Source organism: Xylophilus sp. PBN-3R (genome assembly GCF_057747805.1).
Window position 1 is genome coordinate 772,359 of sequence record NZ_CM173225.1, and the last position, 56,491, is coordinate 828,849.

Annotated in this window: 52 protein-coding genes (2 of these 52 only partly in view); 35 read left to right on the top strand and 17 right to left on the bottom strand. The window is 66.5% G+C overall.

Annotated features, from left to right (window positions below):
* Together AC3ANW_RS03575 and AC3ANW_RS03580 are read left to right on the top strand one after the other, a co-directional pair.
* Positions 1-131: the final stretch of a ShlB/FhaC/HecB family hemolysin secretion/activation protein gene (locus AC3ANW_RS03575; RefSeq protein WP_488343832.1), read on the top strand. The gene continues 1,585 nt to the left of window position 1, outside the view; only the last 131 of its 1,716 coding nucleotides appear in the window; the start codon falls outside the window, past its left edge; it ends in the stop codon at positions 129-131.
* 87 nt (positions 132-218) lie between these two features.
* Entirely contained in the window at positions 219-2,243 is a 2,025-nt protein-coding gene (locus tag AC3ANW_RS03580) for an acid phosphatase (RefSeq protein ID WP_488345347.1), read from the top strand.
* A 19-nt stretch (positions 2,244-2,262) separates the two neighbouring features.
* Here the strand turns inward: AC3ANW_RS03580 and AC3ANW_RS03585 are convergent, their stop codons facing one another.
* The 5 genes from AC3ANW_RS03585 to AC3ANW_RS03605 all read right to left on the bottom strand — a co-directional run bounded on the left by AC3ANW_RS03585 (position 2,263) and on the right by AC3ANW_RS03605 (position 8,795).
* Positions 2,263-3,642 (bottom strand): amidase, encoded by a 1,380-nt coding sequence (locus AC3ANW_RS03585; protein ID WP_488345348.1) that lies wholly within the window; start codon positions 3,640-3,642, stop codon positions 2,263-2,265.
* A 74-nt stretch (positions 3,643-3,716) separates the two neighbouring features.
* A complete protein-coding gene (locus AC3ANW_RS03590) occupies positions 3,717-5,210 on the bottom strand; it encodes an ABC transporter substrate-binding protein (RefSeq protein ID WP_488343833.1) in 1,494 nt (497 codons plus the stop codon).
* Positions 5,211-5,306: 96 nt separating this feature from the next.
* Positions 5,307-6,812: a glycine betaine ABC transporter substrate-binding protein gene (locus AC3ANW_RS03595; protein ID WP_488343834.1), complete on the bottom strand. Its 1,506-nt coding sequence runs from the start codon at positions 6,810-6,812 to the stop codon at positions 5,307-5,309.
* Positions 6,813-6,819: 7 nt separating this feature from the next.
* Positions 6,820-7,377: a DedA family protein gene (locus AC3ANW_RS03600; protein WP_488343835.1), complete on the bottom strand. Its 558-nt coding sequence runs from the start codon at positions 7,375-7,377 to the stop codon at positions 6,820-6,822.
* Positions 7,378-7,409: 32 nt separating this feature from the next.
* Positions 7,410-8,795, bottom strand: a complete 1,386-nt coding sequence (locus AC3ANW_RS03605; RefSeq protein WP_488343836.1) for a phospholipase D-like domain-containing protein — start codon at positions 8,793-8,795, stop codon at positions 7,410-7,412.
* 237 nt (positions 8,796-9,032) lie between these two features.
* On the opposite strand from AC3ANW_RS03605, the gene AC3ANW_RS03610 reads away from it, so the two are divergent.
* From AC3ANW_RS03610 to AC3ANW_RS03645, 8 genes are all read left to right on the top strand, one after another.
* A complete protein-coding gene (locus tag AC3ANW_RS03610; RefSeq protein WP_488343837.1) occupies positions 9,033-10,103 on the top strand; it encodes an NAD/NADP octopine/nopaline dehydrogenase family protein in 1,071 nt (356 codons plus the stop codon).
* A complete protein-coding gene (locus AC3ANW_RS03615) occupies positions 10,100-11,095 on the top strand; it encodes a 3-hydroxyacyl-CoA dehydrogenase NAD-binding domain-containing protein (RefSeq protein ID WP_488343838.1) in 996 nt (331 codons plus the stop codon). The genes AC3ANW_RS03610 and AC3ANW_RS03615 overlap by 4 nt, the downstream gene beginning before the upstream one ends.
* A 61-nt stretch (positions 11,096-11,156) precedes the next feature.
* Entirely contained in the window at positions 11,157-12,143 is a 987-nt protein-coding gene (locus AC3ANW_RS03620) for an ABC transporter substrate-binding protein (protein ID WP_488343839.1), read from the top strand.
* A 3-nt stretch (positions 12,144-12,146) separates the two neighbouring features.
* The gene (locus AC3ANW_RS03625) at positions 12,147-12,932 is read left to right on the top strand and encodes an ABC transporter ATP-binding protein (RefSeq protein ID WP_488343840.1); all 786 of its coding nucleotides are present in this window, start codon (positions 12,147-12,149) and stop codon (positions 12,930-12,932) included.
* Positions 12,932-13,702 carry an ABC transporter permease gene (locus AC3ANW_RS03630; protein ID WP_488343841.1) on the top strand — a complete coding sequence of 257 codons (771 nt, stop codon included), beginning with the start codon at positions 12,932-12,934 and terminating at the stop codon, positions 13,700-13,702. The genes AC3ANW_RS03625 and AC3ANW_RS03630 overlap by 1 nt, the downstream gene beginning before the upstream one ends.
* 8 nt (positions 13,703-13,710) lie before the next feature.
* Complete coding sequence (locus AC3ANW_RS03635) at positions 13,711-14,487, top strand: ABC transporter permease (RefSeq protein WP_488343842.1); 777 nt, start codon at positions 13,711-13,713, stop codon at positions 14,485-14,487.
* A 16-nt stretch (positions 14,488-14,503) separates the two neighbouring features.
* Positions 14,504-14,947 (top strand): MarR family winged helix-turn-helix transcriptional regulator, encoded by a 444-nt coding sequence (locus AC3ANW_RS03640; protein ID WP_488343843.1) that lies wholly within the window; start codon positions 14,504-14,506, stop codon positions 14,945-14,947.
* A gap of 8 nt (positions 14,948-14,955) precedes the next feature.
* Positions 14,956-15,873, top strand: coding sequence for a ketopantoate reductase family protein (locus tag AC3ANW_RS03645; protein WP_488343844.1), 918 nt, complete (start codon positions 14,956-14,958; stop codon positions 15,871-15,873).
* On the opposite strand, the gene AC3ANW_RS03650 is transcribed toward AC3ANW_RS03645, so the two are convergent.
* Positions 15,870-17,306: an FAD-binding oxidoreductase gene (locus tag AC3ANW_RS03650; RefSeq protein WP_488343845.1), complete on the bottom strand. Its 1,437-nt coding sequence runs from the start codon at positions 17,304-17,306 to the stop codon at positions 15,870-15,872. The genes AC3ANW_RS03645 and AC3ANW_RS03650 overlap by 4 nt on opposite strands.
* Positions 17,303-17,695: a DUF2069 domain-containing protein gene (locus AC3ANW_RS03655; protein ID WP_488343846.1), complete on the bottom strand. Its 393-nt coding sequence runs from the start codon at positions 17,693-17,695 to the stop codon at positions 17,303-17,305. The genes AC3ANW_RS03650 and AC3ANW_RS03655 overlap by 4 nt, the downstream gene beginning before the upstream one ends.
* A gap of 120 nt (positions 17,696-17,815) precedes the next feature.
* Between AC3ANW_RS03655 and AC3ANW_RS03660 the strand changes: the two genes are divergently transcribed.
* Complete coding sequence (locus tag AC3ANW_RS03660) at positions 17,816-19,009, top strand: YihY family inner membrane protein (RefSeq protein WP_488345349.1); 1,194 nt, start codon at positions 17,816-17,818, stop codon at positions 19,007-19,009.
* A gap of 15 nt (positions 19,010-19,024) precedes the next feature.
* Here the strand turns inward: AC3ANW_RS03660 and AC3ANW_RS03665 are convergent, their stop codons facing one another.
* Positions 19,025-19,678, bottom strand: coding sequence for a hypothetical protein (locus tag AC3ANW_RS03665; protein WP_488343847.1), 654 nt, complete (start codon positions 19,676-19,678; stop codon positions 19,025-19,027).
* 326 nt (positions 19,679-20,004) lie between these two features.
* Between AC3ANW_RS03665 and AC3ANW_RS03670 the strand changes: the two genes are divergently transcribed.
* The 14 genes from AC3ANW_RS03670 to nudB all read left to right on the top strand — a co-directional run bounded on the left by AC3ANW_RS03670 (position 20,005) and on the right by nudB (position 35,544).
* Positions 20,005-20,457 carry a CBS domain-containing protein gene (locus tag AC3ANW_RS03670; protein ID WP_488343848.1) on the top strand — a complete coding sequence of 151 codons (453 nt, stop codon included), beginning with the start codon at positions 20,005-20,007 and terminating at the stop codon, positions 20,455-20,457.
* A 36-nt stretch (positions 20,458-20,493) separates the two neighbouring features.
* On the top strand, positions 20,494-21,594 hold the full coding sequence (aroC, locus tag AC3ANW_RS03675) for a chorismate synthase (protein ID WP_488343849.1): 1,101 nt from the start codon (positions 20,494-20,496) through the stop codon (positions 21,592-21,594).
* An 87-nt stretch (positions 21,595-21,681) separates the two neighbouring features.
* Positions 21,682-25,596 (top strand): DUF3683 domain-containing protein, encoded by a 3,915-nt coding sequence (locus AC3ANW_RS03680; protein ID WP_488343850.1) that lies wholly within the window; start codon positions 21,682-21,684, stop codon positions 25,594-25,596.
* A gap of 17 nt (positions 25,597-25,613) precedes the next feature.
* Positions 25,614-26,072 carry an HIT family protein gene (locus AC3ANW_RS03685; protein WP_488343851.1) on the top strand — a complete coding sequence of 153 codons (459 nt, stop codon included), beginning with the start codon at positions 25,614-25,616 and terminating at the stop codon, positions 26,070-26,072.
* Entirely contained in the window at positions 26,072-26,461 is a 390-nt protein-coding gene (locus AC3ANW_RS03690) for a gamma-butyrobetaine hydroxylase family protein (RefSeq protein WP_488343852.1), read from the top strand. Before AC3ANW_RS03685 ends, AC3ANW_RS03690 begins: the two co-directional genes overlap by 1 nt.
* 119 nt (positions 26,462-26,580) lie before the next feature.
* Positions 26,581-27,312 (top strand): bifunctional demethylmenaquinone methyltransferase/2-methoxy-6-polyprenyl-1,4-benzoquinol methylase UbiE, encoded by a 732-nt coding sequence (ubiE, locus tag AC3ANW_RS03695; protein WP_488343853.1) that lies wholly within the window; start codon positions 26,581-26,583, stop codon positions 27,310-27,312.
* A gap of 48 nt (positions 27,313-27,360) precedes the next feature.
* On the top strand, positions 27,361-28,398 hold the full coding sequence (locus AC3ANW_RS03700) for a Tim44 domain-containing protein (protein ID WP_488343854.1): 1,038 nt from the start codon (positions 27,361-27,363) through the stop codon (positions 28,396-28,398).
* Between the two features lie 49 nt (positions 28,399-28,447).
* Positions 28,448-29,029: a hypothetical protein gene (locus AC3ANW_RS03705; RefSeq protein ID WP_488343855.1), complete on the top strand. Its 582-nt coding sequence runs from the start codon at positions 28,448-28,450 to the stop codon at positions 29,027-29,029.
* Between the two features lie 6 nt (positions 29,030-29,035).
* Positions 29,036-30,607, top strand: coding sequence for a ubiquinone biosynthesis regulatory protein kinase UbiB (gene ubiB, locus AC3ANW_RS03710; protein WP_488343856.1), 1,572 nt, complete (start codon positions 29,036-29,038; stop codon positions 30,605-30,607).
* Between the two features lie 56 nt (positions 30,608-30,663).
* Positions 30,664-32,109, top strand: a complete 1,446-nt coding sequence (locus AC3ANW_RS03715; protein WP_488343857.1) for a high affinity choline transporter 1 — start codon at positions 30,664-30,666, stop codon at positions 32,107-32,109.
* A gap of 127 nt (positions 32,110-32,236) precedes the next feature.
* Positions 32,237-32,581: an FmdB family zinc ribbon protein gene (locus AC3ANW_RS03720; RefSeq protein WP_488343858.1), complete on the top strand. Its 345-nt coding sequence runs from the start codon at positions 32,237-32,239 to the stop codon at positions 32,579-32,581.
* Between the two features lie 7 nt (positions 32,582-32,588).
* Positions 32,589-33,218, top strand: coding sequence for a DUF502 domain-containing protein (locus tag AC3ANW_RS03725; RefSeq protein WP_488343859.1), 630 nt, complete (start codon positions 32,589-32,591; stop codon positions 33,216-33,218).
* Positions 33,219-33,250: 32 nt separating this feature from the next.
* Complete coding sequence (gene aspS, locus AC3ANW_RS03730; RefSeq protein ID WP_488343860.1) at positions 33,251-35,059, top strand: aspartate--tRNA ligase; 1,809 nt, start codon at positions 33,251-33,253, stop codon at positions 35,057-35,059.
* Between the two features lie 17 nt (positions 35,060-35,076).
* Positions 35,077-35,544, top strand: coding sequence for a dihydroneopterin triphosphate diphosphatase (gene nudB, locus AC3ANW_RS03735; RefSeq protein ID WP_488343861.1), 468 nt, complete (start codon positions 35,077-35,079; stop codon positions 35,542-35,544).
* Here nudB and AC3ANW_RS03740 read toward each other — a convergent pair.
* Positions 35,541-37,289, bottom strand: a complete 1,749-nt coding sequence (locus tag AC3ANW_RS03740) for a response regulator (protein WP_488343862.1) — start codon at positions 37,287-37,289, stop codon at positions 35,541-35,543. The genes nudB and AC3ANW_RS03740 overlap by 4 nt on opposite strands.
* Before the next feature lie 142 nt (positions 37,290-37,431).
* On the opposite strand from AC3ANW_RS03740, the gene folE reads away from it, so the two are divergent.
* Both folE and AC3ANW_RS03750 read left to right on the top strand, forming a co-directional pair.
* On the top strand, positions 37,432-38,142 hold the full coding sequence (gene folE / locus AC3ANW_RS03745; RefSeq protein WP_488343863.1) for a GTP cyclohydrolase I: 711 nt from the start codon (positions 37,432-37,434) through the stop codon (positions 38,140-38,142).
* Positions 38,143-38,156: 14 nt separating this feature from the next.
* On the top strand, positions 38,157-39,029 hold the full coding sequence (locus AC3ANW_RS03750) for a DUF429 domain-containing protein (protein WP_488345350.1): 873 nt from the start codon (positions 38,157-38,159) through the stop codon (positions 39,027-39,029).
* A gap of 172 nt (positions 39,030-39,201) precedes the next feature.
* On the opposite strand, the gene AC3ANW_RS03755 is transcribed toward AC3ANW_RS03750, so the two are convergent.
* Positions 39,202-40,125 carry a LysR family transcriptional regulator gene (locus AC3ANW_RS03755; protein WP_488343864.1) on the bottom strand — a complete coding sequence of 308 codons (924 nt, stop codon included), beginning with the start codon at positions 40,123-40,125 and terminating at the stop codon, positions 39,202-39,204.
* A 108-nt stretch (positions 40,126-40,233) separates the two neighbouring features.
* On the opposite strand from AC3ANW_RS03755, the gene AC3ANW_RS03760 reads away from it, so the two are divergent.
* Both AC3ANW_RS03760 and AC3ANW_RS03765 read left to right on the top strand, forming a co-directional pair.
* Complete coding sequence (locus AC3ANW_RS03760; protein ID WP_488343865.1) at positions 40,234-41,067, top strand: carboxymuconolactone decarboxylase family protein; 834 nt, start codon at positions 40,234-40,236, stop codon at positions 41,065-41,067.
* 7 nt (positions 41,068-41,074) lie between these two features.
* Positions 41,075-41,743, top strand: coding sequence for a histidine phosphatase family protein (locus AC3ANW_RS03765; protein ID WP_488343866.1), 669 nt, complete (start codon positions 41,075-41,077; stop codon positions 41,741-41,743).
* Here the strand turns inward: AC3ANW_RS03765 and AC3ANW_RS03770 are convergent.
* A complete protein-coding gene (locus AC3ANW_RS03770) occupies positions 41,740-43,848 on the bottom strand; it encodes a response regulator (RefSeq protein WP_488343867.1) in 2,109 nt (702 codons plus the stop codon). The two genes, AC3ANW_RS03765 and AC3ANW_RS03770, sit on opposite strands and share 4 nt — an antisense overlap.
* A gap of 101 nt (positions 43,849-43,949) precedes the next feature.
* Between AC3ANW_RS03770 and greB the strand changes: the two genes are divergently transcribed.
* Complete coding sequence (gene greB / locus AC3ANW_RS03775) at positions 43,950-44,525, top strand: transcription elongation factor GreB (protein WP_488343868.1); 576 nt, start codon at positions 43,950-43,952, stop codon at positions 44,523-44,525.
* A 4-nt stretch (positions 44,526-44,529) separates the two neighbouring features.
* On the opposite strand, the gene AC3ANW_RS03780 is transcribed toward greB, so the two are convergent.
* The 4 genes from AC3ANW_RS03780 to AC3ANW_RS03795 all read right to left on the bottom strand — a co-directional run bounded on the left by AC3ANW_RS03780 (position 44,530) and on the right by AC3ANW_RS03795 (position 48,798).
* The gene (locus AC3ANW_RS03780; RefSeq protein ID WP_488343869.1) at positions 44,530-46,794 is read right to left on the bottom strand and encodes a RelA/SpoT family protein; all 2,265 of its coding nucleotides are present in this window, start codon (positions 46,792-46,794) and stop codon (positions 44,530-44,532) included.
* 135 nt (positions 46,795-46,929) lie between these two features.
* Entirely contained in the window at positions 46,930-47,130 is a 201-nt protein-coding gene (gene rpoZ / locus AC3ANW_RS03785; protein ID WP_488343870.1) for a DNA-directed RNA polymerase subunit omega, read from the bottom strand.
* 58 nt (positions 47,131-47,188) lie between these two features.
* Entirely contained in the window at positions 47,189-47,809 is a 621-nt protein-coding gene (gmk, locus tag AC3ANW_RS03790) for a guanylate kinase (protein ID WP_488343871.1), read from the bottom strand.
* A gap of 71 nt (positions 47,810-47,880) precedes the next feature.
* On the bottom strand, positions 47,881-48,798 hold the full coding sequence (locus AC3ANW_RS03795; protein ID WP_488343872.1) for a YicC/YloC family endoribonuclease: 918 nt from the start codon (positions 48,796-48,798) through the stop codon (positions 47,881-47,883).
* A gap of 119 nt (positions 48,799-48,917) precedes the next feature.
* On the opposite strand from AC3ANW_RS03795, the gene AC3ANW_RS03800 reads away from it, so the two are divergent.
* The 5 genes from AC3ANW_RS03800 (at position 48,918) to hemW (ending at position 53,541) form a co-directional block, all read left to right on the top strand.
* Complete coding sequence (locus AC3ANW_RS03800; RefSeq protein WP_488343873.1) at positions 48,918-49,949, top strand: serine/threonine protein kinase; 1,032 nt, start codon at positions 48,918-48,920, stop codon at positions 49,947-49,949.
* Positions 49,946-50,839, top strand: a complete 894-nt coding sequence (locus AC3ANW_RS03805; RefSeq protein ID WP_488343874.1) for a PP2C family protein-serine/threonine phosphatase — start codon at positions 49,946-49,948, stop codon at positions 50,837-50,839. The genes AC3ANW_RS03800 and AC3ANW_RS03805 overlap by 4 nt, the downstream gene beginning before the upstream one ends.
* A 65-nt stretch (positions 50,840-50,904) precedes the next feature.
* On the top strand, positions 50,905-51,675 hold the full coding sequence (gene rph, locus AC3ANW_RS03810; protein WP_488343875.1) for a ribonuclease PH: 771 nt from the start codon (positions 50,905-50,907) through the stop codon (positions 51,673-51,675).
* Positions 51,672-52,274, top strand: a complete 603-nt coding sequence (rdgB, locus tag AC3ANW_RS03815; protein ID WP_488343876.1) for an RdgB/HAM1 family non-canonical purine NTP pyrophosphatase — start codon at positions 51,672-51,674, stop codon at positions 52,272-52,274. The genes rph and rdgB overlap by 4 nt, the downstream gene beginning before the upstream one ends.
* A gap of 22 nt (positions 52,275-52,296) precedes the next feature.
* The gene (gene hemW / locus AC3ANW_RS03820) at positions 52,297-53,541 is read left to right on the top strand and encodes a radical SAM family heme chaperone HemW (RefSeq protein ID WP_488345351.1); all 1,245 of its coding nucleotides are present in this window, start codon (positions 52,297-52,299) and stop codon (positions 53,539-53,541) included.
* Positions 53,542-53,554: 13 nt separating this feature from the next.
* Here hemW and AC3ANW_RS03825 read toward each other — a convergent pair whose 3' ends face one another.
* Both AC3ANW_RS03825 and AC3ANW_RS03830 read right to left on the bottom strand, forming a co-directional pair.
* A complete protein-coding gene (locus AC3ANW_RS03825; protein WP_488343877.1) occupies positions 53,555-55,912 on the bottom strand; it encodes a cytochrome P450 in 2,358 nt (785 codons plus the stop codon).
* A gap of 23 nt (positions 55,913-55,935) precedes the next feature.
* On the bottom strand, positions 55,936-56,491 hold the 3' portion of the coding sequence (locus AC3ANW_RS03830) for a Bug family tripartite tricarboxylate transporter substrate binding protein (RefSeq protein WP_488343878.1). The gene runs 413 nt beyond the window's last position; 556 of the gene's 969 nt are visible here — the last part of the coding sequence; the start codon falls outside the window, past its right edge; it ends in the stop codon at positions 55,936-55,938.

The following is a 56,491-nucleotide window of genomic DNA, read 5'->3' on the forward strand; positions in this document are numbered from 1 at the left end:
GCGTGCTGGGCCTGCGTGGTGGCACGGCAGCCTGGCGTTACGACTTCTTCGTCGGTCGGCCGATCCACAAACCGGCGTCTTTCCAGACGGCGCGGACGACGGTGGGTTTCAACCTGAGCTGTTCGTTCTGAGAAGACCAGGGCGTCATGAAGCCGTCTTGGCGGCTGGGTACGGTGTCGTCCTTTCGGCCTGCCGGTTTCGGCTCCTATTTTTCGACCATGCGCATCCACCCAACGCCCAAGGGCATCGCTCGCCGCCCGCTGGCGCTTTCCCTGATCGCCTCGATCTGCCTGGCCGCCTGCGGTGGCGGCAACGGCCCGGTCGTCGTCGGCAGCACGACGACCACGCCCACGACCCCCACGACCCCGACGCCCGCCGCCCTGACCGTGCCCGCGGCACCGGCCGGCCTGGGCATCACCGACAGCGCTCCGGTAGCCGACCAGACGGCGGTGCTGCCGTACGTCGACTTCGCCTACACCAACCAGCGCGGCGATGCCCGTTACGCGACGCTGGCCACCAATGCCGGCGTGCGGGTGGTGGCCGGTTTCCTGGATGTGTGGACGCCCAGCACGCTGCTGGTCGATGCCGCCGCGGCGGCCCCGGCAAGCGGTACTTTCCCGGCCGTGGTCGCCTCGAGCTGGACCGGCATCCCCGGCGACAGCACCGACGGCACGGTAAAAAACGCGGCGGTGCATGCCGCGAACCTGCAGACTTCCGCCCGGTTCACTCAGTCGCGAACCGCTGCCCAGACGCTCGCGGCCTACCTCGACGACCGTCGCGGCAAGGCCTACAGCATCAGCGACGGCATGGGCCCGCTGACCGCGGCATGGCGCGCCGCCGCGCAGCAGACGACGTCCATCACCGGCATCGCGGCCGACGCCACGACGGTGCTCTACAACGACACCGGCAATAACGTCGGTGTCGGCAGCGCCGCCGGCAACAGCGGTTTCGGCAAGGTGGTCGATTTCGTTTCCAACGTGGGCGAGAACGCCTCGACCGAACCGGCCAAACGTTTCTTCAAGTACGCCCGCCCGTGGCGCTGGACCAGCGATGTGGCGATCCTGCCCGCGCTGGCTCCGGCCCGCAGCGCCACTCCCGCCACGGACGGCGGCTACATCAGCGGCCATTCGGCCGAAGCCACCCGGGGCGCGGTCGGCATGGCCTACGTGATGCCGCAGCGTTTCCAGGAGATCCTGGCGCGTGGCCTGGAACTGGGTGAAAACCGCATCGTCGCCGGCATGCATTCGCCGCTGGATGTCATCGGTGGCCGGGTGCAGGGCCAGGCCGCGGCGGCCGCCAGCATCGTCACCGGTTCCAACCTGGCCGGCAAGAAGGCTGCCTACGACCAGGCGCAAACCGCGCTGATGGCAGCCGTCGGCGCCAGCAATGCCGCCGAGCTCAATACCTTCGCCCACTCGCAAGCCGTGGCCGACGACCGGTTTGCCGATCACGCTGCCAACAAGGCCGCCTATCTGCGCCGGCTGACCTACGGTTTCGCGCAGATCGCCGACACCACCAGGGCTGCGGTGGTTCCCAAGGGCGCCGAAGTGCTGCTCGAGACCCGCCTGCCCTACCTGAGCGCCGACCAGCGCCGGGTGGTGCTGAAGACCACCGCGCTGGCCTCGGGTTATCCGGTGCTGGACGACGCCGAAGGCTGGGGCCGGCTGAACCTGTTCAATGCGGCCGACGGCTATGGCGCCTTCAACGGCGACGTGTCGGTGACCATGGACGCGGCAGCCGGTGGTTTCTCGGCAGCCGACGCCTGGCAGAACGACATCGGCGGTGCCGGCAAGCTGACCAAACTGGGCACCGGCGCGCTGGCGTTGACCGGCAACAACGCCTATACCGGCGGTACGGAGGTGAGCGCCGGGACCCTGGTGGCGGCTTCGGCCACCGCGCTCGGCAAGGGCGACGTGTACCTGGCGGCCGGCGGCACGCTGGTGTGCCAGGCGGCTTCGTCGCTGACCCTGTCGGCCGGCTATACCCAGTTGGCGGGCAGCACGCTGCAGATGGCCATCGGCGGCAACGGCGCGGGTCGCCTGCAGGCGGCCGGCACGGTCACCCTGGCCGGCGGCACGCTCAACGTGGTGTTCAAGGCGGGCCAGTCGCCGACGGTGGGCGACACCGTCAAGCTGATCACCGCGGGCGCGCTGAAGGGCAGCTTCACCACCATCAACGTGACGGGGTACAAGACCACGGCCACCTACAGCGCCACCGGCCTGCAGATCCGCATCGACGGGTGAACGGGCCGGCCGTCGCGCTTCAGGGCTGGGGCCAACCCCGCATCGGCTGGCGGATCAGCTCGAAGGCCCGCGCCACTTTCAGCACTCCCAGGTCGTCGAAACGCGGCCCGGCGATCTGCAGGCCGACCGGCAGGCCGGCCTGGGTGAAACCGCAGGGCACCGAGGCGGCCGGCTGCTCGGACATGTTGAAGGGCACGGTGAACCCGATGTGTTCCAGCGGATGCAGCGGGTCGTTGGTGGGCGAGGGCAGTTCGGCGTCGAAGGCCGGCATGGGCGCCACCGGCGAGATGACGTAGTCGTAGGCGGCACAGGCGCGCACCGTGGCCACCCGGGTGGCGTGGAACTGCTGCTGTGCCTGGTACAGGGCCGCTGCCGACATGTCGGCCACGCTGTCGGCCCAGTCGCGGATGTAGGGCAGCACCCGTGCGCGGCGTTCGGGCGGCAGGCCCGACATCTCGACGAAGGAACGCATGCGCCAGCTGCAGTCCATGCCGTTGAGCATGGCCTGGGTCATGAAGGGCGCCATGGGTTCGACGATGGCGCCGGCCCGCTGCAGCAGCTTTGCCGCGGCCTCGATAGCTTCGCGCACCGAGGTTTCTACCGGCAGGCCGCAGCCGGCGTCCATCAGGAGACCGAACCGCAGTCCGCGCAGATGGTCGGCCTGAACGTCGGCGACCGATTCCCAGTCGATGGTGGCCGGCGGCAGGCTCATGGTGTCGCGGGTATCGGGCTGCGACAGGGCGCGCATCAGCAGTGCCGAATCCAGCACCGTGCGGGTGATGGGACCGGCGGCGCGTCCCTGTGTCGGCGGGTCGATGGGCACCCGGCCCAGGCTCGGCTTGAGGCTGAACACACCACACCAGCCGGCCGGCAGGCGCAGCGATCCGCCGATATCGGTGCCGATGTGCAGCGGGCCGTAACCGCCGGCACAGGCAGCCGCCGCACCGGCGCTGCTGCCGCCCGGGCCCAGGCTGGTGTCCCAGGGGTTGCGGGTGAGCGGATGGAAGCTCGACAGGCCCGACGACAGCATGCCGTAGTCGGGCATGGTGGTCTTGGCGACCATCACACAACCGGCTTCGCGCACGCGGGAAGCAGGCGGCGCGTCGACCGCGGCGGGCAGCAGCGTGGTGGCTGCGGTGCCCAGCGGCGTCGGGTCGCCGGCAGTGGCGATGTTTTCCTTCACCGTGACCGGCACCCCGTCGAGCGGCGACAGGGGTGCGCCGCCACGCCAGCGGGCTTCGGATGCGCGGGCCTGCGCCAGCGCGGCGTCGGGCCGGAGCAGGTAGGTCGCCAGCAGCTGGGGTTCCCAGTGGCCGATGCGGTCGAGCACCGCCCGGGTGGTTTCCACCGGCGATAGCGAACCGTTGCGGAAGGCGGCCGACATGTCGGCCGCGCTCATGTCGTGCAGGCCGGTGCTGCCTGCCGGGCGCTGGATGTCGGACAGCGCCGAGGCGGTGTTGGAAGGGATCGAACTCATGTCCATGCGAGTGCCGACAGGTGGTTGACGAAGATCGGCAGGTCTTTCCATACGCCGGTGAGGCCGCGACGCGCCACGGTCACCCACTGCGGCTGGTAAAGGTAGAGCGATGCGACGTCGCGCGCCAGCAGCTTCTGGGCGTCGCCCAGCAGGGTGTTGCGTTCGGCGGTGGTGGGCGATGTCTTGATGCGGTCGTAGAGCTTGCCGAACTCGGCCGACTGGTAGCCCCAGTAATAGTCCGGCTTGGCGTTGTTGCCCAGGTCGAAGGGTTCGACATGCGAAATGATGGACAGGTCGTAGTTGTGCGCGCCGCCATAGGTGTTGGCCAGCCACTGCGCCCATTCGACGTTCTGCAGCTTGCAGACGATGCCCACCTTGGCCAGCTGCGCCGCCAGCACCTCGCCGCCCTGGCGCGCATAGGGCGTCGGCGGCAGGGTGACGGTGAGTTCCAGCGGTGTCTTCACACCTGCCTCGGCCAGCAGCTGCCGGGCCTTGGCAGGCGCGTTGGGATTGATGCCGGTGGTGTCGATGTAGCCCGGCGCGCCCGGCACGTAGTAGCTGCCGATGGGAATGCCGTAGCCGTCGGCCGCGCCGGCGATCATTTCCTTGCGGTCGATGGCGGCATACAGCGCACGCCGCACCCGCACGTCGTCGAGCGGCTTGCGCCGGTGATTGATGGCGACGATGGTCTTGGCGCGCGAGCCGCCCACCAGCACCTGGAACTTCGTCTCGCCCTGGAACGACGCGGCACTGCGCGGCGACAGGCGGGGAAACATGTCGATGTCGCCGGCCTGCAGCGCGGCAGCCTGGGCGGAGGCGTCGGGGATGAACCGGAAGGTGGCCCGCCGGATGCGGGCCGCGGCCGGCGACCGGTAGCCGTCCCAGGCGGTCAGGGTCAGCGACGCGCCCCGGTTGAAACGTTCGAGCCGGTACGGCCCGGTGCCCACCGGCTGTGCCGCGTTGGTGTCGGCGCTGGTGGGCTCCACGATGACGGCGGTGGCCTGGCCCAGCAGGAAGGGCAGGTCGGGGTCGATCTCGCGGTTGAGCAGCACCACGGTGAACTCGTCGACCACCTGGACGCTGAGGTTCTGGAAGGTGCGTTTGTCCTTGTTGACACTCTTGTCGGCGGCAGCGCGTTCGAAGCTGTATTTGACCGACTGGGCATTGAAGGGCTGGCCGTTGTGGAACTTCACCCCGCGCCTGAGACGGAAGGTGAGGGTCTTCAGGTCCGGCGAAAGCTCCCAGCCCTCGGCCAGCAGCGGCGACACGCTGCCGTCGCTGTTCACCCGGGTCAGGGTTTCGTAGATGTTGTAGAGCGTGACTTCAGCGATGGACGAGGCCGCCGCCACGGTGGGGTCCAGGCCCGGCGGCTCCAGCGCGATGCCGATGACGACGGCGGTCTTGCTGCGGCCCTGGGCCTGGGCAAACGGGGCGGCTCCGGCCAGGGTGGCAGCGGAAGATGCGGCGATGAGACTGCGGCGCGTGAGCATCGTGTAACTTGCGTCCTACTAAAAGCGGGTGGGGACCCTTCCGGCGAGGATCCCGGGGAAGGCCAGAGCATAAAACGGGCCGCGTATCCATGCGTTTCAGTTTTTGGGCCGGTGGGGCAGCCATCGACCCAACAGGCCGAACAGTGCTTCGCTGATCAGTGCCAGGGCCGCCGCAGGCAGCGCGCCCGCCAGCAGCAAGCCGTGGTCGTTCAGCGCCAGGCCGGTGACGATACGTTCTCCATATCCGCCGGCGCCGATGAAGGCGGCCAGCGTGGCCGTGCCGATGGCGATGGTCGTCGCCGTGCGCACTCCGGCCAGCAGCACCGGCAGGGCCAGCGGCAGTTCGACCAGGCGCAGGCATTGGGCTGATGTCATGCCGAGCGCCCGGGCAGCCTGGCGCAGGCCTGGGGTGACGGCATCCAGGCCGGCAACGGTGTTGCGCATCACCGGCAGCAGGGCATAAAGCGCCAGCGCCACCAGCGCGGGCGCGGTGCCGATGCGGCCCATCCACGAAATGAGCGCGGCCAGCAGCGCCAGCGAAGGCACGGTCTGCAGCAGACCGGCCACCGCCAGCAACATGGCCCGTGCCCTGGGCCGGCGCACCGACCACAGGGCCAGCGGCACGCCGGTCAGCACCGCCAGCGCCACCGACACGGCCACCAGCGTCAGGTGCTGGCGGGTGAGGCGGCCCAGGTCGGGCCCGAAAAGGCGCTTGGTCCAGCCGGGCGGCGTAACCTGGCCATGGTTCGGCGGCGGTGTGTCCTGCAGGGCTTCCCGGGCGACGGTCTCGAAGGGCGCAGCGTCGATCTCGGCGCGGGCGTTGAGGGCGGCCATGCGGGGTGCGTCGATACGGCCTTGCAACCGCTGGAGCGCGGCCCAGGCGGCGGGAAACCGCTGCGGCACGTCCAGCCGATAGAGCAGCACCGCTTCGTAGCGCGGGAACCAGCCGTCGGCGTCGGCCAGCAGGCGCAATCCGCGCCGGGCCACCTGGGCGTCGGTGGTGTAGGCGTCGACAGCATCGACCTGGCCGGCCTCGAGCGCCTGGTAGGCCAGGCCGTGGTCCAGCGCCTCGGGGCGTTGCGGCAGCCGGTAGTGGGCGGCGAGGCCGGGCCAGCCGTCGGCACGGCCCAGGAATTCATTGGACAGGCCCAGGCGCAGTTGCGGCTGCCGGGCGACATCGGCAAGCGAATGGAGTTGTTGCCGGTCGGCCTCTGCCGCGCGCATCGCCAGGGCGTAGCCATTCTGGAAACCCAGCGGCACGGCCACGCCCAGGCCCTGCGGTGCCAATGCGGCATTGAGTGCGGCCAGGCTGTCGATGTCCGGCCGGTGCAGCAGTTCGCGCGCGATGGTGCCGGTGTATTCGGGGTACAGGTCGATGGTGCCGGCCGCCAGCGCCGCGGCCACGATGGCGGTGTTGCCCAGGCCGGCCAGCACCTGCACGGGCGTGTCGCTGCCGCGCGCCTGCAGGGCGATCACCTCGGCCAGCACATAACTTTCGGTGAAACGTTTGGAGCCGATGCGCAGCGGCTCGGCGGCGTGGACCTGCGCCTGCCCCATCAGGCAGATGAAACCCAGCCATAACACGAAGAGCCGGCAACGCATGGTGGTGTCAGGCCATCTTGAAGTGACGAATGGCGACCACCAGGCCGATGATCGCGGCCGCGCCGATGAACCAGAGCTCGTAGTGGTGCAGGTTGCCGATGACGGTCTTCAGCAGCCCGGTCACCCACACGCCCAGACAGGCCACCGCGGTCGCCCAGATCACCGCGGCGACCGCCGACAAGGGCACATACAGGGTGGTGCGCATTCTGGTCATGCCCAGGGCGACCGGGAAGACGATGCGCAGGCCCCAGGCGAACCGCATCAGCAGCACGGTGGCGACCGGGTGGCGGTCCACGAAGGCCACGGCTTTCTCGAAACGTTTCTCCAGCCTGGGATGCTTCAGCAGCACCTGCTGTCCCTTGCGCCGGCCCAGCTGGAAGTAGAACTGGTCGGTGATGAAGGCCGCCGCCGCGCCGCAGGCGATGAGCGGCAGCATGTGCAGGTAGCCCTGGTGGACCGCGTAGGCGCCCAGCAGCAGGATGGTTTCGCCCTCGATGAGGCCGGCGAAGAAGACGGCGTAGTAACCGTAGTCGGCCAGCAGATGGGCCGTGTGGATGTGGAACATGGAGAGTGAGAAAAAAGCAGTGGTTCGAATGCCTAGAGCTGGAAGGCGACGGTGAGCAGAAGGCCTTCGCCGATGTCCTGCAGGAAGGTCGGCGGCGTGGCGTCGAAGGGCTGACTGTCGGCTGCCAGGTCTTCAATCCAGCGGGCCAGCCAGGCGACATCGGCGCGGTCGTAGAACAGCACGCCGGCCTCGTGGTTGAGCAGCAGGCTGCGCAGGTCGAGGTTGATGGAACCGCACATCGCCAGGTCGTCGTCGACCACCACCGCCTTGGCGTGGGCCATGGCCGGCAGCATGTGGAACCGCGCTCCGGCGGCGGCCAGGTGTCGCATGGCGCGGCTGCGCGCCATGTCGGCCAGCTGGTGGTTGGAATGCTGCGGTACGGCGATGTCGACCAGCACGCCGCGCCGGGCGGCCAGCCGTAGGGCGTCGCGCAGGGCGTCGTTGGGTACGAAGTACGGCGTCACCGCCAGGATGCGGCGCCGGGCGCGGAAGCAGGCTGCGACCAATATGGCCTGCGCGGTGTCCTCGCTCTGGTCCGGCCCGCTGGGCAAGAACTGGGTGAGCGTGCCGCTGGCGGGCGCGGGCGCCGCGCCGGGCGGAATGTGGCGCGGCCTTTTCTGCTGAACGGTGGCCCAGTCCTGCTCGAACTGTCGGGCGGCGGCACCGGCGGTCGGGCCTTCGATGGTGAAGGACAGGTCTTGCCACGGCGGCACCTCTGCGTCGGCATCACCGGTGAAGTATTCGGCTGCCAGGTTGCGGCCGCCGGACCACAGCAGCCGGTCGTCGGCGATCACGAACTTGCGGTGGTTGCGCAGGTTGCGCGGGCCGGCCCGGCGCAGCCCCAGCAGCGGGCGGAAGACCGCCACCTCGCCACCGGCCGCGCGCAGTTCGTCGAAATGGCGGCGCGGCAGCATCAGCGCACCGAAACCGTCGAGCAGCAGTCTCACCCGCACGCCCGCACGCGCCTGGCCCACCAGGCGTTGCATGGCGGCGCGGCCCAGTGCGTCCTGTCCGATGATGAAAGTGCAGACGTCCAGCCGTTCGCGTGCCGCCGCCATGGTGGCCCACAGGGCGTCGCGCGCCTCGGCGCCATCGCGGTGCAGGCGGGTGGTGGTCAGGGCCGGGGCGGCAAGGCCGAAGCTCTCGGCCAGGTCGGCCGCCCAATGTTGATAAGGCTCGCCGGGTGTCACCCGAGGCGTGTGGGCGGGCCGCAACTTGCGGCGGCCGAACGCCAGGTACATGGGCAGCACCAGGTAGGGCAGCAGGGCCAGCCCCATCACCCAGGCGATGGCGCTCGACGGAGCCCGCTGGTCTTGCCGCGCCCGCGTGGTCACGACATAGACCAGCACCGAAAGCACCGCGATCAGCAAGTGCTGGGACAGCGAGGGCAGGAAGGGGAGGAGGGTGTACGGCAGCAAAAGTCGACTCGAAACGCGAGATGACAGTTTGTAGCACTCCTGCCCGCTTGGTTGGCAACAGGTCGCAGCACGGTGCGTTTCCGCCCAGTGCTGGTGCGGTGCGGCTCGCCGATCCAGGTTCTTGCCTGGCACCGATTTTGCTAAATCTCCATCGGTATTTGCATGTGCATGCAAATTCGAATTAGGCGGTAGTTTCGCCCATCACCCTTCACCCCCGATCCATCTAGGAGTCAAGCCTTGAACGTTGCAATCCTGGGAGGCGGACACGGCTGTTTCGCCGCCGCCGCCGACTTTTCCCACCGTGGCCACACCGTTCGGATGTGGCGTCGCAACGCGGTCGGCCGCATCGCCGACTACGCCATCCGCATGAAAGACCCTGCGGGCGAGCGCGAAGTGCGCATCGAATGCCTGACTTCCGACATCGGCGAGGCCATCCAGGGCGCGACGCTGATCGTGGTGCCGACGCCTGCCTTTGCGCAGGCGGACATCGCCGGCGCGCTGGCGCCGCATCTGGTCGACGGGCAGGTGATCTTTCTGCCGCCGGGCACCTTCGGCAGCGTGGCCATGCTGCAGGTGGTGCGGGCCGCCGGCTGCAACGCAGACGTGGCCTTCTGCGAGACCGGCACGCTGCCCTACCTTGCCCGCAAGCACGACGAATCGCAGGTCACCATCACCTCCTACGCCACCCGCCTGCCGACCGGCGTGGTCCCGGCGCGCCTGTCCGAATATGCGTTTTCGTTGCTGCAGCAGGGTTATCCGTCGGTGGAACCGCTGGAAGACGCGCTGTCGGGTGCGCTGATGAATGCAGGCCCCGTCATCCATCCGCCGCTGATCCTGATGAACGCCGGTCCGCTGCAGCACTTTCCGTCGTGGGACATCCATAACGAAGGCACCCAGCCGGCCATTCGCGCGGTGACCAACGCGCTGGACGAGGAGCGCATGCGCATCCGTGAGTCGCTGGGTTATGGAGCGCCGCATTTCCCGCTGCGCGACCACTATGAAAACGACCAGTGGATGTACGGCGACGCCCACAAGCGCCTGGTCGACAGCGGGGACTGGCGCGAGAAGATCGACCTGCATACCCACCGCTACATGACCGAGGACGTGCAGCATGGCCTGGCCTTTCTGGTGTCCGTCGCCCGGTATGCCGACACTCCGGCGCCGATCGCCACGGGCCTGCTGGCCGTGGCTTCGGGCATCGTCGGTCGGGACCTGGAAAAAGGTCCGCGGACCCTGGGCGCGATGGGCCTTGCCGGCCTGACGCCTGACGATCTGCGCGCCCGCCTGGTGACCGGGGAAGGCCTGTGACAGCGGTCATCGCCGCCGTCGGCGCGGGGCGCATGGGGCGCAGCATCGCGGCCGCCTTCGCGCTGGCCGGCCAGCGTTTCGATTTGATCGACCTGCGTCTTCGCAAGCCCGAGGCCTGGGCCGCGCTGCAGCAGGAATGCGCCGACGAACTGCTGGCCATCTTCCAGCGCCTGCAGGGCCTGGGCCTGCTGCAGGCCGCCGACATTCCGCTGCTGACGGCACGCATCCGGCTGGTCGGCCGGGCCGATGCGGCGGCGGCGCTGGCGGCCACCACCGTGCTGTTCGAAGCGGTCCCCGAGACGCTGGACGCCAAACGCGAAGCTTTCACCGAGGCCTGCCGGCACCTGCCCGCCGACGCCATCGTGGCGTCCACCTCGTCGACCATGCTGCCGGGTGAACTGGCGGCGCTGGTCGCCGGGCCGGAGCGTTTCCTGAACGCCCACTGGCTCAACCCCGCCTACCTGATTCCGCTGGTGGAAGTTGCGCCGCACGCCAGCACCGATCCGTCGGTGCTGAGGCGCCTGCTCGACATGCTGGCCGCCGCCGGCAAGAAACCGGTGCTGTGCAGCGGGCAGCCGGGATACATCGTGCCCCGCCTGCAGGTGATGGTGATGAACGAGGCGGCCCGGATGATCGAGCAGGGCGCAGCCACCGCGGCCGACATCGACACCGCGATCCGCTACGGGTTCGGCCCGCGTTACGCGTCGATGGGCGTGGCCGAGTTCCTGGATTTCGGCGGCGTGGACATCCTCTTCCACGCCAGCAACTACCTCACCACCAGCCTGCAGGACAGCCGTTATGCCTGCCCGCCCATCGTCGAAAAAATGATGGGCGACGGTGAACTGGGCATGAAGACCGGCAAAGGCTTCTACGACTGGGACGCCGGCCGCGCCCGCGCCTTCCAGCAGGACGCCCTGGAACGACTCGTGCAACTGCTGAAGCTGCAGGGTATCGAGCCGGTTCGTCCGGTCGCCACTTCGGACGCCGGCTGAGCGTCTTTCCTTTTTTCCTCCCCCTCTTCCTCTTCCTCTATCCCTGCATCGGAGTTTTGCGATGGCCTGTTCCCGTTTCATCAAAAGCATCCTTTCGGTCGTCCTGACCGTCACAGCGGCCGGCGCCATGGCACAGGGCGTGCCCGTCATCCGGGTGGGTTGGTCCATCCCGGCCGAGGAGGCCAAGTACTGGATGATGCGCAAGCCCGAAGCCTTCCCCGACCTGGGCAAGGCGTACCGCATCGAGTGGACCCAGTTCCAGGGCACCGCACCGATGGTGCAGGCCATGATCTCCAACGCCCTGGACTGCTCGTCGCAGGCTCCGTTGTCGCTGGGCCAGGGCGCCATCAACGGCGGACTGCAGGCCTACGCGGTGGCACAGCACGTGGGTGAAACGCCGCAGTCGTTCTCGGTCTACTGGGGTGTGATGGAAGACTCGCCCATCAAGACCGTGGCCGACCTCAAGGGCAAGACGGTGGGCGTGAACGTGTATGCCTCGGGCGTTTACGCCGGCATGGCGCTCATCCTCAAGAAGAACGGCATGGACCCGGCCAAGGATGTGAAGGTGATCGAGACCGGTTTTCCAGGATCGGAATCGGCGCTGCGCGGCGGCCGGGTCGATGCGGGTGTGTTCGTGCAGCCGTTCGCATCGCGGGCCGAGGCCAGGGGCGGCATTCGCAGGCTGATGTCCATCCAGAGCGTGATGCCCAACACGGTGCACCTGATGGAGGTCTGCAAAAAGGACTTCGCCGACAAGTCGCCCGAGCTGGTGAAGCTGTATGTGCGCGACCTGACCAAGGCCATGCAGATGGCGATCGCCCAGCGCGAGGAAACCATCAAGGTCGTGGCCGAAGTGACCCGCGCACCCGCTGCGGCGCTGGAGCCCTACCTGATGAAACAGAACGACTTCGCCCGGCCGGCGGACGCCAAACCGGACTTCGCCGCCATCCAGACCATGTTCGACCAGTACGCCGAACTGGGCCTGATGAGCCGCACCCTCAAGGTGGACCAGTTCCGTCGCGACGACCTGACCGCACCGCAGCGCTGAACCATGTCGCCACTCATCGAGATCAAGGGCCTGAGCAAACGTTTCGACGTTGCCGGTCGTGCGCAACACCTCGCGCTGGACGGCATCGGGCTGTCGGTGGGCGAGGGCGAATTCGTCTCGCTGCTGGGACCGTCGGGCTGCGGCAAGTCGACGCTGCTGTACATGCTGGGCGGTTTCGTCGATCCCTCGGAAGGCCGCATCCTGGTGGATGGCAAGCCCATCGCCGGGCCGGGGCCCGACCGCGGACCGGTGTTCCAGGAATTCGCGCTGTTCCCCTGGAAGACGGTGCTGCAGAACGTGATGTACGGCCTGCGGGTGCAGAAGGTGCCGGCGGCGCAAGCCAGGGAGCGGGCTGGAGAACTGCTCGAGATGGTGGGCCTCACCGCCTATGCGCATTTCTATCCCAAGCAGTTGTCGGGTGGCATGCGGCAGCGGGTGGCCATCGCCCGCACGCTGGCGTACCGGCCACGCATATTGCTGATGGACGAACCCTTCGGCGCGTTGGACGCCCACACCCGCACCACGCTGCAGAACGAGCTGCTGACCATCTGGGAGCGCGACCGCAAGACGGTGCTGTTCGTCACCCACGGCGTGGACGAGGCGGTGTTTCTGTCGGACCGGGTGGTGGTGATGAGTGGCTCGCCCGGTCGCATCGCGGCTGACATCACCATCGACCTGCCGCGCCCCCGCGTGCGCGCCGAACTGCTGACCGACCCGCGTTACCAGCAATACGTGTTGCAGCTGGAAGGCATGCTCGACCAGATGCACGGCAAACGAAAGGCTGCCTGATGCCCAAGTCCGTGTTGAAGTTCGTGATGCGCGCCTTGCTGGCGCCGTTGCTGCTGCTGGGGCTGTGGCAGGCGGCGGCGGTGGCCCTGAGGATGGAAGAACTACCCACCGCCTGGGAGGCGCTGCGCACGCTGCCGGTCATCCTGGGCAACCCGGAAGACGTGGCCAGCATCTCGTCGTCGCTGCGACGCATGGCGCTGGGCTACGGCCTGGGCGTGCTGCTGGCGATTCCGGCGGGCCTGGCGATGGGCCGCAGCCAGGCGCTGGCGGGGTTCATGAATCCGCTGACTTCGCTGGTCTATCCGGTGCCCAAGGCGGCGCTGATGCCCATCATCATGCTGTGGGTGGGCGTGGGTGACCTGTCCAAGGTGCTGGTCATCTTTCTGGGGGTCAGCCTGCCCTTGCTCTATCACAGCTACCAGGGCGCGTTGCAGGTGGACGACAAGCTGATTTGGTCGGCGCGCGCCATGGGCATGGGGCCGGTCGCCCGGCTGCTGCGGGTGGTTCTGCCCGCCGCCTTGCCCGAGGTTCTGCTGGGCGGCCGGGTGGCGCTTTCGCTGGCGCTGATCACCATGGTCAGCAGCGAGATGATCGCCCGCCAGAACGGCGCCGGCGACCTGCTTTTCAATGCACTCGACATGGCCGTTTATACCGACGTCTACGCCATGATCGTGCTGATCGGACTCATGGGCCTGCTGCTGGACACGCTCTTCGAACAGCTGCGCCGCCGCCTGACCCACTGGGCCGACACGCTGCAGAACGGGGCCTGAGAAACGCCATGACAACGCTTTCCACTTTCAAGAGACCTTTCGTTCCCGGCTTGCTCGGCCTGCGGGCCCTGTGGCCCATCGCCGCGCTGCTGCTGGTGTGGCAAGCGGCCAGCGTTGCCGGCCTGGTGGCACCCCAGATGCTGCCGTCGCCGCTGACCATCGCCGGCCGGCTGTTCGAGCAACTGCACCGCGGCGACTTCCTGTTCAACATCGGCCAGACGCTGGTGCGCCTGTCCGCCGGCTTCGGCCTGGCCCTGGCGCTGGGTGTGCTGCTGGGCCTGCTGATGGCGCTGGGCGGTGAATTCCTGCTGGCTCCGATGGTGCGGCTGCTGTCGCCCATTCCCAAGATCGCGCTCTATCCGGCGCTGGTGCTGCTGCTGGGTTTCGGCCACGCGTCCAAGATCGGGCTGGTGGTGTCCGAAGCGGTGTTCCCCATCATGCTGGCCACTTTCCACGGCGTGCGTTCGGTCCAGCCCAAGCTGGTGTGGTCGGCCCGCGCGGCCGGTGCGGGCCGGCTGGCGGTGGTTTTCACGGTTTTGCTGCCCTCGGCCTTTGGCTCGATACTCACCGGCTGCCGCATCGGCCTGGTGGTCGCCTGCATCAACGTTTTCCTGGCCGAGATGATTTCGTCGACCGACGGCCTGGGCCATCTGCTGGTGATGGCGGCGCGGTCATACCAGGTGGTCGACATGTTCGTGCCGCTGGTGCTGATTTCCGCCATCGGGCTGTGCCTGAATTCCTCTCTCCAATATGTCCGGCGGCGCCATGCCAGCACGGGTGGTTGATCGTCCTTTCATCCGCATGCCTACTCCCGAAGCCAACGAATATCCCGGCCACGAACTGTTCCTGCCCTACCTGGTCAACAAGGCCACGACGGTGCTGAACGTCAAGCTGCAGAAGATCCTGGACCAGCAGGGGCTCACGCTCACCCACTGGCGGGTGCTGGCCTTCCTGTCGCGCCAGGACGACCTGACCATGGGCGAACTGGCGAGCAACACCATGACCGAGCAGTCCACTCTTTCGCGCTCGCTGCGGGCGTTGGAAACCCAGGGTTTTGTGCTGCGCGAGGCCAGCCCCAACGATTCCCGGGCGGTGCATGTGCACCTGCTGGCCGCCGGCCGCGCCGCCTTCGAGGACATCCTGAAAAGCGTGCTGGGCCTGGAAGCGGAATTCACCCGCGGCATCGCGCCGGCCGACATCGAATGCGCCCGCGGCGTGTTGCTGAAGATCATCGCCAACGGATGAACGGGCCGATGAACATCACCATATCGGGCGCGGGAGCGATGGGCTCGCTGTTCGGCGGCCTGCTGGCCGAAAGCGGGCAGTCGGTCACCTTGCTGGATGTCGACGATGCGCATCTGCGGGCCATCGGGCAACACGGGCTGCGGCTGGAAACCGATACCGGTGACCGGCGCATTTCGGAGTTGTCAGCGTGCCGGCCCGAGCAGGCCACAGAGCCCGCCGATCTGTTGATGGTCTTCACCAAGACGATGGATACGGCTGCCGCGCTTGCCGGTATCGGGCCTGTCATCGGACCGGAAACCCGGGTGCTGACATTGCAGAACGGACTCGGGAATGTCGAGGCGATCGCGGATTTCGTGCCGGTGGATCGGATCGTCGTGGGCATGACGAACTGGCCGGCGGACAAGGTCGGCGCGGGCCATGTGCGCTCGCATGGGCAGGGCGTCGTCCGCCTGCTGTCCGCGAATGGCCGGGCGGATCCTGAAGTGACCCGGATTGCCGAGGCGCTCGACGCCGCCGGCCTGGCCTGCGCTGTCGATCCCCAGGTCTGGACGACCATCTGGGAAAAGGTGGCCTTCAACACCGCCCTCAACAGCGTCTGCGCGGCCACCGGCTGTTCGCTGGGCCGGCTGGTCACCACGCCGCAGGCCATGGAACTGGTCGTTTCGATGATCGACGAAGTGCTGGCCGTGGCCTGTGCCGAAGGCGTGGAGACCGATGCCGCCCGGTGTCGCGATGCCGTGGCCAGGGCGCTGGTCGAGCAGGTGGGCCACCAGCCGTCGATGCTGCAGGACGTGCGTGCGGGCAGGCCGACGGAGGTCGCAACGCTCAACGGCGCGGTGGCCGAGAAAGCCAGGCGGCACGGGCTGGCCGTACCGCATGTCGAGACCCTGCTGGCGCTGGTTCGACTGGTCGAGCCGCTGGCTTAAGCCGCCAGCATGCGGCCCGGGTTCATGGTGTTCTGCGGGTCGAGGGCGCTCTTGATGGCCCGCATCATCTGCAGGGCGGCCGGCGTCTCGTACTGCTCCAGTTCGTGCACCTTCATGCCGCCCACGCCGTGTTCGGCCGAGAACGATCCGCCGAAGCTGGCGACCGACCGGTAGACCAGGTCGTTGACCATGGCTTCCTTCTCGATCAGGAAGGCCTTGGCATCGCCGTCGGCCGGTGCCTGCACGTTGTAGTGCAGGTTGCCGTCGCCCAGGTGGCCGAAATTGACCAGGCGCACGCCGGCGATGGCGTCTTTCAGGATCACGTCGGTGGCGGCGACGAATTCGGCGATGCGCGACACCGGGACCGATATGTCGTGCTTGATGTTCAGGCCTTCTTCGGCCTGCGCCATCGGAATGCTTTCGCGGATGTGCCAAAGCACGTTGGCCTGGCTGATGTTTTCGGCCACCACCGCATCGCTGACCACACCGCTTTCGATGGCGGTTTCCAGCAGGCGCTCGAACTGGGCGCGGGCGTGTTCTTCCGATTCGCTGTCCGAGTTTTCGAGCAGCACGCAGTAGGGCGACGATTCCTCACCCAGGAAAGGCACGCGCAATTGCGGCATGTGTTTGCCGACCAGCGACAGTGCGAACTGGCCCATGGCCTCGAAGCCGGTCAGGCCGGCGCCCAGGTGGCGATGCGCCAGGCCCAGCAGCGCGACTGCGGCTTCCATCGAGGGCACGGCGGCCCAGGCGGTCAGCTTGACGGCCGGCAGCGGGTAGAGCTTGAGGGTGGCTGCGGTGATCACGCCCAGCGTTCCTTCGCTGCCGACGAACAGGTTGCGCAGGTCGTAGCCGGTGTTGTCCTTGCGCAGTCCGCTCAGGCCGTCCCAGATCTCGCCCTGGGCGTTGACCACTTCCAGGCCCAGGCACAGCTCGCGGGCATTGCCGTAGCGCAGCACCTGGGTGCCGCCGGCATTGGTGGCCAGGTTGCCGCCGATGGTGCAGGTGCCTTCGGCCGCCAGGCTCAGCGGGAACAGGAAGCCGGCTTCTTCCATGCGGTCCTGCAGGGTCTGCAGGATGCAGCCCGCATCGACGGTCACGGTGAGGTTGTCGGTATCCACTGCGCGGATGGCGTTCATGCGGTTCAGGCTCAGCACCACCTGGCGGCCCGAGGCGTCGGGGGTGGAGCCGGTCACCAGGCCGGTGTTGCCGCCCTGCGGCACCAGCGACACGCCGGCAGCCACGCAGGCCTTGACCACGGCGGACACTTCCGCCGTGCTGCCCGGGCGCACCACCGCGAGCGAACGGCCGCGTTCGCGTTTGCGCCAGTCCTGTTCGTAGCCGGTGAGGTCGCCTTCGGTCAGCACGTTGTTCTCGCCGACGATCTGGCGCAGCGCGGACAGCAGGGGGGTCAGGTCTGTGGTGTTGGTCATGTCTTCGATGGTGTGAGTACAGGGTTCGGCCGCGGGGACCGCAAACGGATTCGGACGTGCAGCACGCAGGCGGCGAACAGCATCAGGCAGAGCGCGATCTCGATGCAGGCCAGCCAGTTGGCTGGTGGCGGATCGCCCCAGGCGCGCACTATGCCTTCGGTGAAATACAGCCAGACCAGCAGGCTGACCCAGCGGTAGGTGTACATGCGGTGCTTGAGGAGGCCGGCCAGCGGCAGGCACAGCGGCAGCGCCTTCAGCGCCAGCCACGAACCGCCCGGACGGATGGGCGCGATCACCAGTTCCCAGGCCAGGCTGAGGATGATCAGGCCCAGCAGGCTGGCGACCGCCAGGACGCGGGTTCGGCGTACGGAAAGGGGGGGCTGCGTCATGGCGATGGCATCATAGCGACCATGTCCCTGCCGCCTTTGCAGGCGCCCGTGCGTGCGCCCCAGCGGGTGTTCCTGTCTGAGCGCCTGGTTTCCCTCCGTCTCCGTTTCCGCCGTGCCGCCATGTCCGCGGCAGACGAGTTGCGCCGCTTTCCCTGGCGCCTGGCCGGTCCGTTGCTGCGCGAGCGCTATCGGGAAGACCAGCTGGCGCTGACCGCCGGCAGCCTGACCTTCACCACCATCCTGGCGCTGGTGCCTTTTTTCATCGTGGCGCTGGCGGTGTTCACCGCGTTTCCGATGTTCGGCCAGATGCAGGAACAGCTGCAGCGCTGGCTGATCGCCAGCCTGGTGCCCGAGGGCATCGCCCGACAGGTGCTGGGCTACATGACCCAGTTCTCCAGCAAGGCCAGCCGGCTGGGTGCTGCCGGGCTGACCGCGCTGATCGTGACGGCGGTGGCGTTGATCCTGACCATCGACCGCACGCTGAACCGCATCTGGCGGGTGCGCCGGCCGCGCGGCCTGGCCCAGCGCCTGCTGATCTATTGGGCCGCCATCACCTTCGGCCCGCTGCTGCTGGCGGTGAGCCTGGCGACCACCGCGTCGGTCATCACGTTTTCACGCGAGGTGGTGGGCGCGGTGCCGGGCACGCTGCGTTTTGTGCTGTCTTCCTTCGAGTTTCTTTTCCTGGCCGCCGGAATCGCGGGCCTGTACCACTTCGTGCCCAACACCCGGGTGAAGTGGCCGCATGCGTGGGTCGGCGCGCTGGCGGTGACTGCCTGCCTGGAAATCGCCAAGAAAGGCGTGGGTGTCTACATCGGCATGGTGCCGACCTATTCGGTGCTCTACGGCGCCTTCGCCAGCATGCCGATCATGCTGCTGTGGATTTTCGTGGCCTGGAACATCGTGCTGCTGGGCGCGGTGCTGGTGGCTTATCTGCCGAGCCTGCTGGCGGGCACGGTGCGGCGCGGCGGCGGGGCTGGCTGGTATTTTCAACTGTCGCTCGAGGTGCTGGCCCACCTGCGCTCTGCCCAGCGCGCAGGGCTGCACGGACGCAACGCCAGCGAGATCGCGCGCAGCCTGCAGGTCGACGCGGTGCAACTGGAGCCGGTGTTCGAGGCGCTGATCGAACTCGACCTGGTGGGGCAACTGCGCGAAGAGCGCGATGGCGTCGTCACCCGCATCGTGCTGTTGGCCGATGTGTTCAACACCCCGGTGGCTCCGCTGGCCGAACGCCTGCTGCTGGATCGCAACCCGGGTACGGCGGCCCTCTGGGAGCGTGCCGGCATCGCACGGATGCGGCTGGCGGACCTGTTATGACCGCAATCGCCGAATTCAGCACCAGAGCTGGGACCAGACCCAGAAAAACGGAAAAGTGAGCCAGTTCGTCTCCGCCCTTTGAATCCGGCATTCGATGGCGCGCCTGATATTGGCCAGGGTGGCGCCCTCATAGTTTTTGCCGCTTGCCAGGTAATGCAGCGAAGTCGACAGAAACCTGTCGATCTCTTCGCGGACCAGGTGAGCGTATATCTTGGGGAACTGATCCAGCGCCCGGATTTTCATCCTGTCCAGGTGGATGGTGAACCGGCTGATCAACTGGCATCGCCGGATGAATTCCCGGCCCCTTGCGGTATCGCGCCCGCCGAGTGCGGCGACACCGTCGGAGCGCAGTTTTCGCGCCAGTCCCTGCCTGGGTGCCCGCTGCTGCCGGATGTTCCACAAAGTGCGCCCGTACTCGGTCAGGAGCTTGCCGACATTCGACGGGCCGAGCGGTGTGTAAATGCCCAGCAGTTCCACCTGCGGCCGCAACGAGGCGCGCCGCTGCCTTGCGGCCGGGCGCTCGGCCGGGTGGCTGTCCGAATGCGAAAAGATGCCCGCCCGGCGGAGCGCGGCGCCATTGCCGTCATGGGCGTCACGGGCGTGGTAGGCGTGGTGGGCGACCCGGTTGTCGGTCAGCTCTTCCGATAGTCGGATCAGTTCGGGATCCATCGACATGTTCTGCGGCGTCGAGCCGTGTTGCGCGGCCGGCATCGGCACTGCCGGCATGCGGGCCGGGAATATTGCGGGGTTTGCAACGATGGCGGCTGGAATGAGCATGGGTTTCTCCGTGGTGTCCGCCATCTTGTTTCGGACGAATCCGGCGGTCCCGCAAAGGAGCCGAAAACGGGCGGACCCGTGCGAAAAACGGGCTGTATGCCGGCTCGGCAAGCCCGCATACCTCGGATATAGTCATGCCGCAGTTGCCGACCGAAGCAACTGTCCCACCCAGCCCCAGCGGCCAACCTCACGCCGTCCATCCCGCCAGGAGACCCAACATGAAAGTCAGCGACATCCTCCGCGTCAAGGGCAACACGCTTTTCACCGTCGAGCCCGACGACTCCCTGGCGAAGGCGGTCGAGATCATGTCCGAGCGCGACATCGGCTCGCTGGTGGTGATGGAACATGGCGATCTGGTCGGCATGCTCACCTTCCGTGAAGTCATCCAGACCATCGTCGGCAACGGCAACACGGTGGGCAGCAAGCTGGTGCGCAGCGCCATGGACGACGCACCGCTGACCTGCACCCCCGAGACCGAACTCGACGAGGTGCGCCGCATGATGCTGGAACGCCATGCGCGTTACCTGCCGGTGCTCAACCAGCGCATGCTGATGGGTGTCATCAGTTTCTACGACGTCGCCAAGGCAGTGGTCGACAGCCAGAATTTCGAGAACAAGATGCTCAAGGCCTATATCCGCGACTGGCCGGCCGACGAAGAGCAGACCGGCTGAGAAAGCGCGGTCGGCGGGCCGGGGATAATCCGGCCCATGAGCGGCAATACATTCGGAAAATTATTCGCGGTCACCAACTTCGGTGAATCCCACGGCCCGGCCATCGGCTGCGTGATCGACGGCTGCCCGCCCGGCATGGAACTGAGCGAGGCCGACATCCAGGTCGAGCTCGACCGCCGCCGGCCCGGCACCAGCCGGCACGTCACCCAGCGCAACGAGCCCGATTCGGTCGAGATCCTCTCCGGCGTCTATCAGGGCCGCACCACCGGCACCCCGATCGCGCTGCTGATCCGTAACGCCGACCAGCGCAGCAAGGACTATTCGGCCATCGCAGAGACCTTCCGCCCCGGCCATGCCGACTACACCTACTGGCACAAGTTCGGTATCCGCGACCCGCGCGGCGGCGGCCGTTCGTCTGCCCGCCTGACCGCACCCACGGTGGCGGCCGGCGCAGTGGCTCGCAAGTGGCTGGCCGAACACCACGGCATCACGCTGCGCGGCTGCATGACCCAGATCGGCGAACTGCCCATCGGTTTCGAGGACTGGTCCCATGTGCCGAACAACCCCTTCTATGCGCCGGTGGCCGACGTGTCGGCGCTGGAAGACTACATGGACGCCCTGCGCAAGGCGGGCGATTCGTGCGGCGCCCGCCTGCGGGTGATGGCCCACGGCGTGCCGGTGGGTTGGGGCGAGCCGCTCTACGACAAGCTCGACGCCGACATTGCCTTCGCCATGATGGGCCTCAACGCGGTGAAGGGCGTCGAGATCGGCGCCGGTTTTGCCAGCGTCTCCCAGCGCGGCACGGTGCATGGCGATTCGATGCGGCCCGAAGGTTTCGCCAGCAACAACGCCGGCGGCGTGCTGGGCGGCATCAGCACCGGGCAGGACATCGACGTGTCCATCGCCATCAAGCCGACCAGTTCCATCATCAGCCCGCGCGAGTCGATCGACGTCAACGGCAATCCGGTGGACGTGGTGACCAAGGGCCGCCACGACCCTTGCGTCGGCATCCGCGCCACGCCCATCGCCGAGGCGCTGCTGGCGCTGGTGCTGATCGACCATGCGCTGCGGCACCGCGCCCAGTGCGGCGATGTGCAAGCCGCGGCCGCAGAGCCGATTCGCGCATCGCTGCTGTAATTCGAGGGTCCGGGTAAACCCCCGGATCAGCGGCCGATCTGCCGCTTTCCTAAAATAGCGCCCCCACGCACGAGAGAAGAACATCCCATGAACGCCCCCATCGCGGCGGCCACGCTGCTGGCAAATGCAGACAGGCCCGCCCGCCTGCGCGAAATTCCGTACAACTACACCTCGTTCTCCGACCGCGAGATCGTGATCCGCCTGCTGGGCGCGCCCGCCTGGGACACGCTGCAGCAGTTGCGCAGCGAACGCCAGACCGGCCGATCCGCCCGCATGCTGTACGAGGTCCTGGGCGACATCTGGGTGGTGCAGCGCAATCCCTATCTGCAGGACGACCTGCTGGACAATCCGCGTCGCCGCGGCCAACTGGTCGAAGCCCTGCGCCACCGGCTGGCCGAGGTGAGCAAACGCCGCACCCCGGTCAGCGACCCCGGCCGCGATGCCCTGGTGGGTGATCTGCTGAAGGGCGTGGAGGGCGCCATCAGCGCCTTCGCCAACGACTTCGACGCGGTGGCCGGACTGCGCAGGCAGGCGCAGCGCAGCCTGGGCAAACTCACCGCCAAGGACAACATCAAGTTCGACGGCCTGTCGCGTGTCTCGCATGTGACCGACGCCACCGACTGGCGTGTCGAATATCCGTTCGTGGTGCTGACACCGGACACCGAGGAAGAGATGGCCGGCCTGGTCAAGGGCTGCATCGACCTGGGGCTGACCATCATTCCGCGCGGAGGCGGCACCGGCTACACCGGCGGCGCCATTCCGCTGACCTGGAAGAGCGCGGTCATCAACACCGAGAAGCTCGAGCAGATGACCGAGGTCGAGATGCGCGATCTTCCGGGCGTGGACCATCCGGTGCCGACCATCTGGACTGGCGCGGGTGTGGTCACCCAGCGTGTGGCCGATGCCGCCGAGCGCGGCGGTTTTGTCTTCGCGGTCGACCCGACTTCTGCCGAAGCATCCTGCGTAGGCGGCAACGTGGCGATGAACGCCGGCGGCAAGAAGGCCGTGTTGTGGGGCACGGCGCTGGACAACCTGGCGTCCTGGCGCATGGTGACGCCCGATGCGCAGTGGCTGGAAGTGACCCGCATCGGCCACAACCTGGGCAAGATCCACGACATCGAAGAAGCGGTCTTCGAACTGCAGTATTTCGAGGCCGACGGCAGGACACCGATCCGCACCGAACGCCTGGCAATTCCCGGCAGGACCTTCCGCAAGGAAGGCCTGGGCAAGGACGTGACCGACAAGTTTTTGTCGGGCCTGCCGGGCATCCAGAAAGAAGGCTGCGACGGCCTGATCACCAGCGCCCGATGGGTGGTGCACCGCATGCCGGAACATGTGCGTACCGTGTGCCTGGAGTTCTTCGGCAATGCCAAGGACGCGGTGCCCAGCATTGTGGAGATCAAGGACTTCATGTTCGCCGAGCAGAAACGCACCGGCGTGCTGCTGGCCGGCCTGGAGCACCTGGACGACCGTTACCTGAAGGCCGTGGGTTACGCCACCAAGAGCAAACACCACGGCGGCCTGCCGAAGATGGTGCTGTTCGGCGACATCGTCGGCGACAGCCCCGACGACGTTGCGCGAGCCACATCTGAAGTGGTGCGTATCGCCAACTCGCGCAGCGGTGAGGGTTTTATCGCCATCAGCCCCGAAGCCCGCAAGAAGTTCTGGCTGGACCGCAAACGCACGGCCGCCATCAGCAAACACACCAACGCCTTCAAGATCAACGAAGACGTGGTGATCCCGCTGCCTCGCATGGCCGAATACACCGACGGCATCGAGCGCATCAACATCGAGCTGTCGCTGACCAACAAACTCAAGCTGGTCGACGCGCTGCAGGACTTCTTCGCCAACGGCAACCTGCCGCTGGGCAAGAGCGACGACGCCAACGACATTCCGTCGGCCGAACTGCTGGAAGACCGCGTGGCGCAGGCGCTGGGCCTGCTGGCAGAAGTGCGTGCCGAATGGCAGGGTTGGTTCGACGGTGTCGAGACCCTGTTGCCGCAACTGCAGGACCATTCGCTGCGCGCCAGCTGGAAGACGCAGATCCGCGCGCCGTTGCAGCAGATCTTCAGCGGCGCGGCCTTCGTGCCATTGCTGGACGAAGTGACGGCCATCCACAAGCGCGTGCTCAAGGGTCGTGTGTGGGTGGCATTGCACATGCATGCCGGCGACGGCAATGTGCACACCAACCTGCCGGTGAACAGCGACGACTACGAGATGCTGCAGGCTGCCCACGGCGCGGTCGACCGCATCATGGTGCTGGCTCGCAGCCTGGACGGGGTGATCTCCGGCGAACACGGCATCGGCATCACCAAGCTCGAATACCTGACCGACGCCGAGCTGCGTCCGTTCGCCGATTACAAACGCCGGGTCGACCCGGAAGGCCGTTTCAACAAGGGCAAGCTGCTGCGCACATCGCTGGGCGAGGCGCAGGCCGCCGAAGGTCTGGCGCACGCCGATCTGACCGGCAACTTCAGCCTGCTAGCCGACCTGAGCAACGCCTACACGCCGAGCTTCGGCCTGATGGGCCACGAGTCGCTGATCCTGCAACAGAGCGACATCGGCGCCATCGCCACCAGCGTCAAGGACTGCCTGCGCTGCGGCAAGTGCAAGCCGGTGTGCGCCACCCACGTGCCGCGCGCCAACCTGCTGTATTCGCCCCGCAACAAGATCCTGGCGACCTCGCTGCTGGTCGAGGCTTTCCTGTACGAAGAGCAGACCCGGCGCGGTGTGAGCATCAAGCACTGGGAAGAGTTCGAGGATGTGGCCGATCACTGCACCGTGTGCCACAAGTGCGTGACGCCGTGCCCGGTCAACATCGACTTCGGCGACGTGTCGATGAACATGCGCAACCTGCTGCGCAAGATGGGCCAGAAGAGCTTCCGGCCTGGCAATGCGGCGGCCATGATGTTCCTGAACGCCACCAACCCCGAGACCATCAAGCTGGTGCGCGGCGCGATGGTGGGCGTGGGTTTCAAGGCGCAGCGTCTGGCCAACAACGTGCTGCGCGGTTTTGCCAGCAAACAGGTGAAGGCGCCGCCCGCAACGGTCGGCGCTGCCCCGATCCGCGAGCAGATCGTGCACTTCATCAACAAGAAGATGCCGGGCAACCTGCCGAAGAAGACGGCGCGTGCGCTGCTCGACATCGAGGACCGCGACTACGTGCCGATCATCCGCAACCCGAAGGCCACCACCTCGGAGTCGGAAGCGGTCTTCTACTTCCCGGGCTGCGGCTCGGAGCGCCTGTTCAGCCAGGTCGGTTTGGCCACGCAGGCGATGCTGTGGCATGCCGGTGTGCAGACCGTGCTGCCGCCGGGTTACCTGTGCTGCGGTTATCCGCAGAAGGGCAGCGGCCAGTTCGATGCGGCCGACAAGATCATCACCGACAACCGGGTGTTGTTCCACCGCGTGGCCAACACGCTGAACTACCTGGACATCAAGACAGTGGTGGTCAGCTGCGGCACCTGCTACGACCAGCTGCAGGGCTACGAGTTCGAGAAGATCTTCCCGGGCTGCCGGATCATCGACATCCACGAATACCTGCTCGAAAAAGGCATCACGCTGGAAGCCGGCGGCGCCTATCTGTACCACGACCCCTGCCATACGCCGATGAAGCTGCAGGACCCGATGAAGACGGTGAAGGCGCTGGTCGGCGACAACGTTCTGAAGAACGAACGCTGCTGCGGCGAATCCGGCACCTTCGGCGTGACCCGGCCGGACATCGCCACCCAGGTGCGTTTCCGCAAGGCCGAAGAACTGCAGAAGGGCGAGGCCGCGATCAAGGCCAAGGCCGAGCTGCCGGCCGATGCAGACGTCAAGATCCTGACCAGTTGCCCGAGCTGTCTGCAAGGCCTGAACCGCTACCGCGCCGACCTGACCAGCGGCCTTCTCGAGGCCGACTACATCGTGGTCGAAATGGCCCGCAAGATTCTGGGCGAGGACTGGATGCCAAACTACGTGGCTGACGCCAATCGTGGCGGTATCGAAAGGGTCCTGGTTTGACCACCGGTCTTGCTGAAGTGAAAAAAGTGCCCGGCTGCCCGCTGTGCGAAACCGAAGGCGGCGTGCTGGTCTGGGCGGGCGCGCGATTCCGCCTGATCCGTGCGGAAGAGGCCGGTTTCCCGGCTTTCTACCGGGTGGTCTGGACCGACCACGTGGCCGAGTTTTCCGACCTCTCCACCGCCGACCGCACGCTGTGCATGGAGGCGGTGGCACTGGTCGAGCGGGTGCTGCGCAGCGAACTGCGGCCCGAGAAGATCAACCTCGCCGCACTCGGCAACATGGTGGCCCACCTGCACTGGCATGTGATCGCCCGGTTCGAGGACGACAGTCATTTCCCGGGCTCGGTCTGGGCGTCGCCGCTGCGCGACCGCGACACTGCCCACGAAACCGCCCTGGCGCGTCGCATGCCCGCGGTCGATGCCGCGCTGGCCGCCCGATTTGCAGCAACCTTCGCCCAGTCGGCGTTGCCCTTCTGATGAAGACTCCCACCTCGCTCACCCTGCACGCCCGCTCGAAAGTGCTTGAAGTCGCCTTCGCCGACGGTGCGGTCTTTCGCCTGCCGTTCGAGTTGCTGCGGGTGTATTCGCCTTCCGCCGAAGTGCAGGGCCACGGCCCCGGCCAGGAAACGCTGCAGACCGGCAAACGGAACGTGGCGATCATCGCGCTCGACCCGGTGGGCAACTACGCGGTCAAGCCGAGTTTTTCGGACGGCCACGACACCGGACTCTTCACCTGGGACTACCTCTACGAACTGGGATCCGCGCAGGACGAGCGCTGGGCCCGCTACGAACAGCGGCTGGCCGAAGCCGGCGTCGATCGCGATGCGCCCATGCCGGGCAAACGTTCAGGCGGCGGCTGCGGTTGATCCGCGCTTGAAAACCATCCAGCCGACCCCGACTTCGGTCTCGGGTTCGCCTTCACATTCCCGTTACGGACTACAGGGTATGCACCTCAATCCGTCCTCCGTCGCCTAGCATCACATCTATGAGCACCACCCATTTCGGTTTCCAGACAGTCGACGAACAGGAAAAGGCCCGCCGTGTGCGGGGCGTGTTCGACGCGGTGGCGCCCAAGTACGACGTCATGAACGACCTGATGTCGGCCGGCCTGCACCGCGCCTGGAAGGCCTACACGGTGCTGGTCGCGGACCTGAAAGAGGGGCACAAGGTGCTCGACATCGCAGGCGGCACCGGCGACATGGCGATGGCTTTCTCGAAGAAGGTCGGCAGCACCGGGGAAGTGGTGCACACCGACATCAACGCGGCCATGCTTTCGACCGGGCGCGATCGCCTGCTGGACGCCGGCATCAGCCTGCCGACGGCGGTGTGCGATGCCGAGCAGCTGCCGTTTCCCGATGCGTATTTCGACCGTGTCTGCGTGGCGTTCGGCCTGCGCAACATGACCCACAAAGACCGCGCGCTGGCCGAGATGTGCCGCGTGCTGAAGCCCGGCGGCAAGCTGCTGGTGCTCGAATTTTCGCAAGTGGCGCAGCCGCTGCGAAAGGCCTACGACTGGTACTCCTTCAACATCCTGCCGCGCCTAGGGCGCCTGGTGGCAGGTGACGAAAGCAGCTACCGGTACCTGGCCGAATCCATCCGCATGCATCCCCCGCAAAAAGAACTCAAAGAGCTGATGCGCAATAGCGGCTTCGGCCATGTGGACTATCACAACATGACGGGTGGCATCGCCGCGCTTCATGTTGGAATCAAGTGCTGAGGATCAGGTTCGCCTGAGTCCGTTTCCAGAAGAAAAGGAAGACCCGAGATGATGAAGTTGTTGTCCGCGTTACTGGTCGGTGTGCTGTTCTTCGGAAGCATCGACGCAGAAGCCGCCAGACGTTTTGGCGGCGGTGGCTCGATGGGCCGCCAGTCGTCCAACGTGACGCAGCGCCAGGCCGCGCCGCAAGCGCCTGCTTCGGCACCACAGAACACTACCAGCAACGCTGCCGCGGCTCGCCCGGCGCCGCCTGCTGCCACGCCGCCGGCCGCCGCGCCGCGACGTCCTTGGATGGGCATGCTGGGTGGCCTCGCCGCCGGCCTGGGCCTGGCGTGGCTGGCGCATTCGCTGGGCATGGGCGGCGCCTTCGGCCAGGTGCTGATGTTCCTGCTGCTGGCCGTCGTGGTCATCGGCGCCATCAGTTTCTTCATGCGTCGGCGCAACGGCAACGGCAATGGCGGCAACCAGGGCGGTTATGCGTTCCAGGGTGCCGGCGCTTCGCCTGCCTCGGCTGAAACGCCCCGCCAGTACAACCCGCACAACATCGGCAACGATGCTTCGGCACGGCCTTTCGAAGCCACTCCGGCCGCTTTCGATGCACGTCCTGCCGAAGGCGCTTCGGGTGGTGTGGTCATCGGCTCGTCGCTGGGCAGTGCCGCGCAGGCATCGTCCACGCTGTCGGGTTCGCAGAGCTGGGGTGTGCCGGCCGACTTCGACGCCGACGGTTTCCTGACTGCGGCCAAACGCAACTTCGTGTTGTTGCAGGACGCCTGGGACCGTTCCGACATCTCCACCTTGCGCACCATGATGACCGACGGCATGGTCGAAGAGATCAAGGCGCAGCTGGCCGAGCGTGAGGCGCAATCCGGCGGCAAGCCCAACAAGACCGAAGTGGTCATGCTCGAATCGCGCCTGCTGGGGATCGAGGACGCCGGTGGCGACTACCTCGCCAGCGTCGAGTTCTCGGGTGTCATCAAGGAGGACCCGTCGTCCGGCCCGAGCCCGTTCCGCGAAGTTTGGAACATGGCCAAGCCGAAGGACGGCCGCAGCGGCTGGCTCGTGGCGGGTGTCCAGGCATTGCAATAGGACACAGCTGGCCGTGCGCAGCGCGGCTTTCCATGAATAATCGGGGACTATGGATAAAACCAAGTCCCCGTTTTCTTTTTTCGACGGCTTTCTCGACAAGCTCGGTGCCGTGCAGCCTCCCCGCTGGATGCAGGACGAGGCGCAACACCGGCTGGTGCTGCTGCTGAACCATGTGCTGCAGCAGGAACCCGAGGCCATGGCCCGCCTGGCGCGGCAGAAGTCGCGGGTGGCGCTGATGCAGTGGCGGCGTTTCACGCTGCGGCTGCAGGCCACACCGGCCGGTTTGCTCGACATCGCACCCGACGGCCTGGTGCCCAACCTCACGCTCACCATCACCGAGGAGTCACCGCTGACGTTGGCGCAGGCCGCCATCCGTGGCGACAAGCCGGCGGTGCGTATCGAAGGTGACGTGCAGTTCGCGGCCGAGATCAACTGGCTGGTCGACCACGTGCGCTGGGATCTTGAAGAAGACCTGGCACGTCTGGTGGGCGACACACCCGCGCATTACGCCGCAACCGCGACCCGCAAGATGGCCGAAGCCTTGCGTGGTTTCGTTTCACGCCGCGGTGCACCACCGGCCGACACCTCTTCCAGCAACGCCACCAGCACTCCCGGCGACCGACCTCTCTAGGCTGACATGACTCGTTTTCTCCGGGGCCTGGCCATTATCTGGATCGCCCTGCGCTACGGGCTGGACGAACTGGTCCTGTCCAGTTTCCGCCAGCCGTGGTTGCGTACCTTCACCCGTATCGTCACTGTCGGCCGCAAGCTCGACGCGCCCCGCGGCCAGCGCCTGCGCGAGGCGCTGGAAACCCTGGGTCCCATCTACGTGAAGCTGGGCCAGGTGCTGTCGACCCGGCGCGATCTGCTGCCCGCCGACGTCGCCGAGGAACTGGCCTTCCTGCAGGACCGGGTGCCGCCGTTCCCGGTCGAGGTGGCGGTGGCCATCATCGAGAAAGCCTTCCGCAAGCCCATCGACAGCGTCTTCGTGTCGTTCGAACGGGTGCCGGTCGCCAGTGCGTCCATCGCCCAGGTCCACTTCGCGGTGCTGCGCGACCGCAACGGCGTGGAACGCGAGGTGGCCGTGAAGGTACGCCGGCCCGGCATGCTCGCCGCCATCGAGAAAGACCTGGCGCTGATGGCCATGACGGCCGGCTGGGTCGAGAACCTGTCGGCCGACGGCAAACGCCTGAAACCGCGTGAAGTGGTCGGCGAGTTCAACAAGTACCTGCACGACGAACTCGACTTCATCCGGGAAGCCGCCAACGCTGCGCAACTGCGCCGCAACATGACCGGCCTCGACCTGGTGCAGGTGCCGGAGATCTTCTGGGACTTCTGCCACCCCGACGTGCTGGTGATGGAGCGCATGAAGGGCGTGCCCATCAACCAGGTCGAGCGCCTGGTCGGTGCCGGAGTGGACATGAAACGCCTGGCGCGCGACGGCGTGACGCTGTTCTTCACCCAGGTGTTCCGCGACGGTTTCTTCCATGCCGACATGCACCCCGGCAACATCCAGGTGAGCATCGATCCGCAGTCGCTGGGCCGTTACGTGTTGCTCGACTTCGGCATCGTCGGCACCCTGACCGAGTTCGACAAGGACTACCTGGCGCAGAACTTCACCGCCTTCTTCCGGCGTGACTACAAACGGGTGGCCGAACTGCACGTGGAGTCGGGCTGGGTGCCCAAACACACCCGCATCGACGAACTCGAATCGGCCATCCGCGCGGTGTGCGAACCTTATTTCGACCGGCCGCTCAAGGAGCTGTCGCTTGGCATGGTGTTGATGCGGCTGTTCCAGACCTCACGCCGTTTCCAGGTCGAGATCCAGCCGCAACTGGTGCTGCTGCAGAAGACCCTGCTCAACATCGAAGGCCTGGGCCGCCAGCTCGACCCGGACCTGGACCTGTGGAGCACGGCCAAGCCTTTCCTCGAAAAATGGATGCTCGACCAGATCGGCCCGAAGAAGCTGCTGACCGCGCTGCGCGACCAGGCGCCGCATTACGCCAAGCTGCTGCCCGAACTCCCGCGCCTGCTGCACGACTACCTTCAGCGCAAGCAGGTCGACCCGTACCAGCAGCAGCTCAGCGAGGAATTGCTGAAGGCCCAGCAGCGCACCAACCGCCTGCTGCAGCGCCTGATCTACGGTGGCACGGGATTTGTATTGGGTTTGCTGGTGATGCAGATCGTGATACGGATCCGCGTCTTCTGACCCCGGCGGCCGAGGCCGCCTTTTTTGTACCCCCGCCACATTCGTAGGAGCGCCACGTGCTGTTGACACTGGTTTTTGCGTACCTTCTCGTGACCATCGCCATCGGCCTGGTGGCCGCCCGGCGGGTGAAGAACACCGCCGATTTCGCCATCGCCGGCCGAGGCCTGCCGCTGGCGATGATCGTCACCACCACCTTCGCCACCTGGTTCGGGTCCGAGACGGTGCTGGGCATTCCGGCACGGTTCGTCCAGGGCGGCCTCAACGGCGTGGTCGAGGACCCCTTCGGTGCCGGCACCTGCCTGATCCTGGTCGGGCTGTTCTTCGCCGGCAAGCTTTACCGCATGTCGCTGCTGACCATCAGCGACTATTACCGCGAACGCTACGGCCGCGCGGTCGAGGTGGTGTGTTCGCTGATCATCATGCTCAGCTATCTGGGCTGGGTGTCGGCGCAGGTCACCGCCCTGGGGCTGGTGTTCAACCTGCTGTCAGGCGATGTCATTCCGGTGCCAGCCGGCATGGTGATCGGCGTGGTTTCCATCCTGGCCTACACCCTGTTCGGCGGCATGTGGTCGGTAGCCATCACCGACTTCATGCAGATGATCATCCTGGTGGTGGGCCTGGCCATCCTGGCGGTGTTCGCCGGCAACATGGCGGGCGGTGCCGACAGGGTGATCGATCTCGCACTCAGCAAGGACCTGTTCAAGTTCTGGCCCGAACCCTCGCTGCACGACATGCTGTTCTTCTTCGCTGCCGCCATCACCATGATGCTGGGCTCCATCCCCCAGCAGGACGTGTTCCAGCGGGTGATGTCGGCCAACGGAATCAAGGCCGCCACCCGCGGCCCGGTGATCGGCGGCGTCTGCTACATCCTGTTCGCCTTCGTGCCGATGTTCCTGGTGGTCAGCGCGCTCATCGTCATGCCTGAACGCGCCCACGCGCTGCTGGCCGAAGACCCGCAGAAGATCCTGCCGACGCTGGTGATGGAACACATGCCTTTCGTGATGCAGGTGCTGTTCTTCGGCGCGCTGCTGTCGGCCATCAAGTCGACCGCTTCGGCCACGCTGCTGGCGCCCAGCGTCACCTTCACCGAGAACATCTGGCGGCAGTTCCGCCCGGGCGGAACCGACCGGCAGAACCTGCGCACCATGCGCATCACCGTGCTGGTGTTCAGCGTGTGTGTGCTGGCTTATGCGATTGCGAGCCGCGGCACCTCCATCTACGAGATGGTGTCGAGCGCCTACCAGGTCACCCTGGTCGGCGCATTCGTGCCCTTGCTGGCGGGCCTTTACTGGAAACGCGCCACCACGCAGGGCGCGCTGCTGTCCATCGTGCTGGGCCTGATAGCCTGGGTGGCTTGCCTCGCGACACCGGCAGGCGAGGTGGTGCCGGCCCAGTTCGCCGGCCTGCTCGGCGCCGTCGTCGGCATGCTGGCGGGCTCCCTCGCGCCGCAGGGCATCGCCCATCGGCAGACACCGCACCGGCCGGTCGAAGGACTGTCCTGACAAGCACACGCCGGCCAGGTCCGAACGGCTGCGAGGGGTGCCGGCCGCCCATATAATTGCGGGTTTTCTTCTAGCGTTCCGCAAGCGCCGCTCAGCGCGCCCTGCCTTTTTCGACCCCCACCAAGCCATGCCCCTTTACGCCTACAAGTGCGAATCCTGCGGCTTTGCCAAAGATGCGCTCCAGAAGATGTCGGACGCACCGCTGACCGTCTGCCCCAACTGCGGCAAGGACACCTTCCGCAAGCAGGTCACTGCTGCAGGTTTCCAGCTGAAAGGCTCCGGCTGGTACGTCACCGATTTCCGCGGCGGCAACGGCGCCACCGGCGCTCCGGCCGTGGCCAAGTCCGAAGGCGGGGAGGGCGGATCGAGCGCTGCACCGGCTTCCGCCGCGGCGCCCGCCGCCAGCGCCTCGCCAGCGCCTGCTGCCGCACCGGCGCCTGCCCCGGCCGCGACACCGGCCAAGAAAGATTGAGCCCTGCATGAACGCGCTTCGTAAATGGCTGTTCGCCGGCCTGCTGGTGATCGTTCCCCTGGGCATCACCGTCTGGGTGCTGAACTGGGTCATCGCACTGCTCGACCAGACCTTGCTGATCCTGCCCGCCGCCTGGCAGCCGGATCGCCTGCTGGGTGTCCACGTGCCCGGTTTCGGTGTGGTGCTGGCCTTGCTCATCCTGCTGATCGTGGGTGCCATCACCAGCAACTTCGTCGGCAAGAAGCTGGTGCGCTGGGGCGATGCCCTGCTGGGCCGCATTCCGGTGGTGCGATCCATCTATTCGAGCGTCAAGCAGGTGTCCGACACGCTGTTCTCCGAAAGCGGCAACGCCTTCCGTACGGCGGTGCTGATCCAGTGGCCGCGCGAGGGCGTGTGGAGCATCGGTTTCGTCACCGGCTCGCCGGGCGGCGACGTGGCCACCTACCTGCGGGAAGACTTCCTGAGCGTTTACGTGCCCACCACCCCCAATCCCACGGGCGGCTACTTCGTCATGTTGCGCCGCAGCGACTGCATCGAGCTCGACATGAGCGTCGACGAAGCCCTGAAATACATCGTCTCCATGGGCGTGGTCGTGCCGGTCGGCCCCACCCGTCCTTCCCCTTCCCTGACAGCCTGACGCGCCCTTTCGAGGCGCCGGAAATAGATCTCATGGCCATGCGTTCCCACTACTGCGGTCTCGTGACCGAAGCCCTGATGGGCGAAACCGTTTCCCTGTGCGGCTGGGTCAACCGCCGACGCGACCACGGCGGCGTCATCTTTGTCGACCTGCGCGACCGCGAGGGCTCGGTGCAGGTGGTCTGCGACCCCGACCGCGCCGACACCTTCGCCGTCGCCGAAGAAGTGCGAAACGAGTTCTGCGTGCGCATCACCGGTGTGGTCCGCGCCCGTCCCGAAGGCACGGTCAACGACAACCTCAAGAGCGGCAAGATCGAAGTGCTGGCGCATTCGCTCGAAGTGCTGAACGCCTCGGTCACACCGCCGTTCCAGATCGACGACGAAAACCTGTCCGAAACCACCCGGCTCACGCACCGCGTGCTCGACCTGCGCCGCCCGTACATGCAGCGCAACCTGATGCTGCGCTACAAGGTGGCGATGGAAGTCCGCAAGTTCCTCGACAGCAACGGCTTCGTGGACATCGAGACACCCATGCTTACCAAGAGCACACCCGAAGGCGCGCGTGATTATCTGGTGCCGAGCCGTGTGCACGACGGCCACTTCTTCGCGCTGCCGCAGTCGCCCCAGCTGTTCAAGCAGTTGCTGATGGTGTCCGGCTTCGACCGTTACTACCAGATCACCAAGTGCTTCCGCGACGAAGACCTGCGCGCCGATCGCCAGCCTGAATTCACCCAGATCGATATCGAAACCTCCTTCATGACCGAGGAAGACATCCGGGCGATGTTCCAGGGAATGATCGAGACGGTGTTCAAGAACACCCTGGGCATCGACCTCGGCGAGTTCCCGGTCATGACCTACCAGGACGCCGCCTTCAGGTACGGCTCGGACAAGCCCGACCTGCGCGTCAAGCTCGAATTCACCGAGCTGACCGAGCTCATGAAGACGGTCGACTTCAAGGTCTTCGCCGGCGCCGCCAACATGAAGGGCGGCCGTGTGGTCGGCCTGCGCATCCCTGGCGGAGCTCGTGAATCCGGCGGCATGTCGCGCGGCGAGATCGACTCGTACACCGAGTTCGTCAAGATCTACGGCGCCAAGGGGCTGGCCTACATCAAGGTCAACGATGCTTCCAGGGGCCGTGAAGGCCTGCAGTCGCCCATCGTCAAGAACCTCGACGACGAGACCCTGACCAAGGTGCTGGCACTGACCGGCGCGCAGAGCGGCGACCTGATCTTCTTCGGCGCCGACAAGGAAAAGATCGTCAACGACGCCATCGGCGCGCTGCGCATCAAGATCGGCCACAGCGCCTACGGCAAGGCCAACGGCCTGTTCGAAGACCGCTGGGCGCCGCTGTGGGTGGTCGACTTCCCGATGTTCGAATACGACGAGGACGCCGACCGCTGGAACGCGGTGCACCACCCGTTCACCGCTCCCAAGGACGGCCACGAGGACTACATGGTCACCGACCCGGGCCGTGCCATCTCGAAGGGCTACGACATGGTGCTGAATGGCTGGGAAATGGGCGGCGGCTCGGTCCGTATCCACCGCGCCGACGTCCAGAAGAAGGTGTTCGACGCCCTGAAGATCACCCCGGAAGAAGCCCAGCAGAAGTTCGGTTTCCTGCTCGACGCGCTGCAATACGGCGCGCCGCCGCACGGTGGCCTGGCCTTCGGCCTGGACCGCATCGTCACCCTGATGACCGGCGCCGAATCCATCCGTGACGTGATCGCCTTCCCCAAGACCCAGCGCGCACAGTGCCTGCTGACCCAGGCCCCGAGCCTGGTCGACGAGAAGCAGCTGCGCGAGCTGCACATCCGCCTGCGCAACACCGCGCCGGCAGCCTGAGCGGCACGGGCGGTGGCTTGAAGCCGCCCAAGATCCCGCAGTCGGTGCTGGTGGTCATCCACACCGACGCGCTCGATGTGTTGCTGATCGAGCGCGCCGATTCGCCGGGTTTCTGGCAATCGGTCACCGGTTCGAAGGATTTCCCGGAGGAGTCCTTCGAATCCACCGCCGTCCGTGAAGTGTTCGAGGAAACCGGCATCGACACCGGATCGTCCGGCCATGTGCTGACCGACTGGCAGCTTGAAAACGTCTACACCATCTATCCGCAGTGGCGCCATCGTTATGCGGAGGGGGTGACGCAGAACACCGAGCATCTGTTCGGTCTGCGGGTGCCGGCGATCTTGCCGGTCAAGCTCAGTCCGCGCGAGCATGTCGACAGCGTCTGGCTGCCCTGGCGCGAGGCTGCTGAGCGTTGCTTTTCGCCGTCGAATGCCGAGGCCATCCTGCAATTGCCGGCTTTTGCCGGCCGCCGCCAGGCCGTCTAGACCGGAACCGGTGCCGACGGCACCGTGGGTTCAGGCGCTTCCGGCTGCCCGGTCGGCGCTGCGGACCCGACCGGCTCCGGTGGTGTGACCGTCACCGCCTCTGCTGCCGGTGCCGGCACGCGCAGGCTGAGTCCGCCCGGCTGCCGGTGCCGGTCCTGCGACAGGGCCGCGCGCCGCGGTTGCGCGCCGCAGGCCTTGCGCAGCATCTCGACCTGTTCCCGCAGCGGCTCTGGATCGTCGATCTTGGCGATATGACGGGTCAGCATCTGCTGGGCGATATCGGCCAGCTTGCCGTTGAGTGTGCTGCGACCTGCCGCGATCAGCCCGAGCACCGCGCCGGTCGGGTCGCCGCCGAGGCTGAGCGCCATGGCGGTTTCGGCCATCTTGTTGATGCGCGCGTGGCTCAGCCGCAGCACCTCGGCATTGGGCGGATGGGCGACGCTGGCGCTGGCCAGCAGTTCGCCCAGGCTGCGCGAACTGGCGTAGCGCAGGCCGAGTTCGTCCACCCAGCGACTGCCTTCGTCGAGTTCGATCGAGGTGGCCGCCAGCACGGCCAGCAGGCCGGCCAGGTTGCAGGCGGCCTCGAAGTCGAATCCCGGTGTGCGGAGTTCGGCAGCCTGCTCGCGAACCGATTCGACCGCCGCGCCGAACTGGCGGGCACGGATGAGTTGCAGCGCGCCGACGATGGCTATGAAACGTTTCAGCCGGGTGTCGTCCGGCGCCTTCTCGCGCAGCCGCGCGAAGTCGGACATGCAGCGGTCCAGTCCCTTGCGGTCGCCTTGCTGGAAACAGGAGAACCCCAGCAACACCAGCGACTGCGCATCGAACATCTTCGAGTCGCCGCCCACGATGGCGGCCTTGGACAGCATCCTGGCAGCGGTCTCGCGGTCGCCCATGTAGTACGCCATCATTCCGTACTTCTGCAGCCGGACCACCGAGCCCGGCGTGAGCTCGGCGGCCAGCTTGTAGGTTTGCAGGGCTTCGTCGAACTTGCCGAGTTCGACCTGGGCGCTGCCCATCACGTCGTAGGCATCGGCAAAACTGGTGTCTTCGCCGGTCAGGCGTTCGAGCGTGTTGAGCGCACGCACCGTGTGGCCGGCTTCCATCTGTGCGCGCGCCACGCCGAGCTTTGCCCAGGGCAGGGTCTTGGCGGCGATGACGGCTTCGAACAGTTCCTGAGCCTCTTCGTGGCGCTGGGTACGCAGCAGAAGTTCGGTGCCGATGCGGGCGGCGTACAGCCAGTACGGCCCCCGGCTGCGGAAACGATCGATGCACAGCGCGGCCGCGCCGCTGAAGTCCGACGCCTCGATGGCGCTGAAGATGGGTTTGAGGTGAGCCTTGCGCAAGCGCGCCACGTGCAGGCGGTCGAACAGGGTGGCGGCGGTGAAGGGCTTGAGCAGGTAACCGTCGAGCGCCGATTCGGCCGCTTCTGCCACGCTGGAATAGGAGGCTTCGCTGGTGACCATGAAGAACACGGTCGAGAACGGCAGCAACTGGGCCCGCCGCAGGTCGTCGAGCAGCCCCTGGCCCGATTGCGCGCCGTCGTGGAACTGCTGTTCGCACAACACGAAGTCGTATTGCGTGTGCTCCAGTTTCATGCGGGCATCGATCACACGATGCACCTGCGCCACCCGCCCCACGCCGTAGTCGCGCAATTGCGAGACGATGATGCTGCGTGACGTCGGATTGCCGTCGATGACCAGCGCACGGGATTCGGAAATGGGCTGGAGGACGGGGTTGTTCATGGCTCTCGCAGGATTCTCGGGCGGCGCAGGTCGGGGCTGGCAAGGGCTGCATTCGCTTCAAGCAAAGCCCATGCCCATGCATGCTGCAAGCCAAATGGCTAGCGGATAACATCCGCGGATGCTACAGAAGGCCGATGACTCCATGACTGCAGACCAACCCGCACTTTCTCCACAAGACGAGGGCACGCCGGTATCCGTGAAGATCCGTGAACGGCTGCTGGCGGCGAAACACCGGTTCCATGCCAACGACAACATCGCGGAATTCATCGAGCCGGGAGAACTGGACCGGTTGCTCGAAGAGGTGCAGGGCAAGATGCAGTCGGTGCTCGACAGCCTGGTGATCGACACCGAGAACGACCACAACACGGCCGACACCGCGCGGCGCGTAGCCAAGATGTATGTCAAGGAAGTGTTCGGCGGCCGGTATGTCGAGGCGCCTCGCATCACCGAATTTCCCAATGTCGAACGGCTGAACGAACTGATGATCGTCGGCCCCATCACCGTGCGCAGCGCCTGCAGCCACCATTTCTGCCCGGTCATGGGGCGCATCTGGATCGGCATCCTGCCCAACGTCAGTTCCAACGTGCTGGGACTGTCGAAATACGCCCGCATCGTCGACTGGATCATGAACCGCCCGCAAATCCAGGAAGAAGCGGTGGTGCAGCTTGCCGACGTCATCGAGAAGAAGGTCCGGCCGGACGGCCTCGCCATCGTCATGGAGGCCAGCCACTTCTGCATGTCCTGGCGCGGCATCAAGGAAAACGACAGCAAGATGATCAACTCGGTCATGCGCGGCCAGTTCCTGAAGGACACCGCGCTGCGCCGGGAATTCCTCTCGCTGATTCCGCGTTGAGCATTTCGCCTTCGATGCAGTCGCAGCTGTTCGGCTGCGACTTTTCAAGCGCCCCCGGCAAACGAAAACCCATCGTCGTGGCGCGCGGCCAATTGCGCGGCTCGCAGGTGCTGCTCGACGGCCTGGATCGCTTCGAAACCCTGGACGGCTTCGCGGCCTGGCTCGCGGCGCCCGGCCGATGGATAGGCGGATTCGACCTGCCGTTCGGCCTGCCTCGGCCGCTGCTCGAATCGCTGGGTTGGCCGCTCGAATGGGCTGCCAGCATGGATTATTACGCCCGCCTCTCGCGCGATCAGATCCGCGACACCTTCGCCGCCTTCTGCGATGCGCGGCCGGTCGGCGGCAAGTTCGCCCATCGCCTGACCGACGGCCCGGCCGGTTCCAGCCCGTCGATGAAGTGGGTCAATCCGCCGGTGGCCTTCATGCTGCATGCCGGTGTGCCGCTGCTGCGTGCCGCCGGTGCCCACCTGGCGGGTGTGCAGCCGCACGAGGGTGAGGCGGAAAAGGTGGCGCTCGAAGCCTACCCCGGCCTGCTGGCGCGGGCCGTCCTGGGCCGTCGCAGCTACAAGAGCGACGACAAGGCCAAGCAGACCGCCGACCGGCTGATCGCCCGCAAGGATCTGCTGGCCGCACTGGAAACCGGTGCGGCCAGCACGGTGGCCCTGCTGGGTGGCCTGCGGCTGAAGCTGCGCATGGCCCAGCACGACACATTGGTGGCCGACGCCAGCGGCGACAGCCTGGACGCCGTGCTATGCCTGCTGCAGGCAGCCTGGGCTGCCGGGCGCCATGCGGCCGGTGCCCCGCGTTACGGGCTGCCGGCCGAGGTGGATCTGCTCGAAGGCTGGATCGTCGGCGCGCCGTTGCCAGGCCCTGCCGCTCCGGTCTAGGCTCGACGCATGCCGCGTTTCCACTGCCTCGTGCCGCTTGTCCTGTCATGCCTCGCCGGCCTGTCGCAGGCGGCGCCTGCACCCTGGTACGAATGGCGCAGCAAGGTCGACGGGCGCGAAGCGTGTGCGCAGGCGTCGCCCGGCGAAGGCTGGGCCCGTGTCGGTGGGCCTTTCATCGACGCGGCTTGTCGTCGCCACCTGCGGGTGGTCCCGCTTTGATCAGGTCGACCAGGGCCTGAACCTCTGGCGCCACGGTACCGTTGCGCACGGCCAGGCCGATGCGGATTTTCAGCTGTTCCGACTCCAGGATCGGCCTGAACACCACGCCCCGTCGCCTGACCTTCGTCAGCGACCGCGGCACCAGCGCCACGCCCTGGCGGGCTGCTACCAGCCCCAGCAGCGCCGCGTGGTCGGTAGGTTCGGGCAGCCGCTCCGGCGCGTAGCCGAGCGTCCTGAAGATGCGTTCGCAGTAGTCGTGGAATGTCGGGTTCAGCCGGCGTGCGAACCAGAACAGCCTGTCGTCCTGCAGGCCGATCAGCGGCACGCTGCGTTGGCGTGCCAGCGGGTGGCCCGATGGCAGACATGCCATCAGCGGGTCGTCGAAAAGAGCCTCCACCTGCAGGCCGTCGGCACGTGCGGGCAGGCCGACCAGCGCTGCATCCAGTGAGCCGTTGTCGAGGTCGCGCACGCAGTGGGCCGATATCTGCCGCCGCACCTGCAGCCCCAGGGGCGCGAACCGTCGCATGAATTCGTCGCCGACCCACGAAAACAGGCCGACGTCCACCGAGGTGGTCACGCCCAGCGTGATTTCGCTGCGCGATGCCGATGGCGACGGGCTGAAACGGCGGACGACCTGCCGCGAGTCCTCCAGCAGTTTCCTGGCATCGGGCAGGAACGCCCGGCCGGCCTCGGTCAGCCGTACGCCCTGCCGGTTACGGACGAAGAGCGGCGCGCCCAGCGTGTCTTCCAGCGCCCGGATCTGCCGGCTGAGCGGCGGTTGTGTCATGGCCAGGCGGTCGGCGGCGCGCCGGAAATTCAGTTCCTCCGCCACCGCCACGAAGCTGTTCAGGTGGCGCAGGTTCAGTCGGTTGGTCAAGGGCGGCCCTGCAGATGTCTGATGCTGCAAAGGTATCAGCAAAAGAGACATTGGCGCAGGACAGCGGTGCTGGCTACGGTGGACGGACACTCAATTTGCGGAGCCGACATGAATGCAACCGACATGACCGATAAGACCGAAACGACCGACGCCGCCGATTACCGACGCGGCCTGCATGCACTGGAAAACCTCGAAGGATGTTCGCCACCCTCCATCCTCGAAGCGCTGGCCGACATCGCGCCCGGGCTGGGCACCATGGTCGTGAGTTTTGTCTATGGCCGGCTGTACGGGCGTCCGGACCTCCACCTTCGCCATCGGCAGCTGGTCACCATCGCCGCCCTGGCCGCGATGGGTCATGCCAGGCCGCAGCTGAAGTTCCATGTCGGAGGCGCGCTGCGGGCCGGCTGCACGCCCCTCGAGGTGGTGGAGACGATGGTTCACCTGGCGGTCTATGCCGGGTTCCCCGCCGCTCTCAACGCCATATTTGTGGTGCAGGAGATCCTGCTGCAAAAGGGCCTGGCGCCGCTTGCGGCCGACTCGGTGTTCGCCGAAAGTTGCACGCGGGACAGGTTCGCGGAAGGCTGGAAAGCCTTGCAGCAGGTCGACGGCCACGGAGGAGAGGCGGTGATCGCGTCTCTGGCCGGAGTGGCGCCCGACCTGGGTCGTTTCATCATCGAGTTCGCCTTCGGTGATGTGTACACCAGGCCCGGCCTGGGCTTGCTCGAGCGGGAGCTGGTCACCATCGCCGCGCTGGCGGCCATGGGCACCGGCGTAGCGCAGCTTCGGGTGCATCTGCATGGTTTCCTCAATGTCGGCGGCAGCCGTGAGCAGATGGTCGAGGCCCTGATGCACATCGCCGCGTATGCGGGATTTCCGGCGGCCATCAACGGCATGACGATTGCTCGCGAGGTGCTGGCGGAGCGTGATCAGCGGCCTGGATAATGGAGTCATGTCCGACGTCATCCTGATCCGCCACGGCGAAACCGACTGGAACCGCGCCATGCGTTTCCAGGGGCAGGCCGATATCCCGCTCAACGCCGTCGGGCTGGCCCAGGCCGAACGGCTGGCGAGCCGGTTGGCGGCCGAGGCGGTGCATGCGGTGGTTTCGAGCGACTTGCAGCGCGCGCTGCAGACGGCTATGCCGGCGGCCGGCCAGTTGGGGTTGGCCGTCGCCACCGACACGGGCTTGCGCGAGCAGTGTTTCGGTATTGCGGAAGGTCTCACTTCGGCGGAAATCCGACAGCAGCGCCCCGACGACTGGGCCCGCTGGACATCCTTCCAGGCCGACCAGTCTTTCGAGCGCGGCGAAAGCACGCGCCAGTTCCACACCCGCAGCATGGCCGCATTGCGGGCGCTGGCCGCCACACATGTCGGCAAGACACTGCTGGTCGTCACCCACGGCGGGGTGCTGGACATGGTGTTCCGTACCGCTCGCGCCCTGAGCCTCGACGGCCCGCGGCTGGCCGAAATTCCCAACGCCGGGTTCAACCGCATACGAGTGGCCGCGGACGGCCGCATCGAGCTGCTGGTGTGGGCCGATACCGCCCATCTCGAAGGCCTGCCGCAGCAGCCGGTGTACGACCAGACCCGCCTGGCCCGCGAGCGCTGCGGCGGTTAGGACGCCAGGGCGTCCTGCACCTTCGCCAGCAGCTGTTCGGTGCCGAAGGGCTTGACCAGCAGCTGCATGGTTTCGCCCAGGAAATGCGAGCGCATGGAGGCCTGTTCGGCATATCCCGTCATCAGGATCACGCGGATGTCGGGCAGTTTTTCCTGTGCGTAGTCGGCCAGTTGCCGGCCGTTGGGTCCGGGCAGTCCGACGTCGGTCAGCAGCAGGTCGAAACGCAGCGCACCGGACAGAAGTTGCATGCCCTCGGTGCCTGATACCGCCTCCATCACCTGCAGGCCTTCCGTGCGCAGCAGTTCGACCACCAGGTTGCGCACCGTGTCGTCGTCTTCGACCACCAGCACCGATTCACGTCGCGCGACCGGGCCGATGTGGGGCAGGGCGATGGAATAGTCGGGCACCGGAACCAGGGTTTCCTCGTCGATGCTGCGCGGCAGGTACAGCCGCACCACGGTGCCTGCGCCGGGTTCGCTGTCCAGCGCCACATAACCGCCCGACTGCCGCGCATAACCGTAGATCATCGACAGGCCAAGCCCGGTGCCCTGTCCCAGCGGCTTGGTGGTGAAGAAGGGCTCGAAGGCCTTGACCAGAACGTCCTCGGCCATCCCCACGCCGGTGTCGCGCACCACCACACGCACGTAGTCACCCGCCAGCAGCCCCTGCACGCCTGCCACGGCGCGCTGGCTGAGCGTCACGTTCTCGGCCAGGATGGACAGGTTGCCGCCGTCCGGCATGGCGTCACGTGCGTTGATCGACAGATTGAGCACCGCGTTCTCGAACTGGTGCAGGTCGGTGACGGCCGGCCACAGGTCGGGCTCGACATCGACCTGCAGGGCCACGTTTTCGCCGACCGTGGTGGCCAGCATCGGTTGGAGACCCGCCAAGGCAAGGGCCAGGTCGGTAGGGCGGGAGTCCAGCGGCTGCCGACGCGAGAAAGCCAGCAGGCGCTGGGTCAGTGCGGCGGCGCGCTGCGCCGAAGCCAGTCCGGCGGCCACATAACGATCCACGTCGGCGACACTGCCACTGAGCGCCTTGCGCTGGATCAGCTGAAGCGGCATGACGATGCCCTGCAGCATGTTGTTGAAGTCGTGGGCTATGCCGCCGGTCAGCTGGCCGATGGCTTCCATCTTCTGCGACTGCCGCAACTGGGCTTCGGCAACGGCCAGGTCGCGGCTGCGTTCGTCGACCCGCTGTTCCAGGGTTTCCGCGAGCTGCCGCAGCGACTCGGTGGCGCGATGTTCGGAACTGACGTCGTAACCCTCGACGAAGATGCCGGTGATGGAATCGTCCGCATCCCGGATGGGCTGGTAGACGAAGTTGAGCATGCGCCGCTGCGGCGGACTGCCCGGCGTCGGTGCCAGGTCGATCGGCACCGCGCTGCCGAGGTAGGGCCGGCCGGTGCGATAGACCTGGTCCAGCAGCTCGAAGAAACCCTGGCCCTGGATGTCCGGCAAAGCCGTGCGCACCGGCAGGCCGAGCGGGTTGCGGCCCACCAGCCTTTGGTACGCGGCGTTGGCCAGTTCGAAACGATGCTCGGGCCCGCGCAGCACCGCCATGAAGCTGGGTGCCTGGTCGAACAAGGCCTGCAGGCGCTCGTTCTGGGCCGACTGCTCACGCACGGCCTGCACCTGGGCGGTGGTTTCGACGCACAGGCACAGCGCACCGTCAATGGCGCCGTCCGGGCTGCGTACCGGCAGATAGGTGAAGGTGACGTTGATGTGTTGTTGCTGGCCGTTGCGTTCTATGGAGTAGGCGACGTCCTGCAGGTACAGGCTTTCTCCTGCGAACACCCGGTCCAGGCTGGGTCCGGCAATCGGCCAGACCTCGCCCCAGACCTGCTCCATCGGCTTGCCGAAGGCTGCCGGATGCCGGTGCGCCAGGATGTCCGCGTAGCCGTGGTTGTAGACCATCAGCCGCTGCGGACCCCAGGTCAGCCGCATGGGCTGCGGCGAATCGAACACCATGGCGACGGCGGTCTGCAGGTGCGCCGGCCAGAGGTCCATCGGGCCGAATGCGCTGGCTGCCCAGTCGAACCCCTTTACCTGTTCGGCCATGGCTTCGCGGGTGGTCAGGAAAGAAACGGCGGAGGGTGCGGGCATGCGATGGGGAGGTTGTGAACCTTTGCCAAGGATTACAACACGGTGATCCAACTGTATCGATCTGCAATGAAGAGGCTGTCAGACCGTGGCACAGTCGCTCCATGAGCAAGGCCTTTACCCGCGAAACAGACAACGCGCCCGAAGACGACGACGATGAAGGTGGCCTGCCGCCATTGCCTGCCGGCAGCAAGAACTACATGACCCGCAAGGGTTACGACGTCATGCGTGCCGAATTGTTCAGCCTGATCGACGATGAGCGGCCGAAGATCGTGGAAATCGTGCACTGGGCCGCCAGCAACGGCGATCGTTCGGAGAACGGCGACTACCTGTACGGCAAGAAACGTTTGCGCGAGATCGATCGCCGCATCCGTTTCCTGACACGCCGGCTGGAGATTGCCGAGGTGGTCGACTCCAGCGTGCATATTGGTAGCGACCAGGTGTTTTTCGGCGCCACCGTCACCTACGCCGACGCCAGCGGCGACGAACAGGTGGTGACCATCCTCGGCATCGACGAGGCCAACAGCGCCTTGCGCCAGGTGAGCTGGGTTTCACCGATCGCGCGGGCGCTGGTCAAGGCGCGCGAAGGTGACGTGGTGAAGCTGGCGACACCGCAGGGCACGCAGGAAATCGAAGTGCTGGCGGTTTCGTATCCACCAGCGACCCTTGCGGCCGAATAGGCGATCAGGCCGGCTGCGGAAGGACCCGGCGGGTCCGCAGGACCGACGAGGTACGCGCCAGGTTGCGCATGGCGGCTTCGAGGTGGGCGCTGTCGCGCACCTCGATCACGAAACGCAGGTCGGTGGTGTCGAGGCCCGCCTCGTCGCCCATGTCGACATGGGTGATGTCGACCTCGGCGCGTGCCAGCTCGGCGGAAACCCGCGCCAGCACACCCTTGCGGTTGGTGACGGTGACCACGATGCCGGTCTCGAAGAGCCGTGTGCATTCATCGGCCCAGGCCACCGGGATGAACCGTTCGCTGTCCTTGTATTGCAGGCGCGAAGCCACCGCGCATTGCGCGTGGTGCACGGTAAGCCCTTCGCCGCGACCCAGGTAACCCAGGATCTCGTCGCCCGGTACCGGCCGGCAGCACTTGGCGTATTGCACCGAACCGGTCTCGCTGCCGTCCAGGATCACCGCGCCCTGCGAGATGTGTTCGTGCGACGTGTAACGTTCGCGGGTCAGCATCAGCGCGTCGGGCCGAGCGCCCAGCTCTGCCAGTAGCACCACCAGGCGTTTGGCCACGATGCTGGCGATCCGTTTGCCAAGGCCGATGTCGGTCAGCAATTCATCCGGATCGCGGCTGCCGGTGAAGCGCAGCAGCTTGTCCCAGACCATCTGGAATTCAGGGGTGCGTTCGGGCAGTTCGCCGATGCCTTCGGCGCGCAGGGCCTGGTGCAGCAGTTTCTCGCCCAGGTCCTGCGATTCGGTCTGCTCGAGTGTCTTCAGGTAGTGGCGGATCTTGGAGCGGGCGCGGCCGGTGCGCACGAAACCCAGCCAGGCCGGGTTGGGGCGCGAGCCGGGCGCGGTGACGATCTCGATGACGTCGCCGTTCTTGAGTTCGGTGCGCAGGGTGACCTGCTCACCGTTGATGCGGGCGCCCACCGTGCGGTCGCCCACGTCGGTGTGGATGGCATAGGCGAAATCGACCACCGTGGCGCCGCGCGGCAGCGCCATGATCTGGCTCTTGGGGGTGAAGACATAGACCGCGTCGGGGAACAGGTCGACCTTGACATGGTCCCAGAACTCGGCTGCGTCGCGGGTTTCGTACTGGATGTCAAGCAGCGACTGAAGCCACTGCGCGCCCAGTCGTTCGGAGGCATTGGCGTTGTCGTCGGCCTTGTACATCCAGTGCGCGGCGACGCCGGATTCGGCGACCACATGCATTTCCTGCGTGCGCATCTGGAATTCGATGTTGATGCCCGAAGGCCCCACCACCGTGGTGTGCAGCGACTGGTAGCCGTTGACCTTGCTGATCGCGATATGGTCCTTGAATCGGCCCGGCACCGGTTTGTACATCTGGTGCAGCAGGCCCAGCGCGGTGTAGCAGTCGGTCACGCCCGGCACGATGACACGGAAGCCGTAGATGTCGGTCACCTGGGCAAAACTCAGGTGTTTGTCGGTCATCTTGCAGTAGATGGAATAGAGCGTCTTCTCGCGGCCGTCGATGTGCATCTGCATGTCGGCGGCGGCAAAGGTGCTTTCGACATCGGCCTTGACCTTGACCAGCAGGTCGCGCCGGCGGCTGCGGGCGCGTGCCACGGCCTTGGCCAGCGTCGCCTGGCGCCAGGGGTGCAGGTAGCGGAACGACAGGTCCTGCAGTTCGCGGTAGGTGAGGTTCAGGCCCAGGCGATGCGCGATGGGTGCGTAGATCTCGAGGGTCTCGGATGCGATGCGGCCCCACTTGGCCCGCGGCATGTCGCCCATGGTGCGCATGTTGTGGGTACGGTCGGCCAGCTTGACCAAGATGACCCGCACATCGCGCGCCATGGCCAGCAGCATCTTTCGGAAGGATTCGGCCTGGTTCTCTTCGCGGGTGTTGAACTGGAGCTTGTCGAGTTTGGTGAGCCCGTCGACCAGTTCGGCCACGGTGCTTCCGAAGCGTTCGATCAGCTCGGCCTTGGTTACCCCGCAGTCTTCCATTGCATCGTGCAGCAGTGCTGCCATCAGCGCCTGCGCGTCGAGCTTCCAGGTGGCGCACAGGGTAGCCACCGCAATGGGGTGCGTGATGTAGGGCTCGCCGCTATTGCGCATCTGCCCCAGGTGGGCAGCGTCGGCGAAGCGGTAGGCCAGACGTACCTGCTCGATTTCTGCAGGTGCGAGGTAGCTCAATTCGGCGGTGAGCGATGCAAAACTGGCAGCGGCCGCATTGGCAGCGGCCGCGTGTGGCGCCACCGGAGGGGCCGTGAGGCCTGACGGTGGAACGGTCGATTGGGGTACCGCGCTCATGGGTTCACTTTAACGCGATGGGTATGTCCCTGCGTCTCGCAATGCAACAAGGCGGGTGCAGGCAATATCACCGCTCCAGAACAAAAAAGCACCGCGGCGCGGTGCTTTTTTGGGTGCGGCCAGGGCCGGGGCGTCTCACGGAACGCGCTTGAGCATCTCGATGCCGATCTTGCCTTCGGCGATTTCGCGCAGGGCGGTGACCGCCGGCTTGTTCTTGCTTTCGATCTTGGGAGCATGGCCCTGGCTCAGCATGCGTGCGCGATAGGTCGCGGCCAGCACCAGCTGGAAACGGTTGGGGATTTGCTCAAGGCAATCTTCGACGGTGATGCGGGCCATGAATAGCTCTCGAGGAAAGGGGTGAAGGGCGGACAAGGCCCGGACAGTGCGCCGGTGATCAGCAGATCGCGAGTGACTGGAAGGTGTCTGCGCGTGCGCGGCGCTGCGAAGCAAACTTGAGGCGCTGTGCATGCACCACGGCCTTCAGGTCGAAGAGCGCACGCTCGAATAACTCGTTGATTATAACGTAGTCGAATTTGCATGCCTGGGCCATCTCGACCGCGGCGTTCTTCAAACGAAGTTCGATGATGTCAGGCGCATCTTCGCCGCGTCGTTCAAGCCGGGAACGCAGTTCTTCCCAGCTGGGCGGCAGGATGAACACCAGGATCGCATTGGCGAACGTCTTGCGGATCTGCACCGCGCCCTGGAAGTCGATCTCCAGGATGACGTCCTGGCCTTCGGCAACCCGTTCCTCAATGGCCCGTTTGCTGGTGCCGTAACGCCGGCCGTGCACGTTGGCCCATTCGACGAAAGACTTGTTCTCGATCATCGCGTCGAACTCCGGATCCGACGCGAAGAAGTACTCGCGACCGTGTTTTTCCTGGCCGCGTGGCGACCGGGTGGTGTGCGAGATGGACAGCTGCACGCCCGAATCCACTTCCATGAGAGCCTTGACGAGGCTCGACTTGCCGGCCCCGCTGGGAGCTGCGACGACAAAGAGGTTTCCGGGGTAATCCATACGGTGCGAATGTCAGGCGGGCGGTGGGGCGATATTGTGCACGGGCCGCGGCCCCGCGCACCTCGTCGGTGTCATTCGAGGTTCTGGACCTGCTCGCGCATCTGCTCGATCAGCACCTTCATGTCCACGCTGATGCGGGTCATTTCGAGCGCGGCCGATTTCGAGCCGAGCGTGTTGCCTTCGCGGTGGAGTTCCTGGATCAGGAAGTCGAGCCGTTTGCCCAGTTCACCGCCCTTGGCCAGCAGCCGGTCGATCTCGTCCAGGTGCGATGCCAGACGGGTCAGCTCTTCGGCCACGTCGATGCGGATGGCGAAGGCGGTCGCTTCCGACAGTGCGCGGTCCTGGGCGGCTTCGGGCAGCGTGGCGCCGTCGGTCAGCGCCATGGCTTCGGTCCAGCGTTCGATAAAACGCTGGCGCTGCTGGGCCACCAGTTGCGGCACCAGCGGCGCCGCCGTCTCGGCCAGGGCGCGCAGTTGCGCTGTATGGCCTTTCAGCATGGTGGCCAGCCGGCCGCCTTCGCGCTTGCGTGCCTCGAGCATGGCGGCCAGCGCCTGGTCGACCAGTGCGACCACCACTTCCGGCGATTCGTTGCCGCGGCTTTCGCTTCCGGCCGACAGCCGCAGCACATCGGCCACCGACAGCGGGTTGGCATGCGGCAGCCAGGCGCGCACGCCGTCCTGCAGCGAGTTGAGCTTCTGCAGCAGCCGCGGCGATGGCTCGGGCAGACTGCCTTCGGCGTCGGATTCGATGGATGCACGCACCTCGACCTTGCCGCGCTTGAGCTTGGCGGTGATGCGTTCGCGCATCGCGGCTTCGTGTGGACGCAGGTCGTCCGGCAGACGGAAGGTGAGGTCCAGAAAACGGCTGTTGACCGAGCGGATTTCCAGGCCGAGCCGGCGTGCGGGAGCGCCCTTGATTTCACCGTCGGCGGGCGTGGCTGCGAGCGCCTGCTGCACGCTCGCGTAGCCGGTCATGCTGTAGACTGCCATGAGGTTCCTGGATCGTTGAGAGGCACCGAGAATAACGGGAACCGACAGCGTTTTTTCAGCGCTTCCTTCCCACTCCGTCCGCAACCAGCGTTGTCACAAGCCCCGCAATGCCTGCCGCCATGAGCAAAACCAAGCCGTCGCCGCTCGCACCCGATACGCTGATCGGTGGTTACCGCATCGTGCGCCGCATATCGGCCGGCGGCTTCGGCATCGTCTACCTGGCCCGTGCGCCCGACGGCCAGAACGTGGCGGTGAAGGAATACCTCCCCTCGTCGCTCGCCAGCCGTGCCCCCGACCACCTGGTGCCTTATGTAGCACCCGAAAAACTCTCCCTCTACCGACTCGGCCTGAAGAGCTTCTTCGAAGAGGGCAGGGCGCTCGCGCAGATCTCCCACACCTCGGTGGTGAGCGTGCTCAACTTCTTCCGCGAGAACGAAACCGTCTACATGGTGATGAACTATCTGGAGGGCGACACCCTCCAGGACTTCATCATCACAGCGCGCGACCAGCACAGCCAGAAGGTGTTCCGCGAGTCCACCATCCGCTCGCTGTTCGACGAGGTGCTGCGCGGCCTGCGCATCGTCCACCAGCACAAGATGCTGCACCTCGACATCAAGCCCGCCAACGTCTTCATCACCGACGACAACAAGGCAGTGCTGATCGACTTCGGCGCCGCCCGCGAAGTGCTCAACAAGGAAGTTTTCTTCGTGCGGCCCATGTACACGCCCGGCTTCGCTGCGCCCGAGATGTACAAACGCGATGCCACGCTCGGCCCCTGGACCGACATTTACGCCGTCGGCGCCTGCATGTACGCCTGCATGCAGGGGTCACCACCCAACGATGCGCCACAGCGCATCACCAAGGAACGCCTGTCGGTCTCGCTTTCCAAGCTGCGCGGCGTCTATTCCGATCATCTGCTCGACGTGGTGCGCTGGTGCATGGCGCTCGACCCGCTGCAGCGCCCTCAGTCGGTCTTCGCGTTGCAAAAGGAACTCGGCCGCCTGATCGACCGCCGTTACACCCGACTGTCGATGAGCGAACGCATCCGCCTGCAGATCGACCTGCTGACCGACGACCGTGGCAAGGCCAGGACCAAACCCAAGGCCGACGTTGCGCCGGCCGCGGCCGGTGCCGCCGGGGCTGCGCAGTGAAGTTCAGCGTATTCCAGGTCAGCCGCCGTGGCGGCCGCCCGAAAAACGAAGACCGCATGGGGTATTCCTACACCCGCGAAGCCGGTTTGTTCGTGGTGGCCGACGGCATGGGTGGTCATCCCCAGGGCGACGTTGCGGCGGCCATCGCGCTCGACACTCTCGATAAGCTGTTCCAGCGCAAGGCAGACCCGCGGCTGACCGACCCGCGCGCCTTCCTCGACGAAGCGGTACTGCAGGCGCATCGCCAGATGGTCGACTATGCGCGCAGCCATTCCATGCCCGACAGCCCCCGCACCACGGTGGTCGCCTGCGTGGTGCAGGATGGCTGCGCCACCTGGGCCCACTGCGGCGATTCGCGGCTGTATCTGGTGCGCAAGGGCGTTTTGCAGGTACGCACCCGAGACCATTCCTATGCCGAGCGGCCCAATGTGCAACCCAACTCCGGCGAGATGGTCAACCGCAGCGTTCTGTTCACCTGCCTGGGTTCGCCCAACCGGCCGATGGTCGACATGTCCAGCATCACGCCGCTGGAAGACGGCGACCGCATCCTGCTGTGTTCCGATGGCCTGTGGAGCGTGCTGGCCGAATGCGAGATCGTTTCGGTGCTGAGCGCCCACGCGGTTTCCGAGTCGGTGCCGACGCTCGTGGAGCGGGCGCTGCGCGGCGCCGGCTCGGCCAGCGACAATGTCACCGCCGTCGCCTTCGAATGGGAAGCCTCTGCCGGGGACGGTTCACGCGCCGGCATCGGCCACGAGATGTTCGCCGCCGACGCGCCTTCTGACGGCGCCGCCCGCCACGATCACCATGAACTCGACGACGCCGCCATAGAGCGGTCCATCGCCGAGATCAACGAGGCGATCCGCCGTACCGCGCTGCGCAACAGCCGCTGAACCTGGCGGCGCGGCCTGCACCGGCGGCCAGCCACTTTTCACTTTCACGTATTTCTTCGATCCCCATGACATCCACTTCCACCGTCTCCGTGTTTCCCATTCTCAACGCGCAGGGAGCCCCCGTGCGCCACGGCCGCGCTGCCGATTCCCTGCGCCCGGTACGCATCACCCGCGCTTTCACCATGCACGCCGAAGGTTCGGTGCTGATCGAGTTCGGCAACACCAAGGTGCTGTGCACCGCATCGGTCGAAGAAAAAGTGCCGCCGCACAAGCGCGGTTCCGGCGAAGGCTGGGTCACCGCCGAATACGGCATGCTGCCGCGCGCCACCCACACCCGCAGCGACCGCGAAGCCGCACGCGGCAAGCAGAGCGGCCGCACGCAGGAAATCCAGCGCCTCATCGGCCGTTCGCTGCGCGCGGTGTTCGACCTGACCAGACTCGGCGAACGCACCATCCACCTCGACTGCGATGTGCTGCAGGCCGACGGCGGCACCCGGACGGCGGCCATCACCGGTGCCTTCGTCGCTGCGCAGGATGCGGTCGACAAGCTGCTCGCCGCCGGCAAGCTGGCCGCTTCGCCCATCACCGGCCATGTGGCGGCCATCTCGGTCGGCATCGTCGGCGGCGTGCCGCTGCTCGACCTGGAATACACCGAGGACGTGTCCTGCGACACCGACATGAACGTCGTCATGACCGGCGCCGGCCACTTCGTCGAAGTGCAGGGCACGGCCGAAGGCGTGGCGTTCACCCGCAAGGAAATGGACCAATTGCTGGCGCTGGCAGAAAAAGGCATCGACGAACTGATCACCCTGCAGGGCGCAGCGCTGGCCGCATGAAGATCGTCCTGGCCTCCAACAACAAGGGCAAGCTCGCCGAGCTGGATGCGCTGTTCGCGCCGCTGGGCGTAGAACTGATCGCGCAGGGCGCCCTGGGCATCGGCGAGGCGGAGGAACCCTATCGCACCTTCGTCGAGAACGCCCTCACCAAGGCCCGCCACGCGGCCCGCGAAAGCGGCCTGCCCGCCATCGCCGACGACGCCGGCCTGTGCGTCGGCGCCTTCGGTGGATTGCCGGGCGTGGACACCGCCTATTACGCCACGAAGTTCGGTTACGCCAAGGGCGACGCCAACAACGTGCGTGCCCTGCTGGAGCAGATGGCGGACATCGACGACCGACGTGCCGCGCTGGTCAGCACCCTGGTCGGCGTACGTTCGGCAGACGACCCCGAACCGCTGATAGCCTCCGGCCGCGCCGCCGGCGAGATCACCCGCGAGCCGGTCGGCGACAACGGCTTCGGTTTCGACCCCGTCATGTTCCTGCCGCAGTTCGGCAAGACCTTCGCCCAGTTGCCGCCTGCGGTGAAGAACTCGGTCAGCCACCGCGGCATGGCCGCCCGGGTGATGTGCGAGCTGGTGCTCGATCGCTGGATGTCCTGACTTGATCCTGCCGAAAAATCCCATGCCGCCGCTGGTGGCCCACACGCCGGACACTGCCGTGCGGGCAGACGGAGCCCTGTCCGACCCGGTGCACTACATGCGCGACGGCACCCTGCGTTTCGGCGCGCCGCCGCCGCTGTCGCTGTATGTGCACCTGCCCTGGTGCCTGAAGAAGTGCCCGTATTGCGACTTCAATTCGCACGAGTCGCGCCATGCCGGCGGCGTGCCCGAGGATCGTTATGTCGACGCCCTGATCGCCGACCTGGAGGTGTCCCTGCCGCTGGTCTGGGGCCGCACCGTCATCAGCATCTTCTTCGGCGGCGGCACGCCCAGCCTGTTTTCGCCGGAATCGATGGAACGCCTGATCGGCGCCATCCGCGCCCGGCTGCGGCTGGCGCCCGACTGCGAGATCACGCTGGAAGCCAACCCCGGCACCTTCGAACGCGACCGCTTCCGGGCCTTCCGCGCGGCGGGCGTCACCCGCCTGTCGGTGGGTGTGCAGAGTTTCGACGACAGGCACCTGCAAGCCATCGGCCGGGTGCATGACGGTGCCCAGGCCAGGGCCGCGCTCGAAGAGGCCGCCAGCGCCTTCGATACCTTCAACCTGGACCTGATGTACGCGCTGCCGGGCCAGACCATGGCCGAGCTCGAGGCCGATGTGGCGACAGCGCTTTCGTTCAAGCCGCCGCACCTGTCGATCTACCACCTGACGGTCGAGCCCAACACGATGTTCGCCAAACATCCGCCCCGCCTGCCGGAAGAAGACGACGCCTACGACATGCTCGACCGCATCACCGCCATGACCGGTGCGGACGGGTTGGCGCGTTATGAAATTTCGGCCTACGCGCGTGGCGACCATGCCTGCCGCCACAACCTCAACTATTGGCGTTTCGGCGACTACCTGGGCATCGGCGCAGGTGCGCACGGCAAGCTGACCTTCGCCCACCGCGTGGTGCGGCAGGTGCGTTTTCGCGAGCCCGAGCTGTACATGCGGCAAGCCCTGGCCGGCCGGCCGCTGGCGCAGGAAAACGATGTCACCCGTGCCGACCTGCCCTTCGAATACATGATGAACGCGCTGCGCCTGCGCGACGGTTTTGCATTGCAGGATTTCAGCGACCGCACCGGCCTTTCGGTCGCCGCCATCAACCAGCCGCTGGACATCGCCGAGAAGAATGGCCTCATCACGCGCGACCTGCATTCGGTAAGGCCCACCGAACGCGGCTTCGACTTCCTCAGCGACCTGCAGGCGCTGTTCCTGGCCGACTGATCCGGCCGACGGATCAGAGTTCCAGCACCAGCCGACCGCCGTCGCAGGCACGCGAGCAGCAGGTCATCATGCGGCCGCCGGCCTCGCGTTCGGCACGGGTCAGCACCAGGTCGCGGTGGTCGACACTGCCGGCGACCACCTGCACTTCGCACGATCCGCAAAGGCCTTCCTCGCAATCGCTCGGCACGTCGATGTTGGCGGCGCGCAGGGCGGTCAGCAGGGTCTGGTCGGCGGGCACCTGGACCACGATCCCGGAGTCCTTCAATTCGACCTCGAAGGCCTGTTCCTTCGACGGGTCGAGCGTGGCGACGGTCGATTCGAAGTGCTCCACATGCAGGGCGTCTTCCGGCCAGCGGGCGCAATGCTCTTCGAGCGCCTCCAGCATGCGTCGCGGCCCGCAGGCATAGACCTGCGTACCCGCTTCAGGCGTGGCCAGCAGTGCCGCCAGGTCGTTGCGCCGGCCCTCGTCCTGCGCATGCACCACCAGCCGCTCGCCGTGCAGCGCCTGCAGCTCCGCCAGGAAGGCCATGCTGCCGCGCGACCGGCCGCTGTAGTGCAGCACATAGTCCACACCCAGTTGCCGCGCCCGCCGGGCCATCGCGCTGATCGGCGTGATGCCGATACCGCCGGCGACGAAGATGAATCTCCGCGCCGACTCGTCCAGGTGAAAGTGGTTGCGCGGCCCGCGGATCTTCAGCCGGTCGCCGGCCTCCAGGCTTCGGTGTACCCAGGCCGACCCGCCACGGCTCTGCGGGTCGTGCAGCACCGCGATTTCCAGCGCATGGGTGTCGGCCGGGTCACCGCACAGGGAATATTGGCGCGACAGGCCCGGGCGGCCGCATTCGATGTCGACATGCGAGCCGGCGGTCCAGCGCGGCATGGCGCGGCCGTCGGGCGACACCAGCCGGATCTTCACGATGCCGTCGGCTGCACGTCTGACGCTTTCGACCACCACCGGCCGGCTGATCGCGCCTTTCGATGGCTCGCCGATACGCACCGGCAGCGGCGTTTCGGGTCGGCGTAATGCCGGCGAATGGCGTTCGGGGTTCAGGGCCGGGTCCCACTCCACCAGCAGATGCTCGGGCCCACGGAACGAGGTATTGGGCAAGTAGCTGAAAACCTGTTCGGCCAGCCGCATGTGGGGCAGGCGGCGGCTGAATTCCTCCAGGAATATCTGCATCTCCATCCGCGCCAGGTTCTTGCCCATGCACTGATGCGAGCCGTAACCGAAGGTCAGGTGGTCGCTGGCGTTGTCGCGGCGGATGTCGAACAGGTCGGCGTCCGCGAAATGGGCTTCGTCGTGATTGGCCGACGAGGTGACGATCAGCAGTTTCGAGCCGGCAGGCAGCGCGATGCCGCCGACCCGGGCGTCGATCGTCACCAGGCGGCGCCAGGCCGCGACCGAGCCGTTGTGGCGCAGGCATTCTTCCACCGCGTTGGGGATCAGGCCCGGGTCTTCGCAGATGTCGCGCCAGACGTCGGGGTGCTGCAGCAGCAGCTTCATCGCGTTGGCCGTGGCGTTGGCGGTGGTCTCGTGCGCGGCGACGATGCCGGCCATCATCATCGAGTGCAGATACGAATCGGTGACCACATCGGGCTGTTCGCGCTGCTTCCGGATGCCGTACTGCATCCAGCCGCCGCCCTCGGGGTTCTCGCGCATCTTGTCCAGCACCTTGCCGGCGAACTGCCAGAAGTTGCCCACGGCATGGGCCACGGCCACCTGCTCTTCGGGTTTGGGCCGGCCCCAGGTGTTGACGGTGTGCGCGATGGAATATTTGCGCAGCGTGTCCATGTCTTCCTCGGGCACGCCCAAAAAATGCAGGGCCACGGTCAGCGGGATTTCCCACAGCATCTGGTCGACCAGGTCGGCCCGGCCGTCGTCGATGAAACGGTCGACATATTCACGCGCCAGCTGCCGCACCAGCGGTTCGTGTTGCTTCAGTTCTTCCGGCGTGAAAGGGTCCATCAGCGCACGGCGGCGCGGCATGTGTGCGGGCTCGTCCTCGTTGACCAGGGTGCGGTTCAGCGCAAAACCATAAGCAGCCAGCACCGCGTTGGCCTCCGGGCCGGTGGGTGTGATCTTTTCCAGCGCGTTGGACGGGCTGAAGGTGATGTTGTCCCGGAAGATCGCCTTGATGTCCTCGTAGCGGGTGACCACCCAATAGCCCAGCTTCGGGCTCCAGAAGATGGGCTCCCTTTCGCGCGCCCAGCGCACGTATTCGGGCGGGTCCTGCTGGTAGCCGTCCTCGAAGGGATCGAAGTCGGCGGCCTGCCGGCTGACCGGGCAGCCGTTGGGCGCTGTCGCGGCGGTCGTCGCCCCATGCGCGACAGGGCAGACACCGGCGGGTCGGACGCTTTCGGCTGTGGTCATCGGGAGGCTCCTTGTTCTTCTTTTCAGTCCAGCGTGATCTTCAGGTCACGGATCAGCTTGTGCCACTTCACGCTCTCGGTCTTGATCAGCGCCGAGAACTGGGCCGGGCTGTTGCCCACCGGTTCCACGCCGAAGTCGACCAGTCTCTTGTGCACCGCCGGGTCGTTGATGGCGGCCACCACCTGGGTGTTGATGGCGGTGACGGTGGCCGGCGGCGTGCCGGCCGGAACCATCAGGCCGACCAGGGCGGCGGCCTCGACATTCTTGTAACCCAGCTCGGCGAAGGTCGGCACGTCGGGCAGTTGCGGCAGGCGGGTGGCGTTGGCCACGGCCAGCGGGCGCACCTTGCCGCCCTTGATGAACCCCGAGCCCGCGGCCAGGTCGACCATCATGGCCGGCACCTGTCCGCCGGCCACATCGGCCAGGGCGGGGCCGGCGCCGCGATAGGGTGCGTGGACCATGAACAGCCCGGCTTCCGACTTCAGCAACTCCATCGCCAGGTGGTGCGGGCTGCCGGCGCCGGCCGATGCGTAGTTGGTGCCGCCGGGCTGTGCCTTGGCCTGGGCGATGAAGTCCTTG

What these genes read in the sequence shown, in the direction of transcription:
- aspS (WP_488343860.1), top strand. Translation starts at nt 33,251, where the DNA reads ATGGCCATGCGTTCCCACTACTGCGGTCTCGTGACCGAAGCCCTGATG.
- AC3ANW_RS03620 (WP_488343839.1), top strand. Translation starts at nt 11,157, where the DNA reads ATGGCCTGTTCCCGTTTCATCAAAAGCATCCTTTCGGTCGTCCTGACC.
- AC3ANW_RS03640 (WP_488343843.1), top strand. Translation starts at nt 14,504, where the DNA reads ATGCCTACTCCCGAAGCCAACGAATATCCCGGCCACGAACTGTTCCTG.
- rph (WP_488343875.1), top strand. Translation starts at nt 50,905, where the DNA reads ATGACATCCACTTCCACCGTCTCCGTGTTTCCCATTCTCAACGCGCAG.
- AC3ANW_RS03720 (WP_488343858.1), top strand. Translation starts at nt 32,237, where the DNA reads ATGCCCCTTTACGCCTACAAGTGCGAATCCTGCGGCTTTGCCAAAGAT.
- AC3ANW_RS03690 (WP_488343852.1), top strand. Translation starts at nt 26,072, where the DNA reads ATGAAGACTCCCACCTCGCTCACCCTGCACGCCCGCTCGAAAGTGCTT.
- folE (WP_488343863.1), top strand. Translation starts at nt 37,432, where the DNA reads ATGACTGCAGACCAACCCGCACTTTCTCCACAAGACGAGGGCACGCCG.
- ubiE (WP_488343853.1), top strand. Translation starts at nt 26,581, where the DNA reads ATGAGCACCACCCATTTCGGTTTCCAGACAGTCGACGAACAGGAAAAG.
- AC3ANW_RS03765 (WP_488343866.1), top strand. Translation starts at nt 41,075, where the DNA reads ATGTCCGACGTCATCCTGATCCGCCACGGCGAAACCGACTGGAACCGC.
- AC3ANW_RS03665 (WP_488343847.1), bottom strand. Translation starts at nt 19,678, where the DNA reads ATGGATCCCGAACTGATCCGACTATCGGAAGAGCTGACCGACAACCGG.
- AC3ANW_RS03635 (WP_488343842.1), top strand. Translation starts at nt 13,711, where the DNA reads ATGACAACGCTTTCCACTTTCAAGAGACCTTTCGTTCCCGGCTTGCTC.
- AC3ANW_RS03705 (WP_488343855.1), top strand. Translation starts at nt 28,448, where the DNA reads ATGGATAAAACCAAGTCCCCGTTTTCTTTTTTCGACGGCTTTCTCGAC.
- AC3ANW_RS03645 (WP_488343844.1), top strand. Translation starts at nt 14,956, where the DNA reads ATGAACATCACCATATCGGGCGCGGGAGCGATGGGCTCGCTGTTCGGC.
- AC3ANW_RS03650 (WP_488343845.1), bottom strand. Translation starts at nt 17,306, where the DNA reads ATGACCAACACCACAGACCTGACCCCCCTGCTGTCCGCGCTGCGCCAG.
- AC3ANW_RS03600 (WP_488343835.1), bottom strand. Translation starts at nt 7,377, where the DNA reads ATGTTCCACATCCACACGGCCCATCTGCTGGCCGACTACGGTTACTAC.
- AC3ANW_RS03585 (WP_488345348.1), bottom strand. Translation starts at nt 3,642, where the DNA reads ATGAGCGCGGCCGACATGTCGGCCGCCTTCCGCAACGGTTCGCTATCG.
- aroC (WP_488343849.1), top strand. Translation starts at nt 20,494, where the DNA reads ATGAGCGGCAATACATTCGGAAAATTATTCGCGGTCACCAACTTCGGT.
- AC3ANW_RS03625 (WP_488343840.1), top strand. Translation starts at nt 12,147, where the DNA reads ATGTCGCCACTCATCGAGATCAAGGGCCTGAGCAAACGTTTCGACGTT.
- rdgB (WP_488343876.1), top strand. Translation starts at nt 51,672, where the DNA reads ATGAAGATCGTCCTGGCCTCCAACAACAAGGGCAAGCTCGCCGAGCTG.
- rpoZ (WP_488343870.1), bottom strand. Translation starts at nt 47,130, where the DNA reads ATGGCCCGCATCACCGTCGAAGATTGCCTTGAGCAAATCCCCAACCGT.
- AC3ANW_RS03590 (WP_488343833.1), bottom strand. Translation starts at nt 5,210, where the DNA reads ATGCTCACGCGCCGCAGTCTCATCGCCGCATCTTCCGCTGCCACCCTG.
- AC3ANW_RS03725 (WP_488343859.1), top strand. Translation starts at nt 32,589, where the DNA reads ATGAACGCGCTTCGTAAATGGCTGTTCGCCGGCCTGCTGGTGATCGTT.
- AC3ANW_RS03655 (WP_488343846.1), bottom strand. Translation starts at nt 17,695, where the DNA reads ATGACGCAGCCCCCCCTTTCCGTACGCCGAACCCGCGTCCTGGCGGTC.
- AC3ANW_RS03670 (WP_488343848.1), top strand. Translation starts at nt 20,005, where the DNA reads ATGAAAGTCAGCGACATCCTCCGCGTCAAGGGCAACACGCTTTTCACC.
- AC3ANW_RS03580 (WP_488345347.1), top strand. Translation starts at nt 219, where the DNA reads ATGCGCATCCACCCAACGCCCAAGGGCATCGCTCGCCGCCCGCTGGCG.
- AC3ANW_RS03795 (WP_488343872.1), bottom strand. Translation starts at nt 48,798, where the DNA reads ATGGCAGTCTACAGCATGACCGGCTACGCGAGCGTGCAGCAGGCGCTC.
- AC3ANW_RS03800 (WP_488343873.1), top strand. Translation starts at nt 48,918, where the DNA reads ATGAGCAAAACCAAGCCGTCGCCGCTCGCACCCGATACGCTGATCGGT.
- AC3ANW_RS03630 (WP_488343841.1), top strand. Translation starts at nt 12,932, where the DNA reads ATGCCCAAGTCCGTGTTGAAGTTCGTGATGCGCGCCTTGCTGGCGCCG.
- greB (WP_488343868.1), top strand. Translation starts at nt 43,950, where the DNA reads ATGAGCAAGGCCTTTACCCGCGAAACAGACAACGCGCCCGAAGACGAC.
- gmk (WP_488343871.1), bottom strand. Translation starts at nt 47,809, where the DNA reads ATGGATTACCCCGGAAACCTCTTTGTCGTCGCAGCTCCCAGCGGGGCC.
- AC3ANW_RS03700 (WP_488343854.1), top strand. Translation starts at nt 27,361, where the DNA reads ATGATGAAGTTGTTGTCCGCGTTACTGGTCGGTGTGCTGTTCTTCGGA.
- AC3ANW_RS03680 (WP_488343850.1), top strand. Translation starts at nt 21,682, where the DNA reads ATGAACGCCCCCATCGCGGCGGCCACGCTGCTGGCAAATGCAGACAGG.
- AC3ANW_RS03760 (WP_488343865.1), top strand. Translation starts at nt 40,234, where the DNA reads ATGAATGCAACCGACATGACCGATAAGACCGAAACGACCGACGCCGCC.
- AC3ANW_RS03750 (WP_488345350.1), top strand. Translation starts at nt 38,157, where the DNA reads ATGCAGTCGCAGCTGTTCGGCTGCGACTTTTCAAGCGCCCCCGGCAAA.
- AC3ANW_RS03740 (WP_488343862.1), bottom strand. Translation starts at nt 37,289, where the DNA reads ATGAACAACCCCGTCCTCCAGCCCATTTCCGAATCCCGTGCGCTGGTC.
- AC3ANW_RS03825 (WP_488343877.1), bottom strand. Translation starts at nt 55,912, where the DNA reads ATGACCACAGCCGAAAGCGTCCGACCCGCCGGTGTCTGCCCTGTCGCG.
- ubiB (WP_488343856.1), top strand. Translation starts at nt 29,036, where the DNA reads ATGACTCGTTTTCTCCGGGGCCTGGCCATTATCTGGATCGCCCTGCGC.
- AC3ANW_RS03780 (WP_488343869.1), bottom strand. Translation starts at nt 46,794, where the DNA reads ATGAGCGCGGTACCCCAATCGACCGTTCCACCGTCAGGCCTCACGGCC.
- AC3ANW_RS03770 (WP_488343867.1), bottom strand. Translation starts at nt 43,848, where the DNA reads ATGCCCGCACCCTCCGCCGTTTCTTTCCTGACCACCCGCGAAGCCATG.
- AC3ANW_RS03595 (WP_488343834.1), bottom strand. Translation starts at nt 6,812, where the DNA reads ATGCGTTGCCGGCTCTTCGTGTTATGGCTGGGTTTCATCTGCCTGATG.
- AC3ANW_RS03660 (WP_488345349.1), top strand. Translation starts at nt 17,816, where the DNA reads ATGTCCGCGGCAGACGAGTTGCGCCGCTTTCCCTGGCGCCTGGCCGGT.
- hemW (WP_488345351.1), top strand. Translation starts at nt 52,297, where the DNA reads ATGCCGCCGCTGGTGGCCCACACGCCGGACACTGCCGTGCGGGCAGAC.